The organism is Rhizobium sp. BR 249 (assembly GCF_047445895.1).
Lineage (GTDB): Bacteria > Pseudomonadota > Alphaproteobacteria > Rhizobiales > Rhizobiaceae > Rhizobium.
This window is the reverse complement of record NZ_JARWKX010000011.1, coordinates 1-56146: the sequence shown is the minus strand read 5'-3', so window position 1 is coordinate 56146 and position 56146 is coordinate 1. Positions and strand designations below refer to the sequence as shown.

57 protein-coding genes and 1 pseudogene (1 of these 58 cut by a window edge) are annotated in these 56146 nt (G+C 61.8%); 33 read left to right on the top strand and 25 right to left on the bottom strand.

Annotated elements, in window-relative coordinates; genetic code table 11:
* The 3 genes in view from QD408_RS12525 to QD408_RS12515 are tightly spaced (at most 15 nt apart) and all read left to right on the top strand, a layout consistent with a single transcriptional unit that may run on beyond the window.
* Positions 1–2258 carry the 3' portion of a SpoIIE family protein phosphatase gene (locus tag QD408_RS12525; protein ID WP_414139522.1) on the top strand. Its footprint begins 103 nt before the window's first position, so only the last 2258 of its 2361 coding nucleotides appear in the window; its start codon lies off the left edge, out of view; its stop codon occupies positions 2256–2258.
* 4 nt (positions 2259–2262) lie between these two features.
* Entirely contained in the window at positions 2263–2823 is a 561-nt protein-coding gene (locus QD408_RS12520; RefSeq protein WP_414139521.1) for a slr1658 superfamily regulator, read from the top strand.
* A gap of 15 nt (positions 2824–2838) precedes the next feature.
* The gene (locus QD408_RS12515) at positions 2839–3177 is read left to right on the top strand and encodes a slr1659 superfamily regulator (protein WP_088682583.1); all 339 of its coding nucleotides are present in this window, start codon (positions 2839–2841) and stop codon (positions 3175–3177) included.
* 124 nt (positions 3178–3301) lie between these two features.
* Here the strand turns inward: QD408_RS12515 and QD408_RS12510 are convergent, their stop codons facing one another.
* A complete protein-coding gene (locus QD408_RS12510; RefSeq protein WP_414139520.1) occupies positions 3302–4450 on the bottom strand; it encodes a helix-turn-helix domain-containing protein in 1149 nt (382 codons plus the stop codon).
* Between the two features lie 666 nt (positions 4451–5116).
* On the opposite strand from QD408_RS12510, the gene QD408_RS12505 reads away from it, so the two are divergent.
* Positions 5117–5317: a hypothetical protein gene (locus QD408_RS12505; protein ID WP_088682585.1), complete on the top strand. Its 201-nt coding sequence runs from the start codon at positions 5117–5119 to the stop codon at positions 5315–5317.
* Positions 5318–5677: 360 nt separating this feature from the next.
* On the opposite strand, the gene QD408_RS12500 is transcribed toward QD408_RS12505, so the two are convergent.
* Complete coding sequence (locus QD408_RS12500) at positions 5678–6649, bottom strand: quinone oxidoreductase family protein (RefSeq protein WP_414139519.1); 972 nt, start codon at positions 6647–6649, stop codon at positions 5678–5680.
* A 70-nt stretch (positions 6650–6719) separates the two neighbouring features.
* Between QD408_RS12500 and QD408_RS12495 the strand changes: the two genes are divergently transcribed.
* Both QD408_RS12495 and QD408_RS12490 read left to right on the top strand, forming a co-directional pair.
* On the top strand, positions 6720–7586 hold the full coding sequence (locus QD408_RS12495; protein ID WP_414139518.1) for a LysR family transcriptional regulator: 867 nt from the start codon (positions 6720–6722) through the stop codon (positions 7584–7586).
* Positions 7587–7920: 334 nt separating this feature from the next.
* Positions 7921–8250, top strand: a complete 330-nt coding sequence (locus QD408_RS12490) for a hypothetical protein (protein ID WP_414139517.1) — start codon at positions 7921–7923, stop codon at positions 8248–8250.
* Positions 8251–8274: 24 nt separating this feature from the next.
* Here the strand turns inward: QD408_RS12490 and QD408_RS12485 are convergent, their stop codons facing one another.
* Complete coding sequence (locus QD408_RS12485; protein WP_414139516.1) at positions 8275–9189, bottom strand: proline iminopeptidase-family hydrolase; 915 nt, start codon at positions 9187–9189, stop codon at positions 8275–8277.
* Between the two features lie 50 nt (positions 9190–9239).
* Entirely contained in the window at positions 9240–10034 is a 795-nt protein-coding gene (locus QD408_RS12480) for a helix-turn-helix transcriptional regulator (protein WP_414139515.1), read from the bottom strand.
* Positions 10035–10161: 127 nt separating this feature from the next.
* Between QD408_RS12480 and QD408_RS12475 the strand changes: the two genes are divergently transcribed.
* Genes QD408_RS12475 through QD408_RS12455 form a run of 5 tightly spaced genes read left to right on the top strand, consistent with a single transcriptional unit; the run spans position 10162 to position 16121 of the window.
* Positions 10162–11052, top strand: coding sequence for a proline iminopeptidase-family hydrolase (locus QD408_RS12475; RefSeq protein WP_088682590.1), 891 nt, complete (start codon positions 10162–10164; stop codon positions 11050–11052).
* 51 nt (positions 11053–11103) lie between these two features.
* A complete protein-coding gene (locus tag QD408_RS12470) occupies positions 11104–12042 on the top strand; it encodes an ABC transporter permease (RefSeq protein WP_088682723.1) in 939 nt (312 codons plus the stop codon).
* A complete protein-coding gene (locus QD408_RS12465; protein ID WP_088682591.1) occupies positions 12039–12890 on the top strand; it encodes an ABC transporter permease in 852 nt (283 codons plus the stop codon). The genes QD408_RS12470 and QD408_RS12465 overlap by 4 nt, the downstream gene beginning before the upstream one ends.
* Positions 12887–14587 carry a dipeptide ABC transporter ATP-binding protein gene (locus tag QD408_RS12460; RefSeq protein ID WP_414139514.1) on the top strand — a complete coding sequence of 567 codons (1701 nt, stop codon included), beginning with the start codon at positions 12887–12889 and terminating at the stop codon, positions 14585–14587. Before QD408_RS12465 ends, QD408_RS12460 begins: the two co-directional genes overlap by 4 nt.
* A 19-nt stretch (positions 14588–14606) precedes the next feature.
* The gene (locus QD408_RS12455) at positions 14607–16121 is read left to right on the top strand and encodes an ABC transporter substrate-binding protein (RefSeq protein WP_414139513.1); all 1515 of its coding nucleotides are present in this window, start codon (positions 14607–14609) and stop codon (positions 16119–16121) included.
* A gap of 105 nt (positions 16122–16226) precedes the next feature.
* Here QD408_RS12455 and yghU read toward each other — a convergent pair whose 3' ends face one another.
* The 8 genes from yghU to QD408_RS12415 all read right to left on the bottom strand — a co-directional run bounded on the left by yghU (position 16227) and on the right by QD408_RS12415 (position 23643).
* Positions 16227–17078 (bottom strand): glutathione-dependent disulfide-bond oxidoreductase, encoded by an 852-nt coding sequence (gene yghU / locus QD408_RS12450; RefSeq protein WP_414139512.1) that lies wholly within the window; start codon positions 17076–17078, stop codon positions 16227–16229.
* Positions 17079–17233: 155 nt separating this feature from the next.
* Complete coding sequence (locus tag QD408_RS12445; RefSeq protein WP_414139511.1) at positions 17234–18313, bottom strand: ABC transporter ATP-binding protein; 1080 nt, start codon at positions 18311–18313, stop codon at positions 17234–17236.
* Positions 18314–18337: 24 nt separating this feature from the next.
* Positions 18338–18718 carry a cupin domain-containing protein gene (locus QD408_RS12440; protein WP_088682596.1) on the bottom strand — a complete coding sequence of 127 codons (381 nt, stop codon included), beginning with the start codon at positions 18716–18718 and terminating at the stop codon, positions 18338–18340.
* A 14-nt stretch (positions 18719–18732) separates the two neighbouring features.
* Positions 18733–19824 (bottom strand): Gfo/Idh/MocA family protein, encoded by a 1092-nt coding sequence (locus QD408_RS12435; protein ID WP_088682597.1) that lies wholly within the window; start codon positions 19822–19824, stop codon positions 18733–18735.
* 2 nt (positions 19825–19826) lie between these two features.
* On the bottom strand, positions 19827–20654 hold the full coding sequence (locus QD408_RS12430) for a carbohydrate ABC transporter permease (RefSeq protein ID WP_088682598.1): 828 nt from the start codon (positions 20652–20654) through the stop codon (positions 19827–19829).
* Entirely contained in the window at positions 20651–21613 is a 963-nt protein-coding gene (locus tag QD408_RS12425; protein WP_245313565.1) for a carbohydrate ABC transporter permease, read from the bottom strand. Before QD408_RS12425 ends, QD408_RS12430 begins: the two co-directional genes overlap by 4 nt.
* 32 nt (positions 21614–21645) lie before the next feature.
* Positions 21646–22899 (bottom strand): extracellular solute-binding protein, encoded by a 1254-nt coding sequence (locus QD408_RS12420; protein ID WP_414139510.1) that lies wholly within the window; start codon positions 22897–22899, stop codon positions 21646–21648.
* A 78-nt stretch (positions 22900–22977) separates the two neighbouring features.
* Positions 22978–23643, bottom strand: coding sequence for a GntR family transcriptional regulator (locus QD408_RS12415; RefSeq protein ID WP_088682601.1), 666 nt, complete (start codon positions 23641–23643; stop codon positions 22978–22980).
* Positions 23644–23774: 131 nt separating this feature from the next.
* Here QD408_RS12415 and QD408_RS12410 point away from each other — a divergent pair, with 131 nt between their 5' ends.
* Positions 23775–24971 carry a Tm-1-like ATP-binding domain-containing protein gene (locus tag QD408_RS12410; protein ID WP_414139509.1) on the top strand — a complete coding sequence of 399 codons (1197 nt, stop codon included), beginning with the start codon at positions 23775–23777 and terminating at the stop codon, positions 24969–24971.
* Positions 24964–25806, top strand: a complete 843-nt coding sequence (locus QD408_RS12405; protein ID WP_414139508.1) for a phosphoenolpyruvate hydrolase family protein — start codon at positions 24964–24966, stop codon at positions 25804–25806. Before QD408_RS12410 ends, QD408_RS12405 begins: the two co-directional genes overlap by 8 nt.
* Before the next feature lie 74 nt (positions 25807–25880).
* On the opposite strand, the gene QD408_RS12400 is transcribed toward QD408_RS12405, so the two are convergent.
* A complete protein-coding gene (locus tag QD408_RS12400) occupies positions 25881–26732 on the bottom strand; it encodes a DUF1932 domain-containing protein (RefSeq protein WP_414139507.1) in 852 nt (283 codons plus the stop codon).
* 224 nt (positions 26733–26956) lie between these two features.
* Between QD408_RS12400 and QD408_RS12395 the strand changes: the two genes are divergently transcribed.
* The 9 genes from QD408_RS12395 to QD408_RS12355 all read left to right on the top strand — a co-directional run bounded on the left by QD408_RS12395 (position 26957) and on the right by QD408_RS12355 (position 33527).
* Positions 26957–27403, top strand: coding sequence for a universal stress protein (locus QD408_RS12395; protein ID WP_414139506.1), 447 nt, complete (start codon positions 26957–26959; stop codon positions 27401–27403).
* Between the two features lie 89 nt (positions 27404–27492).
* Positions 27493–28407 carry a DnaJ C-terminal domain-containing protein gene (locus QD408_RS12390; protein ID WP_088682606.1) on the top strand — a complete coding sequence of 305 codons (915 nt, stop codon included), beginning with the start codon at positions 27493–27495 and terminating at the stop codon, positions 28405–28407.
* 2 nt (positions 28408–28409) lie between these two features.
* A complete protein-coding gene (locus tag QD408_RS12385; RefSeq protein WP_088682607.1) occupies positions 28410–28733 on the top strand; it encodes a chaperone modulator CbpM in 324 nt (107 codons plus the stop codon).
* A 150-nt stretch (positions 28734–28883) separates the two neighbouring features.
* A complete protein-coding gene (napE, locus tag QD408_RS12380; RefSeq protein ID WP_088682608.1) occupies positions 28884–29078 on the top strand; it encodes a periplasmic nitrate reductase, NapE protein in 195 nt (64 codons plus the stop codon).
* Between the two features lie 3 nt (positions 29079–29081).
* Entirely contained in the window at positions 29082–29585 is a 504-nt protein-coding gene (napF, locus tag QD408_RS12375) for a ferredoxin-type protein NapF (RefSeq protein WP_414139505.1), read from the top strand.
* Positions 29578–29862, top strand: a complete 285-nt coding sequence (locus tag QD408_RS12370) for a chaperone NapD (protein ID WP_088682610.1) — start codon at positions 29578–29580, stop codon at positions 29860–29862. The genes napF and QD408_RS12370 overlap by 8 nt, the downstream gene beginning before the upstream one ends.
* Positions 29837–32341 (top strand): periplasmic nitrate reductase subunit alpha, encoded by a 2505-nt coding sequence (gene napA / locus QD408_RS12365; protein WP_414139504.1) that lies wholly within the window; start codon positions 29837–29839, stop codon positions 32339–32341. Before QD408_RS12370 ends, napA begins: the two co-directional genes overlap by 26 nt.
* The gene (locus QD408_RS12360) at positions 32311–32811 is read left to right on the top strand and encodes a nitrate reductase cytochrome c-type subunit (RefSeq protein WP_088682612.1); all 501 of its coding nucleotides are present in this window, start codon (positions 32311–32313) and stop codon (positions 32809–32811) included. Before napA ends, QD408_RS12360 begins: the two co-directional genes overlap by 31 nt.
* Positions 32812–32816: 5 nt before the next feature.
* Positions 32817–33527 (top strand): NapC/NirT family cytochrome c, encoded by a 711-nt coding sequence (locus tag QD408_RS12355; protein ID WP_414139503.1) that lies wholly within the window; start codon positions 32817–32819, stop codon positions 33525–33527.
* Between the two features lie 18 nt (positions 33528–33545).
* On the opposite strand, the gene QD408_RS12350 is transcribed toward QD408_RS12355, so the two are convergent.
* The 3 genes and pseudogenes from QD408_RS12350 to QD408_RS12340 all read right to left on the bottom strand — a co-directional run.
* Complete coding sequence (locus QD408_RS12350) at positions 33546–34475, bottom strand: phosphatidate cytidylyltransferase (protein ID WP_414139502.1); 930 nt, start codon at positions 34473–34475, stop codon at positions 33546–33548.
* On the bottom strand, positions 34472–35092 hold the full coding sequence (locus tag QD408_RS12345) for a lysophospholipid acyltransferase family protein (RefSeq protein ID WP_414139501.1): 621 nt from the start codon (positions 35090–35092) through the stop codon (positions 34472–34474). Before QD408_RS12345 ends, QD408_RS12350 begins: the two co-directional genes overlap by 4 nt.
* Before the next feature lie 35 nt (positions 35093–35127).
* Positions 35128–35226: pseudogene (locus QD408_RS12340) on the bottom strand (CDP-alcohol phosphatidyltransferase family protein); the annotation flags it as partial.
* 237 nt (positions 35227–35463) lie between these two features.
* Here QD408_RS12340 and QD408_RS12335 point away from each other — a divergent pair.
* From QD408_RS12335 to QD408_RS12310, 6 genes are read left to right on the top strand one after another with little or no spacing between them, the layout of a single operon-like run.
* The gene (locus QD408_RS12335) at positions 35464–36450 is read left to right on the top strand and encodes a BMP family protein (RefSeq protein WP_088682615.1); all 987 of its coding nucleotides are present in this window, start codon (positions 35464–35466) and stop codon (positions 36448–36450) included.
* A gap of 8 nt (positions 36451–36458) precedes the next feature.
* Positions 36459–37871: an amidase gene (locus tag QD408_RS12330; protein ID WP_414139500.1), complete on the top strand. Its 1413-nt coding sequence runs from the start codon at positions 36459–36461 to the stop codon at positions 37869–37871.
* Positions 37868–39400 carry an ABC transporter ATP-binding protein gene (locus QD408_RS12325; protein ID WP_414139578.1) on the top strand — a complete coding sequence of 511 codons (1533 nt, stop codon included), beginning with the start codon at positions 37868–37870 and terminating at the stop codon, positions 39398–39400. Before QD408_RS12330 ends, QD408_RS12325 begins: the two co-directional genes overlap by 4 nt.
* Positions 39390–40439 (top strand): ABC transporter permease, encoded by a 1050-nt coding sequence (locus QD408_RS12320; protein ID WP_414139499.1) that lies wholly within the window; start codon positions 39390–39392, stop codon positions 40437–40439. Before QD408_RS12325 ends, QD408_RS12320 begins: the two co-directional genes overlap by 11 nt.
* Positions 40436–41380, top strand: a complete 945-nt coding sequence (locus tag QD408_RS12315; protein WP_414139498.1) for an ABC transporter permease — start codon at positions 40436–40438, stop codon at positions 41378–41380. Before QD408_RS12320 ends, QD408_RS12315 begins: the two co-directional genes overlap by 4 nt.
* Positions 41381–41406: 26 nt before the next feature.
* Positions 41407–42696, top strand: coding sequence for an amidohydrolase family protein (locus tag QD408_RS12310; protein WP_414139497.1), 1290 nt, complete (start codon positions 41407–41409; stop codon positions 42694–42696).
* Here the strand turns inward: QD408_RS12310 and QD408_RS12305 are convergent.
* A complete protein-coding gene (locus tag QD408_RS12305) occupies positions 42690–43481 on the bottom strand; it encodes a class I SAM-dependent methyltransferase (protein ID WP_414139577.1) in 792 nt (263 codons plus the stop codon). The two genes, QD408_RS12310 and QD408_RS12305, sit on opposite strands and share 7 nt — an antisense overlap.
* A gap of 147 nt (positions 43482–43628) precedes the next feature.
* On the opposite strand from QD408_RS12305, the gene QD408_RS12300 reads away from it, so the two are divergent.
* Positions 43629–44495: an alpha/beta fold hydrolase gene (locus tag QD408_RS12300; RefSeq protein ID WP_414139496.1), complete on the top strand. Its 867-nt coding sequence runs from the start codon at positions 43629–43631 to the stop codon at positions 44493–44495.
* A gap of 72 nt (positions 44496–44567) precedes the next feature.
* Here QD408_RS12300 and msrA read toward each other — a convergent pair whose 3' ends face one another.
* The 8 genes from msrA to QD408_RS12260 form a co-directional block, all read right to left on the bottom strand.
* A complete protein-coding gene (gene msrA, locus QD408_RS12295) occupies positions 44568–45077 on the bottom strand; it encodes a peptide-methionine (S)-S-oxide reductase MsrA (RefSeq protein ID WP_414139495.1) in 510 nt (169 codons plus the stop codon).
* A 78-nt stretch (positions 45078–45155) separates the two neighbouring features.
* Positions 45156–45989 (bottom strand): inositol monophosphatase family protein, encoded by an 834-nt coding sequence (locus QD408_RS12290; RefSeq protein ID WP_414139494.1) that lies wholly within the window; start codon positions 45987–45989, stop codon positions 45156–45158.
* A 109-nt stretch (positions 45990–46098) separates the two neighbouring features.
* A complete protein-coding gene (locus QD408_RS12285) occupies positions 46099–47169 on the bottom strand; it encodes an ABC transporter ATP-binding protein (RefSeq protein ID WP_414139493.1) in 1071 nt (356 codons plus the stop codon).
* Positions 47166–47993 (bottom strand): carbohydrate ABC transporter permease, encoded by an 828-nt coding sequence (locus QD408_RS12280; RefSeq protein ID WP_088682624.1) that lies wholly within the window; start codon positions 47991–47993, stop codon positions 47166–47168. Before QD408_RS12280 ends, QD408_RS12285 begins: the two co-directional genes overlap by 4 nt.
* Positions 47990–48892, bottom strand: coding sequence for a carbohydrate ABC transporter permease (locus tag QD408_RS12275; RefSeq protein ID WP_064696656.1), 903 nt, complete (start codon positions 48890–48892; stop codon positions 47990–47992). The genes QD408_RS12280 and QD408_RS12275 overlap by 4 nt, the downstream gene beginning before the upstream one ends.
* Before the next feature lie 328 nt (positions 48893–49220).
* Entirely contained in the window at positions 49221–50453 is a 1233-nt protein-coding gene (locus tag QD408_RS12270; RefSeq protein ID WP_414139492.1) for an ABC transporter substrate-binding protein, read from the bottom strand.
* A gap of 61 nt (positions 50454–50514) precedes the next feature.
* Entirely contained in the window at positions 50515–51417 is a 903-nt protein-coding gene (locus tag QD408_RS12265; protein ID WP_414139491.1) for a sugar phosphate isomerase/epimerase family protein, read from the bottom strand.
* 11 nt (positions 51418–51428) lie between these two features.
* The gene (locus QD408_RS12260) at positions 51429–52463 is read right to left on the bottom strand and encodes a Gfo/Idh/MocA family protein (protein WP_414139490.1); all 1035 of its coding nucleotides are present in this window, start codon (positions 52461–52463) and stop codon (positions 51429–51431) included.
* A 136-nt stretch (positions 52464–52599) separates the two neighbouring features.
* Between QD408_RS12260 and QD408_RS12255 the strand changes: the two genes are divergently transcribed.
* From QD408_RS12255 to QD408_RS12240, 4 genes are all read left to right on the top strand, one after another.
* Positions 52600–53643, top strand: a complete 1044-nt coding sequence (locus QD408_RS12255) for a substrate-binding domain-containing protein (RefSeq protein ID WP_414139489.1) — start codon at positions 52600–52602, stop codon at positions 53641–53643.
* Positions 53644–53705: 62 nt separating this feature from the next.
* Positions 53706–53957 (top strand): type II toxin-antitoxin system Phd/YefM family antitoxin, encoded by a 252-nt coding sequence (locus QD408_RS12250; protein ID WP_414139488.1) that lies wholly within the window; start codon positions 53706–53708, stop codon positions 53955–53957.
* A complete protein-coding gene (locus QD408_RS12245) occupies positions 53957–54379 on the top strand; it encodes a type II toxin-antitoxin system VapC family toxin (protein WP_414139487.1) in 423 nt (140 codons plus the stop codon). The genes QD408_RS12250 and QD408_RS12245 overlap by 1 nt, the downstream gene beginning before the upstream one ends.
* A 201-nt stretch (positions 54380–54580) precedes the next feature.
* Positions 54581–55798, top strand: a complete 1218-nt coding sequence (locus QD408_RS12240) for an SfnB family sulfur acquisition oxidoreductase (RefSeq protein WP_414139486.1) — start codon at positions 54581–54583, stop codon at positions 55796–55798.
* Positions 55799–56146: the final 348 nt, after the last annotated feature.

Below are 56146 nucleotides of genomic sequence, written 5' to 3'. Positions count from 1 at the left end.
CGGGAGGCCTGGCGCTTTGGAACGTGCAAAGGCTCTCTCGTGATGCCACGGCCGAAGTCGGCCAGGGCCTGGAGGAGGCCAATCAAGGTTATATCCGCTCCTACGCTGATATAACCGCGGAACATGTGAACCTGCTCCTGAGCCAGGTCCATTCGGATGTCAGCACATTGGCCGGGGTTCTTCAGGAACAGATCGATCGACCAGCTCGAGAAACCCAGATCGGCCAGGCCATGGCTCTTGGTTCTCCGGGAACCGCGGAGGTCGTCTACGATGCGAAAGGAGGATGGGCTCAGAACCTGCCCGGCTCGCCATCCGTCGTCAGCGTCTGGGGTTATCTGCTGGGATCTGACCACCTCCCCGTCCCGGAGGTCCAGAGGGACATCGAAAACAGTGCGGTCCTCGACCTGGTGGCGCCAAGCCTGCTGTCGGACGGCCTTTCCAAGCTTCAGATGTATTATATCGGCCCGAGAGAACGTCCAATCTTCAGGACAGCGCCCTACACCGACCAGGCCCAGACCTTCGACAAGCTCTATCCGGGCCATAACAGCGCGGAGTTCTGGACCTTTTTCTTTCCCGGGCTTTACGAGTCGTGGGAGGAGTGGGGCAGAGACAGGGGAAAACGGCTGGTCAGCAGCGAGATTACCCAGACGGCACCCTACACGGATGCAATCACCGGCAAGCTCATCGTCAGCTTCTTTCAGCCGCTCTGGTCTCCTGACCGAAGGAAAGTCGCCGGCGCTGCCGGAACGGATATCACGCTCGACCAGCTGGCCGGGATCGTCGAGAACGTCAAGGTTGCCGACAACGGCTTCGGATTCCTGGCCATGTCGGATGGCAACGTGGTTGCCATCAATCCGACCGGCGAGAAAATCATCGGATTGCGGTCATCGAATAATCAGGGCGGTGAAGGTGTCACCGGCCTGAACCGTTCACTGAAAGGGAGTACGCAGCCTGAAGTAGCGCAACTGCCCCTGGGCGAGGATGGGCTGCTACGACATATTCTCCTTGATGAAAATGGCGAAAAGGTTCCCTACCTCGTCGTCTTGAAACAGTTGCAGCCGACGAACCTTTGGATTTCCGGCCCTGTGAGGCGTGAAGCCATGCTGCTCGGCATCGTCGTGCCGGAGCGGGAGATCTACGCCTCGCTGTTTGCCGCCCAAGCCGGAATTTCACAGGCGGCAAACCGGATTCTGATCTACCAGATTCTGGCGCTTCTGGTGTCGCTGTGCTTTGTCATCACGGCCATTTTTGCCATATCGAAGCGCATCACACGAGGCATCAGCTCACTCGCCGAAGCCGCCAAACGCATCCAGGCGAAGGATTATTCCGTTCGGGTGGACATACCGACCCGTGATGAGGTTGGAGAAGCCGGGATGGCCTTCAACGGCATGGCTGAGCAGATCAGTTTTCATACGGAGAATCTCGAGCAGCTCGTCGACGACAGAACGAAGGAGATCGAAGAAGCGAACCAGCAGATCTCCACCTTGAATAGACAATTGCGCAGTGAAAACCTGCGCCTCGGTGCGGAGCTTGCGGTGGCGCGCCGCATCCAGATGATGGTTCTGCCCAAGACCGGCGAATTGGAAGAAATTCCGGAACTGGAAATCGCAGCTTACATGCGGCCGGCCGACGAGGTGGGGGGCGATTACTATGATGTCTTGAGGGACGGAAAGCGGCTGAAAATCGGCATCGGCGATGTCACGGGACACGGCCTGGAAAGCGGCGTGTTGATGCTGATGGTCCAGTCGATTGCGCGGGCATTGCAGGAGGCTGGCGACATGGAGCCCTCGCAGTTTCTGAACAGGGTGAACCGAGCCATTTATAAAAATCTCGTCAGGACCAGCACCAACAAGCACCTTTCCCTCGCCTTCCTGGATTATGACGGAAGACGCCTGACGCTGTCGGGCCAGCACGAGGAACTGATCGTCGTTCGCAAGCCCGGAAAGGTGGAGCGGATCGACACGCTCGATCTAGGCCTGCCGATTGGATTGGAACCGGATATTTCGTCGTTCGTGGCGACACGCGAGGTATCCTTTGACCGCGATGATATCATCATTCTGCACACGGACGGCGTGACCGAGGCCGAGGATCATAACGGCGAACTCTTTGGCATCGAGCGGCTTTGCGAAAGCGCGGGCCGGCGATACGGCCTGAGCGCCGAGGACGTCAAGGTCGGAATCATCGAGGATTTGATGGCTCATATCGGCACGCAGAAGATCCACGATGACATCACGCTCGTGGTTATGAAACACAGGTGAATGGATGACGATCCTATATGGACTGGAAGACCTGGCGATCGGAACGGGCGAAAATGTCACGAGGCTGCGTCTTTTCGAGGGGCCTCTCGATCTCGGCTGGAAACATTGCGCGATCACCTCGGATTTCGTCGCCGAGTTCGTCGCCTTGCGCTACCGCACATCCCGCAACCTTTATAGGGAAGTCCGGCATAATGTCGGCTACCTCACGAACGAGCTTGTCGAGAATGCGGTAAAATTCCGCGCGGCCGGCGAAATCGTCGTGGAGGCTTCAGTCGAGAAGAATGTCTTTCGCGCAAAGGTCTCCAATCTCGTCGATGAGGAAGCCTCCCAGAAATTCCAGCATTTGCTTTCGCAAATCACCATAAGCGATCCGGGTGAGCTCCTCATCGAGCGGATAGAGGCGAATGCAAGAGAAGTGGATCCGACCAGCTCAGGTCTCGGACTTCTGACCCTTATGAGCGACTACGGCGTCCACTTTGCATGGGTTTTTGGAGCCGGGAAGCCAGACGGCCGAGTTCCGCTCGAAACCTATGCGTCCATCACAGTTCCAGATGCCTCGAATTGACGAGAGAGGGTGGATATGGAAATCAGGCAAGAAGAATATCACGTCTGGTCGGAAGGTACGGAAATTTACTTCGACGGCACTATGCGCCTGCCCAATACGGAGGCCTATGCGCCTATCTTTTCCCTTGTCATGAGTATTCTGGAAGCGTCACCTGATCGCGTCACCGTCGACCTCACCGGCCTGCAATTTCTCAATTCTTCCGGAATCAACCTGCTCGCGAAGTTCACGATTGAGGTTCGCAACAGGCCGAATGTTCAATTCACGGTACGCGGAAGCTCGGAGTATCCGTGGCAGTCGAAATCCCTTCCGAATTTGAAGAAACTATATCCGGGCGTGGATCTCCGACTTAGCTGAGCAGCGGCCTCGGCCATGACACTAAAGCGCGTCGCGATCTTTCAGATTCGCTCTTCGCGCTTTAGGTCTTTGTTTTACGCATGTCGTTAACGCAAAACCGCCGCACACTTTTGCGCGACATGCTCTAATGTGCCGGCACCAGCCAATCTCCGATCGTTGTCCCTTGACTGCGCGCGGGAAGCGTGGCCGGGACAACCGGGCGCTCGGTTGCCACGGTTTTTCTTATGTCACGTGGGCTGAGCCCGAATTCGTGGCTGAACGCGCGCGTAAAATTGGCAGCGGCGTTGAAACCGGCCGCCTCCGCAATCTCGGAGATTTGCCTGTTGTCGGCCGGGTTGCTGAGATCCGCATATGCCTGCAGCAATCGGCGTTTGCGAATGTAATTGAAGACGCCCCCGCTCGCTTCGAACAATTGGTAGAGCCGCGTACGCGAGATGCCCAACGCACGGCACATGACGTCGGGCGTCAAATCGTCTGAATGGAGGTTGAGGTGAACGTAGCGGTGTGCCCGCTCCATCATTCCCATGCCTGCCTGGATCTGGCTCGTATCCGGCCTTGTGGACGAGGCGGCGCATGCGACGACCATATCGGAGATCGTTTGTACGAGGCGCGGCACCTCCCCCGCGGTCACATTGCTCAGGTTCGCTTCCAGGCCGGTAAGATAGCTCATGAGCAGTTCGGCCAGACTGCCGGAAAGAACCGTGTTGTTGGCGCCCTGGAGAAGGCTCGCATTCGCAGCTAACAATTCATAGGGCAAGAAAACCAGCACGGCGGCTGAATCGATCATTCGCCCGCGATGGGGATAACCGAGAGACCTGAAAAATACCGCACCGGGACCGGCTTCCGTGACCTGGCGATTAACCTCGGTCCAGCCCCGGCCGCTGCGAAGCAGGCCGACGTTCCAGTGGTCGATAGGGCTCGATCGCAGCATGGTTTGATCGCGAATGAAACTATATGCCTGCGCGCGCTGCTGGATGATGAGTACGTCGCCAAGGCGCCAGCCGATCTGTTCGGCAAGAAAGCCGTCGTCCGGGGACTTCCCGTCCGGCAGATGCACATCGACGAGCGGCGCCATATGCGCGCGCCAGGCCTGAAATTGCTCTTTCAGCGGCAGATCCTGCGTCGAGAAACGCAAGGGCGCCAGCGCAGGCGGAACATCCGAGCGATGTTCCTTCTGTGTGGCAGGTTCGCGTGGCCAGCGCCGCCGCTCCTTGTGGGCCGGCCATTCCTGTCCCGCGGGGAGGTCATCTCCAGATTCGGACTCCGTATCCATCCAATCCCTCCAGCGCATGAGCCGATCCGGGCTGTTGAAATTGAGAGTAAACCGCACGTTCTCGCGGCCGAAACCTCCGCACAGCCACCTGAAAAGTAAGCGGTTGAAACGCTACGTGCATAAATTATTTATCATATTCTTTTCCGAGCAGAAATGTACGGAGCGATAATTTTCAGGATGCGGGGATAACGACAAATGCAGCCTAAACCTGTATCTAAATAAGCAATGGTTGGCTCCGAACCAGTTCGGAACTTCCAAAATATTCACGTCCCGGCGCCATGTAGTTGCATAGCGCTCTCAAACGTGAAGCGACTTTTCTTCAAAAGAAAACCTGAAAATACGGGAGGATAGTCGTGACTGTCTGGGCGTTATTCCTGCGCTCTCTAGACAAGATTCGGTCTGCGGTGGAAATTTTCGCCATATGATCCTCGTTCACCGAGAAAAAATCTTGTCTCCAGTGATGCAGGTTTCCTCGGATCGCATTTATGCAAGACGCTCCGACGTCGGACATGGACAAGTGACGTCGGAGCAAGGGTTGCGGGCAGTCGAGGCGCCATCTGTGTCGATGCGTAACGAGCCCGAGGCTTGCACGCAACCCTTACTCATTCCACGCTACGGCGAATTTCATACGAACCTGCCCTTTCATGCGGCAGAACGGAGGCTGAGATGACCACCATAGACCATGAGAAACAGATAGAATTGAGCCCGATTTCGAACTGCAGAAGCGAGGTCGAAATCGCGATGGTGGAAATGCTCGTGAATTTGCAGAAACGCGGGTGGCAGGCAGCGGAACTGGCGCTGGCGCTCGCAGATGCCTCCGAAGAACTTGTCATGCTGATGGCGAACAAAATGCCTCGGTCGCATTGATGAGCCGATCGCATGCCAATCGCGTCTGCGTTTGCGGTGCTATTCGCTGCAAGTACCGCTCGCTGGAGTATTCAAGATCCGTTCCTAAATTCTAGAGCACTTCCAGGCAAAGCGCGAAGCGCTTTTGCCGGGAATTGCGTAAAAACAAAAACTTAGAACGGTTACGCGCTTCCGTGAAAAGCTGACCCGCTCTAAGGAGACCACGGACTGCCATCCAGAGTCCAGCCGGCGATACTCTCGCTCTCATGCTCGGACGATGAAACGATCTATGATCGCATTGAATGCAATCGGGCGCCGGCCCCTTACTCCGGCTTCGAGAACCGCCATCAGCCTCACGACAGTCGATCTTGCCTTGCCTAACTATGGTATCAGCAGAATGCTGCCGGCTGACCGCCCGGTTTCCATTTCCTCATGCGCATTCGCGACGTCCGCCAGCCTGTATTCGCCGCCGATCTCAGATACTATGCCCGTTTCCATGGCGCGGATTGCCGCATGTGCGGCCTCGCGATAGCGCCCGATATCGGCGCACCAGGCCATGATGCTCGGATGGGAGAGCGACTTGCCTGGTCGGAGTTCCTCGACCGGGACAGGCGGAATCGGCCCAGCGGCCTGGCCGATGGTGACTGCTTTCCCGAAAGGTCGGACCGAACGGATGCTTTTGATCAGCATCTCGCCGCCAATTCCGTCATAGGCGACATCGACGCCGATCCCGCTTGTAAATTGCTTCACGTGCCCTTCGATATCGGCCTCTCGTCCGACAATCAGATGATCTGCTCCATAGGATTTGGCGAGAGCCGCCTTCTGCGGCGTGCTGACCGTGCCGATGACGGTGGCGTTGAGCGACTTTGCCCAGCGAACGAGAATACTCCCAAGCCCGCCTGCCGCCGCGTGGATCAGCACGATGCTTCCGTCGCCGACGTCGTGGATTTTCTTCAGCAGCAGATAGGCGGTCATGCCCTTGAGCAACGAACTCGCGGCGGGCTTCGCAGAAACGGTTTCGGGCAGCCTCACTACCCTTTCCGCTGCGATGTTCCTGGTCGAGCAATAGGCGCCAACCGGCGGTCCCGCATAGGCTACCCGGTCGCCCGGTTTGAAGTCGGTGACGTCAGGCCCCGTGGCTTCCACCACGCCCGCGGCCTCGGCGCCGATCACGGCAGGATAGGATGGCAGCGGATAGATGCCCTTGCGGTGATAGACATCGAGGAAGTTCGTTCCGATGGCGTGATGACGGATTTTGATCTCGCCCGTGCCCGGCGGATCCTGATATTGATCCTCTATCCGGAACTGAGCGACGTCGCCGGGTGCATTCAGAAATACGATTTGGTCGGTCATCCTCGATCTCCTTTTTTCACACCCAGATTATTCCCTGGGCAGATGTGTGAAAATTCCCTATTGTCGCGCAATGAGTGGGAAGAAATTCACAAAGATTGATTGGGATGACCTGCGCCATTTTCTCGCGCTCGCGCAGTCGGGAACGTTGCTCGGTGCCGCCAAACAGATTGGTGTCGAGCACGCCACAATAAGACGGCGTGTGGCGTCCCTCGAAGCTTCGCTGGGGTGCAAGCTCGTCGATCGCCGCGGGCGGCGTGTCATTCTCACGGACGACGGGGAACGGGTTGCCAAACACGCGGCTGTTGTCGGCCTGCAGACTGCCGCAATCGAGCAGCTTGGCCGAAGCAGCTCGACGGAAGTCAGTGGCCATGTGCGGATCAGCGCGCCACCCGCACTTTCGAGCGTACTCCTGGCGAAACCTGTGGTTTCGATCAGGCAAGCCCATCCGGCCCTGCAGATCACGCTTGTCGGAGAAAAGCGGCTTGCCTCGCTCAATCGGCGCGAGGCTGATATTGCGGTGCGGCTTTCGCGACCGGAGCAAGGCGATTATTCCATCACCAAGCTCGGAGAGATCTCCTTCCACTTCTATGCATCAAAGATCTACCTCGATACCGTTCAGCCGTCCGAATGGACGTTCATCGGCTACGACGAGAGCATGAACGCTTCGCCGCAGCAATTGCGCCTCATCGAGCGGGCCGGCGGTCGGCCGATTGCAGTGCGATCATCCATTCTGGAATTCCAGGCCGCCGCCGCGAAGCTTGGCGGCGGTGTCGTCATGCTGCCCGATTTCGCCGTGGCAGAAACCGATGGTCTCTTGCGGATCGACGACGAAGATCCGCTGAGAAGAGAGGTTTGGTTGGTCGTCCATGCCGAGATCAAGGACGTGCCGTCCGTTCGTGCCGTCATGACGGCACTGAAGGCCGCGTTTGAGGGGTAATTCTGCAGGCCGATGCATCGCTTGCGCTCGCATGACTGTATTGCAGCCAGAGCGGTGGAACAGCCTGGCGGTACGAGTTTTGCTCGGAAATTTTCGAGAAGTTGAAGCTCGGTGAAGTGTGAGAGCCGGTATTTTCGTACCGCTCGCTAGCGACTTGCGCCGAAGGTTCTGTCCTGCATGCCCCCGAAATCATCGCGAAGTTTCAAGAATTCGAACAAGCTCATATGGCCGTTGTGCATCGAGACCGGAGCACGGTTCCGCACTTCGTTGCGGCGATCAAACGGAACCAACGGCAAAGACGTTAGTTCTTCCTAAATATCTAGGGAGCAAGCAAATGAAGAACCTCTTGAAAGCAGTTCTGGTGTCGGCGGTTCTCGGCTGCATCGCAGTCCCGTTTCCGGCATATGCTCAGGTGGAGTTGCGAATAGGCCCTGGCGGCGTCGATGTGCGGGAGCGCGATTATTACCGAGATCCATACTTCGACCGTCGGCACCGCCGTGGATGTGACGTTCGGGATGCGTTGGACAGCGCCCGCGATGCAGGTCTTCGCAGGCCTCAGATCGTGCGGGAAACCCGTCGGACCATAACGGTTCAGGGCTTCACGCGAAGCGGAAGGCCGGACCGTATCATATTCGCCAATATCCGCGGCTGCCCCGAAGTCTGATCGATACGGAGCCGGTAAGAACGTTCAATCGTGCCGCGACAGGAAGCCGGAGACGGTTGCCAGGCAGAGCTGCTTTTCCTCCACATGCGGCATGTGGCTGGACTTTTCGAAGAGCACCCACTCGCAGCCGGGAACGCGTTCGAGATAGGGCCTCACCACGAGAGGCGTCGCTTCGTCGTATTTCCCTGAAATCAGCAGCGTCGGCGCTTCGATGCGGTCGAGCCTGTCTTCGATCGTCCAATCCTTCATCGTCCCGATGACGTGGAATTCGGTCGGGCCGTTCATGTTGCGGTAGACGGTGTTGTCCTCGTCCATGATCCCAAAGGTGCGCGCCACCTCGGGCGGCCACGGCACCACGCGGCAGACATGGCGGTCATAGAAGACGCGCGAGGCGGCGATATAGTCCGGATCGGTGAGGCTTCCCGCCTGTTCGTGCTTCAGCAGTGTGTCCTGCACCTCTTTCGGCAGTTCCCGCCGCAGCCGATTGGCTTCCGCAACCCAGGTGTGCATGTTGGCCGGCGAGTTGGCGATGACGAGGGCCTTCAGGCCCTGTGGCCGGCGCACCGCATGTTCGGCGCCGAGCATGCCTCCCCAGGACTGGCCGAGGAAGGCATAACGGTTCTGAATGCCGAGATGGACAAGCAGCGCATCCAGCTCTTCGAGAAAGAGGCCGACAGTCCAGAAATCCGGCCCTTTTTCAGGAAGGCGGGTGGAATTGCCGTTGCCGAGCTGGTCGTAGTGGATGACGGGACGGCCGTCGAGCGCGGCGATGTCCTTGAAGGAATCGACATAGTCATGCGTGCAGCCCGGCCCGCCATGGGCGACGACGAGAGGCAGCTTGCCGCTTTCCAGCGAACCGGTGACGCGATACCAGGTGCGATAGTCGCGAAAGGGCAAATAGTCTTCACGCGTCGCGATTTCCGCCACCGGCATCTCCATTTCTTGACTAGGTGGAAACCATAACGCGGCGGCAGCGGCGAAGGCAGCTATCACAAGTTATAGGTTGGCAATGATCGGCCACGCTCTTCGAGCAGGCGGTAGTGGGCCGCGCGCACCACGGCCTGCGTGCGGTTGCGGGCGCCGAGTTTCTTGGCGGCGGCATTGAGGTGCATGACAACGGTCGGCACGGAGCGGCTGATGATGCGCGAGATTTCCTTGGCGGAATAGCCTTCCGCCGAATGGCGCAGGCATTCTCGTTCCCGCTCGGTCAGGCGGATCGTGCCGACGCTGCGTGCCTTCGTGTCGAAGAGCGAATAGGCCGTTTCGTGGAAGACGTGGGCGAGCAGGTTGAAGTCGGCGATGGCGCGCAGCGCATGCCGTTCGAAATCGCGGTCCCCGCTGAAGCGGATACCGGTGACCGTCGCATAGTCGCCGCCCGGCATATGGACCGGCACGGTGACTCCGGTCGACATGTCGCGTTCGCGGAGATAGCGCGTCACCGGCGCGGTGTCGTCGTTCATGAAGCGGTTGATCAGCGTGTCGGCATCCGTGTCGTAGTTCCAGAAGAACGGCGCGCTGCTGCGCAGCGCCACCTGCTGGACCGGGTCGATGCGGAAATAGCCGCGATCGAACCAGTAGTCGTGCATGTCGTCGGCGATGTTCCGGAGTTTCAGCAGCGACGGGATCATGATCGCGCCGTCGAGGTCGTAGGGCACCGGCGTATAATCATAGATCAGGGCTTCGAAGCCCAGCTGCTTCATCGCCTCGAAGGCCTGGTCGATGCAGCCGTCCAGCGTTTCATGCGCCGTAAACTGCCGTCTGATCGTTCCGATGTCGTCAAGCATGGGCGTTCCCCGGTTCGGCATGCGCCCTACCCTATCACTTCTTATAGCTGGCACGGCACGCGATTTACGGTAAAAAATTAACCACGCCCAAATATTGAGCAAGGGATATTTTCTGCTGGAGCAATCAATGTGGCGTGAAATACAGCCGGACGCGCGATTTGAGATCGATGTCGATGGCTATCGCGTGGTTGCCTATAGCTTCGGGGCCGGCGACGAGACGGTTTTCTGCCTGAACGGCGGTCCCGGCCTGCCTTGCGATTACCTGCGCGAAGCCCACTCCTGCCTGATCGACAAGGGCTACCGCGTCGTCGCCTTCGACCAGCTCGGCACCGGCGCCTCCGACCGGCCGGACGACCTCTCGCTCTGGACGATCGGCCGGTATGTCGAGGAGACCGAGACGGTGCGCAAGACGCTGGGGCTCGGAAAGGTCCACATGCTCGGCCATTCCTGGGGCGGGTGGCTGGCGATCGAATATGCGCTGACCTATCCCGAAAATCTCAAGACGCTGATCCTGGAAGATACCGTCGCCGACATGCCGCATCTGATCTCGGAACTGGAGCGGCTGCGGGCAGCGCTCGGTCCGGAAACGGTGTCGATGATGCAGAAGCACGAGGCGCAGGGCACCTACGATCATCCGGAATATCTCGCCGCCGTCACCATCCTCAACTATCGCCATGTCTGCCGCTTGCCCGAATGGCCGGCGCCGGTGCGCCGTTCGCTCGACGACTGGAACATGGCGCCTTACGCGACGATGCAGGGCCCCAATGAGTTTCTCTATATCGGCAACCTCAAGGATTGGAACCGCATCCCCGATCTGCCGCGGCTGACGCTGCCCGTGCTGATCACCACGGGAGAGCATGACGAGCTGACGCCGGCCTGCGCGCTGAGGATGAAGCTCGCGCTGCCGAATGCCGAGCTCAAGGTATTTGCCAATGCCAGCCACATGCCCTTCTATGAGAACCCGCAGGATTATTATCCGGCGCTTCTCGATTTCCTCGCCCGGCAGAAGGCAGCCTGATGCAAGTGAAAGCGGCTCAAACCGGACGAAGACAGAGGGGCGGCCGCCGTCATGCATCGCTATAAATTCGTTCTGACGCGACCGCTGCAGTTCCTGCCCGTCATCTTCGGCATCAGCGTCATCACCTTCATTCTCGTTCGGCTGATCCCCGGCGATCCCGCGCGCAACATCCTCGGCACGCGCGCAACCCCGGCTGCCCTTGCTAGCATCCGCGCCCAATACGGCCTCGATCAGCCGATGTGGCTGCAATATGTCTATTTCCTCAAGAACCTCGCCAATGGCGAGATGGGCAAATCGATCCTCTACAAGATCGACGTGCTGAAGCTGATCGCGACCCGCATCGAGCCGACGCTCGCGCTCGTCGCCGCGAGCGTCATCCTGTCGGTCCTGATCGCGGTGCCGATGGCGGCGATCGCCGCGCGCAATGCGGGCCGCGCGCCGGACCATGCGGTGCGTATCGTCTCGACCTTCGGCATCGGCTTTCCGCCCTTCTGGCTGGGGCTGATGCTGATCATCCTCTTCAGCGTCGAACTCGGCCTGCTGCCGGTTTCCGGCTATGGCGCGACACTCGGCGAAAAGCTTGCGCATCTCGTGCTGCCGAGCCTGACGGTGGCGCTCTCGCTCTCGACCGTGCTGACGCGCAGCCTGCGGGCGGCAATGATCGAAGCGCTGAAATCGGACGTCGCGACGGCGGCGCGCGCCCGCGGCATGCCCGAGGGCATCGTCTTCTGGCGGCATGTGCTGCCGAATTCGCTGGTGCCGACGATCAACCTGCTTGCCGTCAACATCGGCTGGCTGATCGGCGGCACTGTCGTGGTCGAGAGCGTCTTTGCGCTGCCCGGCATGGGCCAGCTGCTGGTCAGAGCCATATTCTCGCGCGATTACATGGTGGTGCAGGGCGTCGCCATGGTCTTTGCCTGCGCCACCGTGCTCATCAATTTCATCGCCGATATCGTCACCGTCGCCGTCGATCCGAGGGTGAAGCTATGAGCATCGAGGCGGCCGCACCCGCATCCCCTGGCCGGCGCCGCCTCTTTGGCCGGCGGCCGATGCTTGCCGTCGGCGCCGGCGTGCTGCTGTTCTTCATCCTGCTGGCGCTTGGCGCGCCTCTTGTCGCGCCTTACGATCCGATCATGCAGAACGCCGAGGTGCGCCTGCAGGCGCCTTCACTGCTTCACCCCTTCGGCACCGACAATTTCGGCCGTGACATCCTTTCCCGTGTCATCTGGGGTGCGCGCATCGATCTGCAGATGGCGCTGATCGGCGTCGTCTTCCCCTTCCTGATCGGCACGACGGTCGGCACGGTCGCCGGCTTTTTCGGCGGGATCGTCGACGCGCTGTTCATGCGCCTCGTGGATATCATTCTCGCCTTCCCCTTCCTCGTGCTGATGCTGTCGATCATCGCGATCCTCGGCCCGGGTCTCGGCAGTTTCTATATCGCCATGGCGCTGGTCGGCTGGGTTTCTTACGCGCGGCTGATCCGGGCGCAGATGCTGGTGCTGAAGGGCAGCGACTATGCCGTTGCCGCCGTCAGCCTCGGCTTCAGCCGCAGGCGCATCATGTTCCGGCACCTGCTGCCGAACGCGATTGCCGGCTCGATCGTCTTTTCCATGTCCGATGCGACGCTGGTCCTGCTCAGCGGTGCGGCCGTCAGCTATCTCGGTCTCGGCGTCCAGCCGCCGATCGCCGAATGGGGCGTCATGGTCGCGGAAGGACAGAGCTTCATCACCACGGCCTGGTGGATCACCCTGTTTCCCGGCCTATCCATCGTCTGCCTCGCCTTCGGCTTCAGCATGCTGGGCGATGCGCTCGGCGAACTGCTGGGAGTGCATGAATGAGCGGCCCTGTGCTCTCCGTCCGCGATCTCACAGTCAGGGCGCATCTCGAATCCGGCCCGCGCACGCTGCTCGACGCGGTCTCGCTCGACCTCGGCCGCGGCGAAATTCTCGGCCTCGTCGGCGAGAGCGGCTCGGGCAAGAGCCTGTTCTGCCGCTCGCTGGTGCGCCTGCTGCCCTCCTCGCTGCTGAAGATCGAGGGCGGCTCCGTGCTGCTGGAAGGGCGCGACCTGACGCGGATCGACGATCGCGAGATGCTGCAGGTGCGCGGCGGCGAGATCGGCATGATCTTCCAGAACCCGACGAGCCATCTCGATCCGGTGATGCGGATCGGCGACCAGATCGCCGAAGGCATCCGCTACCACCAGGGCCTGGGTGCCCGCGAAGCCCGCGCCGCGGCAGTGGAGATTCTGACGCAGGTCGGCTTTCCCGACCCCGGCCGCCAGTATGACAGCTATCCGCATGAATTTTCCGGCGGCATGCGCCAGCGGGCGATGATCGGTGTCGCTCTGTCCTGCAACCCGAAGATCCTGATCGCCGACGAGCCGACGACGGCGCTCGACGTCACCATCCAGGCGCAGATCCTGCGCCTGCTGATCGACATTCGTGACCGGCGCGGTCTGTCGATCATTCTCATCACCCACGATCTCGGCATCGTCGCCCAGACCTGTGACCGCATCGCCGTCATGCGCGGCGGCAAGCTCGTCGAAGAGGGGCCGAAACGGACGATCCTTGCACGGCCGCAGCATCCCTACACGATCAACCTGATCGACAGCCACCCGTCGATATCAGGCGAGACGTCAGCGCCGTCGCGCGAGGTCGCCGAGGCAAGCGCGCCGGCCGGGCCTTTGCTCGAGATCGACGATCTGCACGTGCGCTTCAGGGGCGGCGGCAGCCTGTTCAAAGGCAGTGCCAAGACGATCAGCGCCGTTGCAGGCGTCAGCCTGAAGATCATGCCGGGCGAGACGGTCGGCATCGTCGGCGAATCCGGCAGCGGCAAGAGTACGCTTGCGCGCGCCGTGCTCGGGCTGACGCCGCTGTCTGCCGGCCACGTCACTTTCGACGGCATCGATCTCGCGCAGCAGAGGAACGCCGGCCTCGCGAAGCTCAGGCGCGAAACGGCGATGGTGTTCCAGGATCCGTACAATGCGCTGAACCCGCGGCTGACGATCGGACAGATGCTCGCGGAGGTATTGAAGGTTCAGGGCAAGGTCGCCGCCGCCGATATTCCGGCACGCATCGGCGAACTGCTCGATCTCGTCGGCCTCGAGCGCGAATTCGCCGAGCGCAAGCCGCGCAGCATGAGCGGCGGCCAGTGTCAGCGCGCCGGCATCGCCCGCGCGCTCGCCGTGGAGCCGAAGCTGATCATCGCGGATGAATGCGTGGCCGCCCTCGACGTCACCATCCAGGCGCAGATCATCGAGCTTTTCCGCCAGCTCACCGCGAAGATGAACCTCACGCTGATCTTCATCGCCCATGATCTGGCGATCGTGCGCAATCTCTGCGAACGCGTGGTCGTGATGTATCGCGGCGAGATCGTCGAGGAGGGCCGCTGCGACGAAGTCTTCACGCGGCCGAAGCATGCCTATACCGCGGCGCTGATCGCCGCCATTCCCGACATCGATCCCGACAAGCCGCTGCTGCAAGGCATCGGCGGCGGGGACGAGCCGCAATCCATATCCATCAAACGCATGCCATAACAAAGAAGGGAACGAACTGATGACAAACAGGTGGAAATCAATCGGGCTCGCCGCCATGCTCGCTGGCCTGACGCTGAGTGCAAGCTATGCCGAGGCCGCTGGTGTGCTCACCATCGGCCGCCGTGAGGATTCGACGACGTTCGATCCGATCAAGACCGCGCAGAACATCGACAACTGGGTGTTCTCCAACGTCTACGACGTGCTGATTCGTGTCGACAAGACAGGCACGAAGCTGGAGCCGGGCCTTGCCGAAAGCTGGACCGCCTCGGATGACGGGCTGACCTATACCTTGAAGATCCGCGACACGAAGTTCTCCGACGGTTCGCCGCTGACGGCGGAAGACGCGGCCTACAGCCTGCTGCGCATCCGCGACGATCCTGCCTCGCTCTGGAGCGATTCCTACAAGGTGATCGACACGGCGGTCGCGACCGACGCGCACACGCTGACGATCAAGCTCAAGAACCCGTCCGCGCCGTTCCTCTCGACGCTTGCGCTGCCCAATGCCTCGGTCATTTCCAAGAAGGGCATGGAATCGCTGGGGCCTGATGCCTATGCCGAGAAGCCGATCGCATCCGGCGCCTTCGTGATCGACGAATGGCGGCGCGGCGACCGCGTCATCCTCAAGAAGAATCCGAATTTCTGGGAGGCCGAGCGCGTCAAGCTCGACGGCGTCGAGTGGATCTCGGTGCCCGACGACAACACCCGCATGCTGAACGTCCAGGCCGGCGAACTGGATGCGGCGATTTTCGTTCCCTTCTCCCGCGTCGAGGAACTGAAGAAGGATCCGAACCTCCATGTCGACATCGATGCCTCGACCCGCGAGGATCATCTGCTGATCAATCATGCGCATGGCGCGCTCGGCAAGAAGGAAGTCCGCCAGGCGCTGGATCTTGCGATCGACAAGAAGGCGATCGTCGATACGATCACCTTCGGCCAGGGCACGGTCGCCAATTCCTACATTCCGAAGGGCGCGCTCTATTATTACGCCGACAATCTGCAGCGACCCTATGATCCGGCAAAGGCCAAGGAGATGCTGGCGGCTGCCGGGGCCTCCGACCTGACGCTGAATTACCTGGTCCGCGCCGGCGACGAAGTCGACGAGCAGACGGCCGTATTGGTCCAGCAGCAGCTGCAAAAGGCCGGCATCACCGCCAATCTGCAGAAGGTCGATCCCAGCCAGCAATGGGACATGCTGGTTGCCGGCGACTATGACGTCTCGGTCAACTACTGGACCAACGACATTCTCGACCCGGACCAGAAGACCACCTTCGTCCTCGGCCACGATTCCAACAATAACTACCTGACCAATTACAAGAACGAGGCGGTGAAGGAACTGGTCGCCAAGGCGCGTCTCGAACTCGACCCGAAAAAGCGCGAAGCGATGTATGTCGATCTGCAGAAGATGGCCAAGGACGACGTCAACTGGGTCGACCTCTATTACAGCCCCTATATCAACGTCTCGCGCAAGAATATCGAGAACTTCTACCAGAACCCCCTCGGCCGCTTCTTCCTGGAAGACACGGTCAAGAACTGAGTTCGGGCAGCCTGTAAACGCTCCGCCGCCACAAAGGCGGCGGAGCCTCATTTCTTTCTGCAAAAGGCTGATGCGGCTTGCTTACTCGGCGGCGGCCAGCTTGTCCTATGTTTTCGTGTCGAAGTCGCTGGCGTCGTGGCGCTCGTGCAACTGGCTCGACGGCTCGCCGGAGAGGCGGTTGACCATGCGCCCGCGCTGCACGGCCGGCCTGTTGTGGATGGCGTCGGCCCAGCGCAGCACGTTCTTATAGTCCTCGACCTGCAGGAACTCGGCCGCCCCGTAGGTCCAGCCCTTCACCAGGCCGCCATACCAGGGCCAGACGGCGATGTCGGCAATCGTATACTGGCTGCCTGCCAGATACTCGCTTTCGGCAAGGCGACGATCGAGCACGTCGAGCTGACGCTTCACCTCCATGGCGAAGCGGTCGATCGCATATTCGATCTTGGTTGGCGCGTAAGCATAGAAATGGCCGAAGCCGCCGCCGAGATAGGGTGCGCTTCCCATCTGCCAGAACAGCCATGACAGGCATTCGGCGCGCGCGGCCGGCTCGGTCGGCAGGAAGGCGCCGAACTTTTCGGCGAGATAGGTCAGGATTGCGCCGGATTCGAAGACGCGGATCGGCTTCGAACCGCTGCGGTCCATCAGTGCCGGGATTTTCGAGTTGGGATTGACGGCGACGAAGCCGCTGCCGAACTGGTCGCCATCGCCGATCCTGATCAGCCAGGCATCATATTCCGCGCCGCTATGACCGAGCGCCAGCAGCTCCTCGAGCATGATCGTGACCTTTTGGCCGTTCGGCGTGCCGAGCGAATAGAGCTGCAGCGGATGGCGGCCGATCGGAAGCTCCTTGTCATGGGTCGGCCCTGCGATCGGGCGGTTGATGCTGGCGAATTGGCCGCCGTTCGCCTTGTTCCAGGTCCAGACCTTCGGGGGTGTATAGTCGGGAGAACCGCTCATCTTTCAAAACTCCTGGGATTGGTCAGACAGAGCGCGGCGCCGTTGGGAGCGCCGCATTTTTCCTGACATAGCAGAGGCGGGGAGGTTTTGTCACAGGTTTGGAGCGGCCTCACGCAATCGTCAGAGCCTTGGCAAACTTGAGGAAAACGGCTGCTTCAGGCGTCCGCTTCGGGAAGACGCCTGCCTGTCGCGGCCGAAAACAGATGTTCACCGGCCGCCCGCAAGGTGAAACGGATGGTGTCGCCGGGCCTGACAGCGATGCGCTCGCGAAACAGCATATTGACATTTTCTTCGCCGATCCGGGCGACGACCTGCGTTTCCGCGCCTGTCGGCTCGACGACGACGATAGTCGCCGGCGTTCCCTCGTCGGCGATGACGAACTGCTCCGGCCTGATGCCGTAGATCAGCTCTTCCCCGGGATCGGCGGTGCCGGGACGCAGCGACAGCGGCATGGCGATCCCGCTGTTGGTGCGAAAGATCGAGGGGGCGTCGGCCTGGATGCGGCCCTTGAGCAGGTTCATCGCCGGCATGCCGATGAAGCCGGCGACGAAGGTGGTTGCGGGGCGATCATAGATCTCCAGCGGCGTTCCGATCTGCTCGACGATGCCGTCGCGCATCACGACGATGCGGTCGGCCATGGTCATCGCCTCGGTCTGGTCATGGGTGACGTAGACGGTAGTAATCTTCAGCCGCTGGTGCAGCTCCTTGATCTCGGCGCGCATCGCCACGCGCAGCTTGGCGTCGAGATTGGAAAGCGGCTCGTCGAAGAGGAACACCTTCGGATCGCGCACGATCGCGCGGCCCATGGCGACGCGCTGGCGTTGGCCGCCCGAGAGATGACGCGGATGGCGGTCGAGATAGGGTTCCAGCGCGAGAATCTTGGCGGCGGACTGCACGCGGCGGCCGATCTCCTCCTTGGCCGTGCCGCGCAGCCTCAGGGAAAAGCCCATATTCTCGGCCACCGTCAGATGCGGATAGAGCGCATAGCTCTGGAACACCATGGCGATGTCCCGCTCCTTCGACGGCAAGTCGTTGACCATGCGGCCGCCGATCGAAAGCCGGCCGTCCGAGATCGTCTCCAGGCCGGCGATCATGCGCAGCAATGTGGACTTGCCGCAGCCGGACGGCCCGACCAGCACGATGAATTCGCCATCCTCGATGTCGACGTCGACGCCGTGGATGACAGGCAGGGTGCCGTAGGATTTGCGGATGTTGTGAAGCGCGATCGATGCCATGATGTCTTCCCTTTCAGACGGCGTTCAGGCCGCGCCCTCGCCTTCATGATTGACCGCCGTCCGGGTGCCGGAGGAGAACATGATCAGGGCGAAGAGCGGTTCGTTGCCGAGCGCGCGCGCCCAGTGGCGGATATTGCGGGGGATGCGGATGGCGTCGCCAGGTTCGAGCCGATAAAGGGCGTCACCGAGCTTGTGTTCGCAACTGCCGGAAACGACGTAGAGGATCTCTTCGCAGTCGGGATGCGAGTGCAGCTGGTTGCGCTCGCCGGGATTGATGCGGCAGGTGCCGAAGGTCATCTCGGCGCCGGGCGTGCCGTCGCCGGTGATCTTCCAGTTGAGTTCGCCCCAGCTGGTCGGCATGAATTCGCCGCCGGCTTTCCTGAAAATGATGTCGGTCTCGCTCAAGACTGTGCCTCCGGTCAGAGATTGGTGGTGACGCCGGCATCCGTGCGTCTGTAGAATTCGAAGAGTTTCATGATCTCTCGGGCGATTTCGAGCGTGCCCCTCGTGATCGGCGTGCCCGCAAGGATCGCATCCGTCAGATGCAGGATCTCGGGCACATAGCCGAGATAGAAGAGGTTGTTGTTGTAGAGCTGGCCTAGCGAATGCTCCGGCTCATAGAGCAGCGCGGCATTCTCGTCCGGCTGGATGAAGCTTGCGGCGCGGCCATAGGACGGCAGGTCCGCCTTGCGGAAATAGGTCAGACGGCTGCCGTTTTCGACGATGGCGTTGGCGCCCTCGCCGATGATCTCGACCCGCTCGAAGATGCTGCCGCCCGATTGGCCAGCGGCAAGATGCAGCGTGCCGATCGCGCCGGAGCGGAAGCGCAGGCTGGTGACGCTTGCGCCGGTCAGCGCTTCCCACTCGTAGCCTGCGCGCTCGATCTCGCCGCCGAGAAAATTCAGGATCGCTCCTGGATGGTAAATATGATCGAGGAAGCTCTGCATCTTGACGAGGTCGGCGCGGTCTTCCGGGCTCGGCAGGCTCTGGGGATAGCGGACATTGATCGAGGTCAGCCTGCCGAAGCCGGGCGAGCCGATCAGGTCCTTGAGTTTCTCGATCGTCGGAAAGAAAGTCTTCTTGAGGCCGGTCATCACCATGCGGCCGGCCGCCGCACTTGCCGCCTGCAGCCTTTCGATATCGCCGATGCTTGCCGCTGTCGGCTTTTCCATCCAGACGTGGGCGCCTGCTGCCAGCGCGTCGAGGGCCAGATCGGTCGCCTGCACCCGGCCGTCGGGATGATAGGCGGTGACGAGAAAGACCAGTTCCGGCTTTTCCCGCTCCAGCATCTCGCGATGATCGGTATAGGCTTTGCCGGCGCCGAAGAGTTTTGCGAATTTCTCGGCGCGGCCGAGATCGAGATCGCAGATGCCGGCAAGTTCCACCGGCGCATAACGCAGCGCCGGATAGACATTGCGGTAGGCATGGCCGCCGGCGCCGATGAAGCAGGCCTTGATACGGTGATCGAATTCGAAATTGTAGCGGATTTCCCGCTGGACGTGGTGCGACATGGTCAGCCCTTGATTGCTCCCTGCGTCAGCCCCTCGGTGAAACGGCGCTGCATCAGGATGTAGAGAAGAATGATCGGCAGGAACGAAATGACGGTGCCTGAGAAGACCAGGCGGTAATCGGAAGCATAGGTGCTGGCGAAACGAACCAACCCGAGCGGCAGCGTCTGTACCTCGGGGCTGATCAGCACGATCAGCGGCAGGAAGAAATCGTTCCAGGTGGAGAGCGCGCTGATGATGACGAGTGCCTGCACGGCGGGGGTCGAGATCGGCAGAAAGACCTTGGTGAGGATCTGGAAATGCGAAGCGCCGTCGATCTTGGCGGCCTCGATCAGATCGTCGGGCACGCCGATGAAGAAGCTGCGCATCAGGAAGATGCCGAAGGGAATGCCGTTGCTGACCTGCACCAGCACGATACCGGCAAGCGTGTTGACGAGATTCAGCCCGAAGAGCACCTGGTAGAGCGGGATGACGATCGCCTGGACCGGCACGGTCAGCCCGAGGATGAAGGCGTAGAACAACCATTCCCGGCCGGGAAAACGGATCTTGGCAAGCGCATAGCCGGCCGGCGCGCAGGTGATGAGCGACAGGGCGACGACGCCCGCGAGGTTGATGAGGCTGTTGCCGACGAGATCGCCGAAGCCGCCGATCTGCCAGGCGTCGAGATAATTCCGCCACATCAGGTCGGCGGGCCAGGTGAAGGGATCGGCCTGGCCGATCTCGGCCTCGGTCTTGAAGCTCGAAATCAAGAGCCAGACGAAGGGGGCGAGGATCAGGATCAAGACCGGGGTCAGCGCCAGCGCCACCGGCCATTCGCGATTGCGCACACTCATTGGGACAGCCTCGCGCGCCAGCGGTTGAAGACGATGGTGATGGCGATCGCGAGCAGGCTGAGCAGGATGCAGAGCACCGCAGCAAGCCCATGATCCTGGGACTGGAAGGCAAGCCGGTAGATATAGGTCGTGATCAGCTCGCTCTGATAGAACGGCCCGCCATTGGTCATGACGAAGACCGTGGCGAAGCCCTTCAGGCCGTTGATCATCGCCAGCGAGACGACGAAGGTCGTCACCTCGCGGAGCCCCGGCAGCGTGACATAGATCAGCTTCTGGAAGGCGTTGGCGCCGTCCACTTCGGCAGCATCGTAAAGCGAGTGATCGATATTCTGCAGGCCGGCGATGAAGAGCAGCATGTAAAGGCCGAAACCCTGCCACGAGCTTGCGACATTGACGGAGAACAGCACCAGCGCAGGATCGGAAAGCCAGCCTTGCGTGAAGGCGCCGAGCCCGATCTGCGTCAGGGCCGTGTTCAGCAGGCCGAAAAACGGATCGTAGATATTGGCCCAGATGACGCCGACCACGGCGAGCGAGACCAGATGCGGCAGGAAGAAAGCGGTGCGGAAGAAGACTTGCGTCACTCTCAGCCTGCTGACGGCAAGCGCCAGCAGAAGGCCGAGCCCGCCCGCCATCACCACATGATAGGCCAGCCAGAGGAAGGTATGGACGAGGCTCTTCCAGACGATCGGGTCCTGGGCCGCCTTGGCGTAATTATCGACGCCGACGAAGCTTGCTGATGTGTTGAAGCCGGCCGAGCTGTTGAAGCTCAGCCAGAAGGTGGCGGCGATCGGCAACAGCGTGAAGACCGCATAAAGTGTCAGCGCCGGCGCCATCAGCCAGAATGCGGTGCGGGCATCGCCATCGGCTGAGATCGACCCGGCCGTTCGTGGTCTCGACATACGGGCGGGGTTGCCGCCCGTATGTCCCGCCACGGCAGGGGCAGTGCTGAGAGGAGCCATGACCTTGCTTCCGGGCGTTTCTGGAATGACCACTATTTCGCCTCTGCCATCTTCGCCTGGATCTGCTTCATGCCGTCCTCGCCGCCGATCTGGCCGGAGATGAGGCCCTGGATGACCTGGAAGTAGGTGTCGAGCACGGGGCCTGGCAGATAGACGCTCGGATTGTAACCGACGCCGCCGGCCGCGGCCGCGAAGATGTCCTTCAGCACGGGTGTCGGCGGTTCGACACCGGGGATTTCACGCGGGTAGATCATCGTGCTTGCCGGATCCTGCGCGCGTTTTTTCATCACCGCATCCGACAGCATGAAGTCGATCCACTTCATCGCAAGCTCCGGCTGCTTTGAGTTGACCGGCACGAGCCAGCTCCAGCCGACGCCGCCGGTCGGGATTGCGGCACCATTGATGTCGGACGGCATGGGCGCATAACCGGCGTTGGCGAGATCGTAGCCGGCCTTGCGGGCATTGGCGGTGAACCAGGGACCGGCGACGAACATGGCCGCACGCTTGTTGAACCAGAGGCGCGAGGCGCCGTCGAGATCGAGGCCCGCCATTTCCTTCTTGATATAGCCCGCTTCGACCAGCTTCTGCAGCCGGATGGCGCCGGCGGCGACCGATGGATCGTCGACAGCGATCTCGCGACGCAGCGCCTTGCCGATCACTTCCTTGCCGCTTGCCGATTGCAGCAGGTTGCCGAAGAGATGGCCGGCGCTGCCCGGTGTGCGCGGACCGATGGCAATCGGCTGCAGGCCGGTCTCCTCGATCGCCTTCATCAGCGTTTCGAACTCGGCCCAGGTTGCCGGGATCTTCCAGCCCGCCTGCGCGAAAATGTCCTTGTGATACCAGATGCCGAGCGCATCAAGGCCATCCGGAACCTCATAGATTTCGCCGCCGAACTGGCCCTTCAGCTCGGTGTAGAGCCAGGGATAGATCTCATCCTTCCAGCCGCGCTTTTCATATTGCTCGGTGAGCGGCATGACCTGCTTGGCGTTCTTGACGACGCTGATGCGGCCGATGCCGGAGTTGGTGAGGATCACGTCAGGCCCGGCATCCGACTGGATAGCCGCCTGCACCGCGCCGTTGCTGATCGTGCCGGTCGGCGGCATGAATTCGACCGTTACACCGGGATTGGCCTTCTCGAAATCGGCCTTGATGCCGTTCCAGAGCTGCGCGACCAGCGGTTCGGTGATCTGCTCCGGACCCCACATTTTCAGGGTCTCGGCATGCGCCAGCGAACTTGCGGCGATCATCGCCGCCAGTGCCGTGCTGCGGGCAAGAAATTTCAGCATTGTTCCCTCCTCCGGGCCGCTCCTCGGCCACGTTCTTCGCTCGTTGAAAGGAGACCTCCCTCTCCTTCATTCACCCGGCTAAAGCGCCGGATTTTCCTTCTGGAAGCGCGCCATGACGGCCTGCTGGACGTCGCTGATATGCGCGTGCATCAGCGCCTTGGCGCGGGCAATGTCGCGCGACCGGAAAGCCTGCAGGATCTGATCGCGCTCCTCGGCTGCCCTTTCGGCGAGATCGCGGCTCTCATTGGCGATCGAGCGGCAGATCTGGATCTGCAGCGCGAGCCGCGCCAGCGTTTCGACCAGCGGCGCGCTTCCCGAAAGCTCGGCGATGGTCTCGTGGAATTCCTTGTCGCGGATGCCGTAAGTCGCCATGTCGCCGCGGCGCAGTGCCGCCACCGCCTCGTCCAGGATGCGCTCGAAGTTCGCGATATGCCGGTCGCTCATCTCGGGAACGGCGAGCTCGACGGCGAAACATTCGAGCGTCTTGCGCAGATTATAGAGGTCGTCGATCTCCTTCGGCGTGAAGCTGCGCACGAAGAAGCCGCGATAAGGCTTGATCTCGATCAGCCCTTCCTTGGCAAGCGTGCCGATCGCCTCGCGAAACGGCGTGCGACTGACCTGCAGGCGCTCCGTCAATTCCTTTTCATCGATCGAGACGCCGCTCGGCAGTTCGCCGGAGACGATCAGGCGAACGATTTCCTCGTAGATCCGCTCGCGAAGGGTGAGGTGGCGCGGTGCGTTCATGGTCTCCATTTCCGTCTGGCGTTCGTGATTTAAGTATGCAATATGCGAAAGAATATACAATATGGAAAATACAAAAACAGGAACTTTATCGAAAATAAGCGGAAAACGGCTCAAAAAGAGGAGGAAAACCAATGGGAAAGGTCTATATCGTCGGCACGTGCGACACCAAGGGAGCAGAACTGAGCTACGCCAGGGAGGTGGTTCTTGCGGCTGGAGCCGATGCCTTACTGGTTGATGTCGGTACGCTCGGGGACGGCGCCGGCGCCGATATCCGTGCCCGCGACGTCGCCGAATTTCATCCTGGGGGTGCCGCGGCCGTGCTCGGGCAGACCGATCGCGGAACGGCGGTCTCTGCCATGGCCAAGGCGCTGACGGCGTTCCTGAAATCGCGTGACGATATCGGTGCCGTGCTCGGCCTCGGCGGAACCGGCAACACCGCGCTGGTGACGGAGGCGATGCGGGCGCTCCCCGTCGGCCTGCCGAAACTGATGGTCTCGACGGTCGCTTCAGGCAATGTGGCGCCCTATGTCGGACCGAACGACCTCACCATGATGTATTCGGTCGTCGACGTCGCCGGCCTGAACGCGATCTCGCGCAAGGTGATCGGCAATGCCGCCAATGCGGCGGCCGGCATGGCCCGTAACCCCATTCCCGCCTCGATGGACGACCGGCCGGGCATCGGCATGACCATGTTCGGCGTCACCACCTCCTGCGTCACCCAGGTTCGCGAGATGCTCGGCGAGACGCATGAAATCTACGTCTTTCATGCCACCGGCGTCGGCGGTCAGTCGATGGAGAAGCTTGCCGATTCCGGCCTGCTGCAGGGGGTGATCGACGTGACGACCACGGAGGTTCCAGATCTCCTTGTCGGCGGTGTCTTTCCGGCGACCGAGGATCGCTTCGGCGCCATCATCCGCACCGGCCTGCCCTATGTCGGCTCGGTCGGCGCCGTCGACATGGTGAATTTCGGAGCGCGGGAAACGGTGCCGGCAGCCTTCCGCGACCGCAAGCTCCACGTCCACAATGCGCAGGTGACACTGATGCGCACCACGCCGGAGGAAAACGGCCGGATCGGCGCGTTCATCGTCGAACGGCTCAACCGGATGCAGGGGCCGGTCCGTTTCCTGCTGCCGCTTCAGGGCGTTTCGGCAATCGACGCCGCCGGCCAGCCGTTCCACGATCCCGAAGCCGACGCGGCGCTGTTTTCCGCCATCCGCGCCGGTTGGCGCGATGCGCCGAACAGGCGCCTCATCGAGATCGATGCCCATATCAACAGCCCGGAATTTGCCGCCGCGCTCGTCGCGAGCTTCCACGAGATCCATGCCTGAGGAGAGAGTTTTGACCCGTATCGACAGAAACGACATATTGAAGAAGCTTCGCCGCAAGATCGCCGAGGGCCGGCCGATCATCGGCGGCGGTGCCGGCACCGGCCTTTCCGCCAAGAGCGAGGAAGCCGGCGGCATCGACCTGATCGTGATCTATAATTCCGGCCGTTACCGCATGGCCGGGCGCGGCTCGCTGGCCGGCCTGCTCGCCTATGGCAATGCCAACGAGATCGTCAAGGAGATGGGCCGCGAGGTGCTGCCGGTCGTACGCCACACGCCGGTGCTCGCCGGCGTCAACGGCACCGATCCCTTCATGCTGCCCGATCACTTCCTCGACGAATTGAAGTCCATGGGCTTTGCCGGCATCCAGAACTTTCCCACCGTCGGGCTGATCGACGGCACCTTCCGCGCCAATCTCGAAGAGACCGGCATGGGCTTCGATCTGGAAATCGACATCATCGCCCGGGCCCACGCCAAGGACATGCTGACGACACCCTATGTCTTCAGCAGCGACGACGCGATTGCCATGACCAAGGCCGGTGCCGATATCGTCGTCTGCCATCTCGGCCTGACCACCGGGGGCGCGATCGGCGCCGAAACGGCGCTGACGCTCGACGGATGCGTGGAGAAGATCAATGCATGGTCGGATGCCGCAAGATCGGTGCGCGACGATGTCATCGTGCTCTGCCATGGCGGCCCGATCGCCATGCCGGCTGATGCGGCCTATGTGCTCGCCCGCTGCAAGGGCTGCAACGGCTTTTACGGCGCAAGCTCGATGGAGCGCTTGCCGACCGAGGTCGCGATCAGGGCGCAGGTCGAGGATTTCGCGAAGATATAGGCGTCGGTTGGACCGGCCGCACGTCAGCCGCCGGCGCCTCCATTGCGGGGCGCCGGTGGCGAAAAGCGTTGGGGTCAAGCGCCGGTTTCGCGAGGCGCGAGGATGTCGTCCAATTGCCTGACGAGTGCGTGGCTGCCCTCCACGTCCTCTGCCAGCTTGGAGAAAACACCCGCCATGCCGCGGAAGATGGTTGCCGCCGGATCGTCCTCTCCGAGGAAATCGGCGATCTCCTGCATTTCGGCGATCCAGCGATAGGCTTTCGGATACATGTCGGGAATGGATTTCGACAGTTTCCGCTCGAAATCCGGAAGGCTGTCGGTCAATTCGGCTTTCAGGCTTTCGGCAGCTCCCGAGCGCGAGGCCGCAAGCAGCATGGCGGCGCCGAGGCCGGTAAATCCCTTGTTGATGCCGGCATAACACATTTTCAGCGCGGAGGCGGCGCCGAGCGGCCCGTCGAGCCTGCGGACCGTGAGGCCGCAATCAACAAGCAGCCTGCTTCGCCCTGCGGTATCGCCGCTGATATAGATGGTCGGGCCGGGCCTGCCTGGTACCGGCGGGCCGCCGATGATGGCGCCGTCCAGCACGTCTACGCCGCAGCCTTCGAACCGTGCCGCGAGCGCCTGCATCGTCTTCGGTGAGATTGCGTTGAGATCGATGAAAGGCGGCGGCGACCGCACCCTCGATGATATCTCCGCGACGAGTCCGGCGACGCTGATGGCTTCCGCCGGCGGCACGATCGACAGGATCAGCTCGGCCTTCGCCAGGTCCTCGCTGCCGACCGGCGCCATGCCGGCGGCGGCAGCCCTCGCTATCGTTTGCTCGCTCCGGCCTTCGAGATAGGTCAGCACCGTCGCGCCATGGTCGACCAGCCGTTTGGCGACGGCACTGCCCATGGCGCCCGCCCCGATAATCGCAAAATTCGGCATGTGAGCCTCGATCCGTGATGGCATTCGAACGAGAACTATTGCCGGTGGCCACGCCGTCAACTGCGACGATTCAGCCTGAGGTTCCGGCCTCGAAGGAATGTGCCGGCTTCCCACGGACTGCCGTTGCGATGTGGTAAAGGTTTCTGCTTGATATTGATCAAGGCAGGCATGGCCGGCACCGGTATGATCGGCGCGCTTGTTCCTATTCGAAGGTATTGATTGCAATGTATCGAACGATCATCTGCGCCATCGGTATGGGCTCTCGCGAAACGGCGACCCGCCTTCTGCGCCGGGCTGCGGCGCTGGTGGACGAAGGCGGCAGCATCGTCGTCATGCATGTCATCGAGAATATCCCGCGCCACCATCTGGCTGACATCCCCGAGGAATTCGAGACGACAGCGATTATCGAGGCCGAGAGGAAGCTTGTCGCGCTCTGCAAGGAGCTCGCAGTTCCAGCGACGGTCGAGGTTCGCATCGGCGTTGCCGCCTCCCTGCTGGTGTCAGCCGCCAGGGAAAGGTCGGCTGACCTCATCCTGCTTTCATCCCATGTGACCGATATTACCGACTACGTCTTCTCGTCGATCGTCGACAAGGTGGTGCGTCACGCCGGATGTTCGGTTCTCATCGACCGGCGTCCCGGTCAGGCACAGGAAGATGCAGCGCTGTTCTAACCTTTCGCGCTCCCCTCCCCGGCTGCGGCCTGACAACCTATATCACCAGTGAATCAACGGCAGAATTGGCTGCCCGACCGGAGATTTGCATGAGCCAGGATCCCTATGAGCTTCTGGGCGTGAAACGGGATGCGTCGCAAAAGGATATTCAAAGCGCGTTCCGCAAGCTTGCCAAGAAACTTCACCCCGACCTGAACCCCGGCGACAAACGCGCCGAGGAGCGGTTCAAGGAAATTTCGACCGCTTACGAGATCTTGAGCGACGAAGAGAAACGCGGGCGTTTCGACCGCGGCGAAATCGATATGACGGGCGCCGAGCGGGCGCAGCGCAGTTATTATCGTGACTATGCTTCGGCGGGCGGTCCCGATAATCCGTATAACAAGAGCGCGGGCTTTGCCGATTTCGGCGATGCCGACGATATCTTCGCGAGCTTCTTTTCGCGCCGCACCGGCGGCGGCCGGGCGCGCAGCCAAGGCCAGGACCGGCGTTTCTCCATGGAGGTCGACTTTCTCGAGGCCGTCAACGGCACCGGAACCGAGGTCAAGTTTCCCAATGGTCCCGCGCTCGAGGTTAAGATCCCGCCAGGAACCCGCGACGGCCAGACCTTGCGGCTGCGCGGCAAGGGCGAGCCGGGCATCGGCGGCGGGCCGGCGGGCGATGCGCTCATTGAAATCCATGTGCGCCCGCACCGCTTCTTCACGCGTGACGGCGACGACATCCGCCTGGAACTGCCGATTTCCCTCAACGAGGCGGTGCTCGGCGGCAAGGTGCGCGCACCCACACCGTCAGGACCCGTCAGCCTGACGCTGCCGCCTCATTCCAACACCGGGAAGGTTCTGCGTCTCAAGGGCAAGGGCATCGCAAAACGCGGCGGCGGACACGGCGACATCTACGTCTCCTTGAAGATCGTGCTGCCTGATAGCCCTGACGAAAGGCTGGCGTCCCTGGTGAAGGAATGGGCGGCGGCACATCCATACGATCCGAGGAAGAACATGGAGGCCTGATCATGAATGATCAAGAGTTCCGTCTCTACTTGAAAATCGATGTGGTCCAGCTCGATTTCTGGATCGAACAGGGGTGGTTGATCCCGGAGACGTCAAGGGGACAAAGGCAGTTTCGCGACGCCGACGTCGCCCGCGCCCGGCTCATCCTCGATCTCATGGGCAATATGGGCGTCAACGAAGCCGGCGTCGATATCGTCATGGATCTGGTGGACCAGCTTCATGGCGTCAGGGGAACCATGGGTAAGCTGCTGACGGCGATCGGCAGGCAGGAACGGGACGTTCAGCAGCGATTGTTCGAGACTCTCAAGGACGTCGACCGGGTTTAGACGGTCGTTTCCGTGGCTCGGTCTCGTCGCCCCTTCTACGGCGATACGCGGCTCGTGCCTCTTTCGATGAGAGCGGTTGCAGTCGGGAAGAGCATAAGCCACCTAGGCTTGTTTAAGCAAGCATGTTATCGTCTGCGCTGGGGGTCTGTCATGTCTGAATTGCTTCAAAAAGCATCGGGGCAGAGCAATCCGCGCGCGAAGCGCCGGACGGAAGTGTTGGCTTTTCTTGTCCTCGCATTCGGAATATGGCCTCTGGTCGCCGTGGGTGTCGTCGGCGGATATGGCTTCCTCGTCTGGATGTTTCAGATCGTGTTCGGCCCTCCGGGGCCGCCGGCAGGGCATTGAGTCATGTCCCATGCGCCGATGTCGCGACGTCAATTCCTTTCAGGCCGGCCGGCAACGGCCGATGGCAGGATTTGCCCGCCGGGAACGTCGATGGAAGCCCTTGCCGCGGCATGCACCGGATGCGGACGATGCGAGGAGCGATGTCCCACCAAGATAATCCGTCTCGTGGACGGACTGCCGTCGCTCGACTTCATGCGAGGCGAATGCACGTTCTGCGGTGAATGCGCGGCATCGTGCCCGCAGCCGGTCTTCATCGCGGAACGGATCGATCGTTTTGCCCATGTTGCCGCAATTGGCGATACCTGCCTGGCGAAGCGCGGCATCACCTGCCAGTCGTGTGGAGAAGTTTGCCCTCAGCAGGCGATCCGTTTCCGGCCCCGCATCGGCGGCCCATTTCTTCCGGAGCTTCGCACGGAGATTTGCAACGGATGCGGGGGATGCATCGCCAGCTGTCCGGTCAACGCCATCACGTTGCAGCCTTACGGGATGGAGGCGGCCGATGCCTGAGCAGGCTCTGCGCTATCACATATCGAGCGCCGTAGTCGCGACCATGCCCGCCCGCACCGGGGCTGTGCTTACGGCGCTTGCCGAAATGCGGAATGTCGAAGTCCACGGTCATGCCAACGGCAAGATCGTCATCGTCATCGAGGGAACGAGCACGGGCGTGCTCGGCGATCGTCTGTCGCAAATCTCGCTCCTGGATGGGGTGATTGCGGCAAACATGGTGTTCGAGCATGTCGAGGAGGAGATGCAAGGCCATGACGGGAGAATTGAACAGGCGTGACCTTCTGAAGGCCCAGGCCGCCGCCATCGCCGCGACCGCCGCGGGAATAGCGATGCCGGCCGCCGCTCAGCCGGTGCCCGGCGGCGTCGGTGCATTGGAGATCAAATGGTCCAAGGCCCCGTGCCGCTTCTGCGGCACCGGTTGCGGCGTCATGGTGGGCGTCAAGCAAGGCCAGGTCGTTGCAACGCATGGAGACATGCAGGCGGAGGTCAACCGCGGCCTGAACTGCATCAAAGGCTATTTCCTCTCCAAGATCATGTATGGCGAGGACAGGCTTCAGACCCCCCTGCTGCGCAAGCGCGACGGCCGCTACGCCAAGGACGGCGAGTTCGAACCGGTGAGCTGGGACGAGGCCTTCGACGTAATGGCCGAGCAATGCAAGAAAGTGCTCAAGGACAAGGGGCCGACGGCTGTCGGCATGTTCGGCTCGGGCCAGTGGACGATCTTCGAAGGATATGCCGCCGCAAAGCTGATGCGGGCCGGCTTTCGTTCCAACAACCTCGATCCCAACGCCAGGCACTGCATGGCGTCTGCCGCCTACGGGTTCATGCGCACCTTCGGCATGGACGAGCCGATGGGCTGCTACGACGACTTCGAGAACGCGGACGCCTTCGTGCTCTGGGGCTCTAATATGGCGGAGATGCATCCGATCCTCTGGACGCGCGTCGCCGACCGCCGGCTCGGGCAGCCGCATGTGCGCGTCGCGGTTCTTTCGACCTTTACGCACAGGAGCATGGATCTTGCCGATATTCCCATCGTCTTCAAGCCGGGAACCGATCTGGCGATCCTGAACTTCATCGCCAATCACATCATTCAGACTGGGCGTGTGAACGAGGCCTTCGTCCGCGATCACACGAAATTCGCACGGGGCGTCACCGATATCGGCTACGGCCTGCGCCCGGACAATCCGGTTGAAGTCGCCGCGGCCAACGCCACGGACCCCGGCAAGACCGAGCCGATGGATTTCGACGCCTTCAAGGAGTTCGTCAGCGAATACACGCTGAGGAAGACGTCCGAACTCACCGGGGTCGATCCGGAATTCCTGGAGCAGCTGGCCGAACTCTATGCCGATCCCGGCCGCAAGGTGATGTCGCTTTGGACGATGGGCTTCAACCAGCATGTGCGCGGCGTCTGGGCGAACCAGATGGTCTACAATCTGCATCTGCTGACGGGCAAGATCTCCGAGCCGGGCAACAGCCCGTTCTCGCTGACCGGCCAGCCGTCAGCCTGCGGGACGGCCCGTGAAGTAGGAACCTTCGCCCATCGTCTTCCTGCCGACATGACGGTGACGAATCCCGAGCACCGCAAGCATGCCGAAGAAATCTGGCGTGTCCCGCAGGGGATCATTCCGGAGAAGCCTGGCTATCACGCCGTCCAGCAGGACCGCATGCTGAAGGACGGCAAGCTGAATTTCTACTGGGTGCAGGTCAACAATAACGTCCAGGCCGGACCGAACACCAGCAACGAGACCTGGCAGGGTTATCGCAACCCCGAGAATTTCGTCGTGGTTTCGGATGCCTATCCGACCATAACGGCGATGAGCGCCGACCTGATCCTTCCCGCGGCGATGTGGGTCGAGAAGGAAGGCGCCTATGGAAACGCCGAACGGCGCACCCATGTCTGGCATCAGCTCGTCCAGGCCAAGGGGGAAGCGCGATCAGACCTCTGGCAGATCGTCGAATTCTCCAAGCGGTTTACCACCGATGAGGTCTGGTCGACGGACATCCTCGATGCCAATCCGGAGTATAAGGGAAAAACGCTCTTCGACGTGCTGTTCCGCAATGGCGAGGTGGATAAATTTCCGCTCAGTGAGATCAGTGCCGAATACGACAATGCCGAGGCCAAGGCATTCGGATTCTATATCCAGAAGGGCCTGTTCGAGGAGTACGCCTCCTTCGGGCGCGGCCACGGACACGACCTCGCGCCCTATGATACTTATCATGAAGTACGCGGGCTCCGCTGGCCGGTGGTCAACGGCCAGGAGACGCGCTGGCGATACCGGGAAGGCTATGACCCCTATGTGAAACCCGGCGAGGGCGTGAAATTTTATGGCCAGAAGGACGGCAGAGCCGTCATCCTGGCCGTGCCTTACGAGCCGCCGGCCGAATCTCCCGACGATGAATTCGACTTCTGGCTGGTTACGGGCCGTGTGCTCGAACACTGGCATTCGGGATCGATGACGATGCGGGTTCCGGAGCTTTACCGGGCGTTTCCCGGCGCGCGATGTTTCATGAATGCCGAGGATGCCCGCAAGCGCGGCATCAACCAGGGAGCGGAGGTGCGGATTGTTTCCCGCCGCGGCGAGATCCGCTCGCGCATCGATATCAGGGGCCGGAATCGAATGCCGTCAGGCGTGATCTTCGTCCCCTGGTTCGACGCCAGCCAGTTGATCAACAAGGTCACGCTCGACGCCACCGATCCCATCTCCAAGCAGACGGATTTCAAAAAATGCGCGGTCAAGATTCTTCCCGCCGTTTAAGGCGACCGGAATGGCAGGCAATCGCAGCCGGCATCGTCGTTTTCCTGGCGACGGCCGCCTTCGGCCAGGTGGTGCAGCAAACCGTCCCCCAGCTGGAAGGCCCGACGCCTTCGATGGAAACAGGGGATGCCAGGCCGCTGCCGAAGTGGATCGTCGACGACAAGCGCAGGATGCGCGCCTATCCGGACCAGCCGCCGATCATTCCGCATTCGATCGAAGGTTACGAACTGTCGGTCAATGCCAACCGCTGCCTCTCCTGCCACAAGCGCGAATTCACGCAGGATAGCGGCGCGCCGATGATCAGCGTCACCCACTATATGACGCGCGACGGCCAGATGCTCGCCGACGTCTCCCCTCGCCGCTACTTCTGTACGGCGTGCCATGTGCCGCAGGCGGACACCCCGCCGCTCGTCCCCAATGCGTTCAAGGATATGAGCGAGCTCGGTTTCAAACCGGCCGGGAGCGAGTGACCGTCATGATCGCATTTATCAGGAAAGCGGTTCTATGGGCGTGGTCGATCCTGACGACGCCGGCGGCGACGATCGGGCTCGGTGTCCTGACGCTCGGCGGCTTCGTCGGTGGCGTCCTCTTTTGGGGGGCGTTCAATACCGCGCTCGAACTGACCAATACCGAAAAATTCTGCACCTCCTGTCATGAAATGCACGACAACGTCTATCAGGAGCTTTCGCGCACCATCCATTTCTCCAACCGATCGGGCGTGCGGGCGACTTGTCCGGACTGCCACGTGCCGCATCAGTGGACCGACAAGATCGCCCGCAAGATGCAGGCTTCCAAGGAGGTCTGGGGCAAGATATTCGGCACGATCAACACTCGCCCGAAGTTTCTGGAAAAGCGGCTGGAGCTTGCCCAGCATGAATGGGCGCGTATGAAGGCCAATGACAGCCTGGAATGCCGCAACTGCCATTCGTCGGTGGCCATGGATCTGCAGAAGCAGACGCAACGCGCCGCCGAGATCCATACCCGATATCTGCTTTCCGGCCAGGCGACCTGCATCGACTGTCACAAGGGTATCGCCCACGAACTGCCGAACATGGAAGGCATCGATCCCGGCTGGAAAATGCCGAAGGAGCTCGAAGGCAGGAAGATTGTGAATGCGACGCCTATCGACGACCTTCAGGAGGCCATGGCGAAGGCCCATGCCTCGTCCATGGAGGCTGCGAGATAGTCTTTCGCGGATGAAACCTCAGACGGTGTACCAGTAGCGGACGATGTGGAAGAACAGCGGCGCGGCGAAGGTGATGGAATCCAGGCGGTCGAGCACGCCGCCGTGACCCTCGATGACATAGCCCCAGTCCTTGGCGTTGAGATCGCGCTTGATGGCCGAGAGCACGAAGCCGCCGAAGAAGCCCGCGACGACGATGACCGTGCTGACGGCCGCCGCCTGCAGAGGCGAGAACGGCGTGAGGCGATAGAGCAGCGTTCCCACCAGGATGGCCGAGGCGCCGCCGCCGATCAGGCCTTCGAGCGTCTTCGACGGGCTGATGTTCGGTGAGAAGCGATGCTTTCCGAGAAGCTTGCCCCAGACATATTGGAAGACGTCGCTGAGCTGCACCACGATGACGAGATAGACGAGAAGAAGGGCCGACGGCGTGCCGGTCTGCAGCATGAGCAGCGCGGGAGCATGGCTGATCGAATAGACCGTCAGCATCAATCCCCATTGCACCCGGGCGGTGCGCGCCAGGAATTCGTTGACGTCGCCCGTCAGGGTCGCCACCGCCGGCAGGATCAGGAAGGCATAGACCGGGATGAATATCGCGAAGAGGCCATACCACAGTGTCCCGAGCAGCACATACTGCACCGGCAGGACGACGAAGAAGGATAGGAACAGCGCCAGATGGTCGCCGCGACGCGATGGCGTCAGCGTCCAGAATTCGCGAAGCGCCATGAAGGACAGGAATGCGAACAGGACGACCACCGCGGTATCGCCGAGCAGGATCGCGCCGCCGAATATCGCGACCATGATCCACCAGGAGCGGATACGGGCATTGAGATTGTGGACGGTGGCGACGGAGCCGGGCTCGCTCGCGCGCCGTTGAAGGATGAAGCCGATGGCCGAGGCGACGGCCAGCAGGCCGAGAATCGCGGCAAGCACGACGGAAAAATGGCTGGTCATGCGATGTGCTTTCCGTCTGCTAGCTCGATGATCGCGGCACGGGCGCGGGCCAGGAACGCGTCCTTTCCTTCGCCCGGTTCGACGCGCAGCGGCTTGCCGAAGCGCGCCGTGCAGGTGATCGGCACGATGAGCCAGCTTCCCTTCGGCAGGATACGCTGAAGATTGTCGAGATGGATCGGCACGAGATCGACATCGGGGAAACGGCAGGCGAGGCGATAGATGCCGCTGCGGAAAGGGGCGATCTCATCGTTGGCGCTTCTCGTGCCTTCCGGGAAGATCAGGACCGAGCGCCCCTCTTCGAGCAGGCGCTCGACCGGCTCCAGCGGGTTGCTTTCGGGCAGAGGCTTGCGGTCTATCAGGACGGCGCGCAGGCCTTTCTCGGCGATGAAACGGCGCAAGGCGCTTGTTCCCCAATAATCGCGCGCCGCGACCGGGTGAGTCAGTCGCCGGATCGGCCACGGCAGGGCGGCCATGACGGCGACGGTATCGACATGGCTGTTGTGATTGGCGAAATAGATGCGGCGGCGAGGGTCGGGCGCACAGCCCCGCCACTCGCTTCGGGCGCCGACCATGATCCGGACGAACAGCACGAGAAGGCGACGGATGAGCGCGGTCATAATCTCTCCAGGGAACGGCTGAGGCTCATCCTGCGCGTGATACCGGTGCGCGCCAGCCAAGCACTGAGCCCGATCGCCCAGGACGACGACCGGCTCGCGATCGGCCGCCGCGAGGCGTCTTCTTCTTCACCCATTTCAATTTCCCCAACCCGATGGTTCTATGCATATCCTGCCGGAGTCGCCGCGCCAAGCCCTGTAGATCCGGCCCGAGAAGCACGGCGACGCCGGGTGTGCAGGCCTGCCATATCTCATGCTTTCAGCCATGTCGTGGCGGTCGATCAGCCTGATTTTTAAGCCTGTTCGCTGCTTGACACTTTTTTGGGCGCTACTATGATTTTTGAACCAGATGGTAAAAATAAGGGGAGCAATCAATGACCAAAGACATCCTGATTTCACGCCGGGCAGTCATCGCATCGGGCATTGCGCTTGGCGTCAGCGGCTTCGCCCCGCTCGCAAGGGCCGCTGCCCCGTTGAAAGTCGCCGGTATTCATGCCTCGCCGGTTGAAAATGCCTGGAATTCCTGTCTCCACAAGGCCCTTCAGGACGCGGCCAAGGACGGCGTCATCGAATATGTCTTCTCCGAAGGCGTCTCCGGCACCGATTATCCCCGTGCCATGCGCGAATATGCCGAACAGGGCAACAAGCTGATCATCGGCGAGGCCTATGCCGTGGAGAAGGAGGCCCGGCAGGTCGCGGCCGACTATCCCGATACGGCTTTCGTCCTGGGTTCGAGCGGCGAGCAGGCGGGCGACAATTTCGGTGTCTTCGGCACCTGGAACTATGACGGCGCCTATCTGGCCGGCATGCTGGCGGGCAAGATGACCAAGTCGAATGTCGTCGGTTCGGTCGGCGCCATTCCGATCCCCGAGGTCAACATGCTGATCAACGCCTTCGCCGCGGGGGTCAAGGCGGTCAACCCGGATGCAAAACACCTCGTCTCGTTCATCGGCACCTTCTTCGATCCGCCGAAGGCCCGCGAAGCCGGTCTTGCCCAGATCGACGCCGGCGCCGACATCCTGTTCGGCGAGCGTATCGGCACGGCCGACGCCGCCAAGGAGCGCGGCATCAAGTCGATCGGCTCGCTGATCGATTACACGCCGCGTTATCCGGATACGGTGTTCGCCAACGCCATGTGGTACTTCCGCCCGATCCTGAATGCCGCGATCGCCGATGTCGCCGCCGGAAAACCGGTCGGACGGAATTACACGTCCTACGGCCTGATGAAGGAAGGCGGCAGCGACATCGTCTTCGTCAAGGGTGTCGCGCCCGCCGAGGCGGAAGCGGCGATGGAGGCCAAGCGTGCGGAGATCAAAGCCGGCACGTTCGAAGTTCCGAAGATGATGGACGAGCCGAAGTAGTTCGGCTCATGCAGGGCGACGCGACCGAGCTGGCGGCAGCGATCAGGCATGGCAGCCTGAGCGCTGCGGAAGCGATGCAGATCTCTCTTGAGGCAGCCGCGCGGCACGAGCCGCTCGGCGCGATCGCCTATATCGATGCCGCCATGGGTCTCGCCTCGGCGAAGGCTTGCGACGGGGAGCGGCTAAATGCGCCCGATCAATTTGTCGCCCGGGCCTTTGCCGGCGTGCCGGCGCTGGCGAAGGATCTTGGCGGTCCCTTTGCCGGGCTGCCGGTGACGGCGGGTTCCCGCCTCTTCGAAAGAAAGGGCGGCGAAGCCGATTCCGATCTTGCCTCCCGGTTCCGCGACGCCGGCTTCTGCCTGTTCGGCCTGACGACGAGCCCGGAATTCGGTCTTTCGCTTGCCAGCGAACCGGCGATCGGGCCGGTCTGCCGCAATCCGCTCGATCCGGAGAGAACCGCCGGCGGCTCCTCCGGCGGCGCGGCGGCAGCGGTTGCGGCCGGGATCGTCGCGATTGCCCATGCCACCGACGCCGGCGGCTCGATCCGCGTGCCCGCCGCCTGCTGCGGCCTTGTCGGACTGAAGCCGACACGTGGCGCCATGCCAGGCGGACCATCCTTCGGCAACCATCTCGCCGGCATCGCGAGCGAACTGGCGGTCTGCCGCTCGGTGCGGGATACGGCGCTGATTTTCGACCGGCTGAGCGGCAATTCGCGCGGACCTGTTCCGGACCCCTCCCCTGTCGATATCGACAACGGCCGTTTGAGGATCGGCCTGCTGACCGATACCGGGCCGGCTTACCCGACTGAGGGTAGCCGGCTTGCCGCAGTCGAAGACGCGGCGCGCATGCTTGAAAGCGATGGACATATCGTCGTTCCACTGGCCTGGGCCGACTTCGAATGGAGTGTCGCCGCCAGCAGCCGCGCCTTTGCAGACATCGTTTCCGTCAACCTTTCCGCACTCATCGAGGCGGCGGCTCTTGAGGAGAGTCGGGCCGAGCCTCTCACGCAGGCTTTCGCGGCGCGCGGGCGGGCGCTGTCGACGACCATGCTCTGGAACACGTTGAACGATGCCGTCCTGGTGAGCCATCGTCTCTGGGCGCTGTTCGACAGGGTCGATTGCATCCTGATGCCGATGCTTGCTTCCGCGCCGCTTGCGATCGGCTCCTTTCCGTCCGATCATGTCGATACGGATCTGCATCTCGAACGCATGGCGGCATTCGCGCCGCTTGCCTGCCTCGCCAATATTTCGGGTTTTCCTGCTTTGACTCTCCCTTTCGGACAGGATCAACAGGCCATGCCGCTGCCGGTGCAGCTCATGGCGCCGATGAGCCACGAGCCGCGCCTGCTGTCGCTTGCCGCACGCCTGGAGGCCGAGGGGCGATGGCAGCACCGCTTTCCGGTGGTGGGATTGCCGTCATGACCGGGCCTGTTCTGGAAATTATCGGTGTCAGCAAACGCTTCGGCGACAATCTTGCCAATGACGATATTTCCATGACGCTCGCCAGGGGCGAGATCGTGGCCCTGCTCGGCGAGAACGGTGCAGGCAAGACCACGCTGATGAGCATCCTTTTCGGCCACTACATGCCGGATGCCGGCCGAATTCTGATCGAGGGCGTGGAGGCGCCGCAGGGCAAACCGCGGGCGGCGATCCGCGCCGGGGTCGGCATGGTGCACCAGCATTTCTCGCTCGCTCCCAATTTGACCGTTCTCGAAAATGTCATGACCGGCACCGAAAAACTGTGGTCCTGGCGTTCGGCAACGTCAGCGGCGCGTAAGAAGCTCCTGGCCATTTCAGAGCGCTTCGGCCTCACGGTCGATCCCGACGCCCGGCTTGGCGACCTGTCGGTCGGCGAGCAGCAGCGGGTGGAAATCCTCAAGGCGCTCTACAACGACGCCCGCATCCTGATCCTCGACGAGCCGACGGCGGTGCTGACCAATATCGAGGCCGAGCGGCTGTTCACGACACTGAAGGAAATGGCCCGCCAGGGCCTGTCACTGATTTTCATCTCGCACAAGCTCGACGAGGTGATGGCCGCGGCCGACCGCATCGTGGTCCTGCGCGGCGGCAAGATGGTCGCCGAACGCAGGGCATCGGACACCAGCAAGGCGGAACTCGCCGAACTGATGGTCGGGCGCCGCGTGACGCGGCCCGTGCGCGAGCCGTCGGCGCCCGGGGCCATCGCCCTCGAAGCGGACGGCGTGACGGCGCGCACCGGCGGCGTCGACCGGCTGAAATCGATCAGCTTTCGGCTGCACCAGGGCGAGATCCTCGGCATCATCGGCGTTTCAGGCAATGGCCAGGCGGCGTTGGCGCATCTTCTGTCCGGCACGCTGGCGCGCAGTGGCGGCGACCTCAAGCTGTTCGGGGAAGCGGTCGGTCATCTCGGCGTCGCCGATGTCGTCGAAGCCGGCATCGGCCGTATTCCGGAAGATCGCAACCATGAAGGCGTGATCGGAGAAATGGCGATCTGGGAAAACGCCGTCCTGGAGCGTATCGCCTCGCCGGCCTTCTCGCGCCGTGGTTTCGTCGACCGCAAGGCCGGCATGAGCTTCGCCAGGGAGATCATCGACGGGTTCGACGTTCGCGGCGGCGGCCCTGCCATCCGCACCCGGCTGCTTTCCGGCGGCAATATGCAGAAGCTCATTCTTGGCCGCAGCCTCTATCGGCGGCCGCGCATCCTGATTGCCGCGCAGCCCGCTCGCGGCCTCGATGAAGGTGCAGTTGCCGCCGTGCACGCTCGCCTGCTCGAAGCGCGTCGGCAGGGGACCGCCGTGCTGCTGATCTCGGAGGATCTCGACGAGGTGATCGCGCTTGCAGACCGCATACAGGCGATCGTCGGCGGCCGTCTGTCGCCGCCGGTCGAGGCCGATGGCGCCGACGCCCGCAGGCTGGGCCTGATGATGGCCGGCGAATGGCAGGAAACCCCAGAGGCCCACGATGCGATTTGAGCGCCGGGAGCACCGCCCGCTTTCCCTACTGATATTCACGCCCGTCGTCGCGGTCATTGCGGCGCTGGCGTTGGCCGGCATCCTGATCGCGATTGCCGGCGCGCCCGTTCTCGATGCCTATTGGCGCATCCTGACCGGCGCCTTCGGCTCGCGGCTCTCGGCGACCGAAACGCTGACGCGGGCGACGCCGCTGATGCTGACGGGGCTTGCTGCCGCCGTCGCCTTCCGGGCGCGGCTCTGGAATATCGGCGCCGAGGGTCAGTTCTATCTCGGCGCCATCGCCGTTGCGGCGGCAAGCTCGAAACTGCTGGGCAATCTTCCCGCGCCCATCCTCATTCCGCTCCTGCTGCTGATCGGCGCCATTGCCGGCATGGTGCTGATCCTGGTTCCGCTGTGGCTCAGGCTGCGCTTTTCCGTCGACGAGGTCGTCACCAGCCTGCTCCTGAACTTCATCGCCGTGCTTTTCGTGTCAATGCTCATCGATGGCGTTCTCAAAGATCCGCTCGCCTTCGGTTGGCCGCAGTCGCAGTCCGTCAGCGATCACGCCATGCTGCCGAAGCTGATCGCCCGCTCGCGCCTGCATATCGGCTTTGCGATCGCGATCGCTCTTGCCGTCGTCGTCCATTTTGTCCAGTCCCGCACCGTATTCGGCATGCAGTCCCGCGCCGCGGGCCTCAATCCTGCCGGCGCTGTTTTCGCAGGCGTGCCGCTCGGCAGAACGCTGGTGAAGGTCGCCTGCCTCTCGGGTGGGCTTGCGGGGCTCGCAGGCGCGATCGAGGTGATGGGCGTCAAGGGTTACGTGACGACCGATCTGTCGCCCGGTTTCGGCTATGCGGGCATCGTCGTCGCCATGCTCGCCAACCTCAATCCGCTGGGTGTCGTCTTCGCCGCTATTTTCACCGCCACCATGTTCGTGGGCGCGGACGGCATGAGCCGCGGCCTCGGCATCCCGACCTATATCGCCGACGTCACGGTGGCGCTGTCGCTGCTGACGATGCTGATCGCGTTGTTCTTCACTCAGTACAGGATTCGGCGATGATGCAGCTGTTCGATATCATCGCCTCCGCCGGGCTCTGGGCGGCAATCCTGCGGATCGCCACGCCGCTGATTTTCGGCACGCTCGGCGCTCTTCTGTGCGAACGGGCGGGCGTGCTCAATCTCGGCATCGAAGGCATCATGACCTTCGGCGCGATGATCGGCTGGCTATCCGTCTATCACGGCGCCGATCTCTGGACCGGCCTGCTGATTGCCGCGGTGGCCGGCGGCGTCTTCGGCCTGCTGCATGCGGGGCTGACGGTGACGCTCGGCCTCTCGCAGCATGTCGCCGGTCTCGGCGTCACGCTCTTTGCGTCGAGCTTCAGCTATTATGTGTTCCGGCTGATCGTGCCGCTTGCCAATACGCCGCCCACCATCGTGCCGTTCCAGCCGATCGCCATTCCCGGCCTCCCGACGCTGCCTTTCATCGGCCCGGCCTTCTTCACGCAGACCGCGCCGACCTATCTCGCGATCCTGATCGCGCTCTTGATGGCCTATATCATCTTCCGCACACCCGTGGGGCTTGCGATCCGCATGACCGGCGAGAACCCGCATGCGGCGGAAGCCCAGGGCGTCAATCCGATGAAGGTGCGTTACGGCGCGGTCATCGCCGGTAGCGCGCTGATGGGAATGGGCGGCGCCTTCCTGACCTTGTCGGCATTCAACAGCTTCTTCCCGACCATGGTGCAGGGGCGTGGCTGGATCTGCATCGCGCTCGTCGTCTTCGCCTCCTGGCGGCCGGGCCGCGCGCTTTTCGGCGCCCTGCTCTTCGCCTTCTTCGATGCTTTCCAGCTTCGGCTGCAAACCGTGCTGAGCGGGCTTGTGCCCTATCAGCTCTTCCTGATGACGCCCTATATTCTCTCCATTGCCGCGCTTGCCGTCATGGCCCGCCGCGCCCGCGTTCCGCAGGCGCTGATGCAGCCCTACCGCCGCGGCGAGCGCTGAGACCATCCACATCCAACGAGGCTCCGATGTTCGATCTGATCGTCAGAAACGCAAATCTCCCCGATGGCTGCACCGGCATCGATATAGGCATCGAGGGCGATAGGATCATCGCCGTCGAGCCCAATCTCCAGGCGCAGGCGGGCGAAGAAATCGACGCGACCGGCAGACTGGCCAGTCCGCCTTTCGTCGATCCGCATTTCCATATGGACGCCACCCTGTCGCTCGGCCTGCCGCGCATGAACGTCTCCGGCACACTGCTCGAAGGCATCGCGCTCTGGGGGGAGCTGCGCCCCATCGTGACGAAGGAAGAGCTGGTCGACCGTGCGCTGCGCTATTGCGATCTGGCAGTGACGCAAGGCCTGCTCTTCATCCGCAGCCATGTCGATACCAGTGATCCCAGGCTGGTGACGGTCGAAGCGATGATCGAGGTCCGCGAAAAGGTGGCGCCCTATATCGACCTGCAACTGGTCGCCTTCCCCCAGGACGGCTATTATCGCTCGCCGGGCGCGATCGATGCGCTTAACCGGGCGCTCGACATGGGCGTCGATATCGTCGGCGGCATTCCGCACTTCGAACGGACGATGGGCGAAGGGACGGCCTCGGTCGAGGCGCTCTGCCGCATCGCCGCCGATCGCGGCCTGCCGGTCGACATGCATTGCGACGAAACCGACGATCCGCTCTCGCGCCATATCGAGACGCTGGCGGCTGAGACCATCCGCTTCGGCCTGCAGGGACGCGTCGCCGGCTCGCATCTGACCTCGATGCACTCGATGGACAACTACTATGTCTCCAAGCTCATTCCGCTGATGGCGGAGGCCGAGATCAACGTCATCCCCAATCCGCTGATCAACATCATGCTGCAGGGCCGGCACGATACCTATCCGAAACGCCGCGGCATGACCCGCGTGAGGGAATTGATGGATGCCGGGCTGAACGTTTCCTTCGGGCACGATTGCGTCATGGATCCGTGGTATTCGATGGGATCGGGCGACATGCTGGAGGTCGGCCATATGGCGATCCATGTCGCGCAGATGGCCGGCATCGAGGACAAGAAGAAGATCTTCGACGCCCTGACCGTCAATTCGGCGAAGACTATGGGGCTTACAGGCTATGGCCTGGCGAAAGGATGCAACGCCGACCTGGTCATCCTTCAGGCGAGCGATCCGCTGGAAGCGCTGCGGCTGAAGCCGAACCGGCTGGTGGTGATCCGCCGCGGCAAGGTCGTCGCCCGCTCGGCGCCGCGCATCGGCGAGCTTTTCCTGGACGGGCGTCCGGCCCGGATCGACGGCGGCCTGGATTATGCACCTCGCTATTGAGACGCGTCGACGCCTGCGCGGCGAGCAGTGATGATCCAGGCGCTGGAGTCGAACAACACGCCCTCCGGCGTCATATACGTCGCCAGCAAATCGCGCAGACGCTGTAGCGGTTTGCCAGGCGGTTCATCGGTGCGCGCGAGCGCGTCCTTCACAAGATAAAGGCCGGCGAGCGCCTCGGACGCCGCATCGACGTCTGGTCCATAGAAGACCGGCTCTCGCACGTCGGCAAAGTCGATCGACGTAAAACCTGCGGTGCTCAAAAGGTCCTTCGCAGTGGAAGGATCGCCAAGCGAAAACGGATTGGGACCACCTGCCGAAACCGCAGTTCCGGGCGCCAGGGCCTGCCGGATGGCGCCGGACCACTCGTTATGCTCCCGGCTTTGCCATACCATCCACACAAGGCGCGCGCCCGGACGCATCGCCCTGCCGATATTGGCAAAGGCGGCTGCCGGATCGGCAAAAAACATCACGCCGAACCGGCTGATGCAGAGATCGAAACTGGCAGCTGGAAAGGGATTGAATTGCGCGTCTGCCTGCTCGAACACCACGTTTCGCAAACCTTCCGCAGCACTCCGTCGCCTTGCGACTTCGAGCATCTCAGCTGATGTATCCACCCCGACCGCTTCTCCTTGCGTCGCGGCACGGGCGGCCTCGCGCGTCGTCTGTCCCGCGCCGCAGCCGATATCGAGCACTCGGTCATTCGGGCCAACGCCGGCAGCAATTCGGAGATGCCGATTGTGTCTCGCCAATTCCGCGTCGTAAAAGTCGGCACGATCTAACGCCATGACACTCGCTCTGCTTTGTTCGAGGATCAATTCTCAGTCTGATGCGTGGAGGGGTTTCGCATGCCAAATCCCTCAAAACAGATTGCATATTAGGATCAGTTATGCAAGATGAATACTAGTTGCAAACTGCAATCGGAAAGATGAGGCATGGAAATGACCGGGTCAACTCTCGTCGCAGAAAAGATCGTCGCATTCGAATATACGCAACTGCACACCCAGGCCTTCGGCGATCCGGCCCACCCGCCCGTGTTGTTGATCATGGGAGTGATGTCTTCGATGCTGTGGTGGCCGGAAAGGTTCTGTGAGGAACTCGCCGCCCAAGGGCGCTACGTCATCCGCTACGACCAGCGCGACACCGGCCTTTCCACGTGTTACCCGCCGGGCGAGCCGGACTATTCGTTTAGCGATCTGGCCAACGATGCCATCGCCGTTCTCGACGGTTATGGAATTGAAGCCGCGCATCTGGTGGGCATGTCGATGGGCGGTTTCCTAGCGCAAGAGGCCGCATTGCGCCATCCTCGGCGGGTGCGAACACTCACCGCGATCAGTTCGTCGCCGCTTGGAGTCGACGGCCTGCCTTCTTCGACCAAAGCTTACATGGAACATTCCGCCGCTGCCGAAAGTCTCGACTGGTCGGATCTTGAAGCCATTGCCGATTTCCTGCGCCGCGATTCAGCCATGCTGGCCGGCACCAGGCATCCGCACGATGCCGAGGCGGCGGATGCCCTCATCGCACGCGACATGGGCCGGGCCGCGTCCTTTGTCAGTGCGACCAACCATTTCATGCTGTTGAGCGAGGATAGCGCCGCCACGCTGCATGCGTCGCGCATCGACGTGCCGGTTCTCGTAATCCACGGCACATCAGACCCGCTATTCCCGATCGAGCACGGAGAAGCCTTCACCCGTGTCACGCCGACCGCCCAGTTGCACCGGATTGTTGGCGGCGGGCACGAAATTCACGATCGGGACATCGACGAAATGGTGCGTGTCATCGCCGATCGCACGGGGTTCTGACCCGCCTGCTGAGCGGCGTGCGCGCCATGCATGCCGGCATTGTCTCCGGCATGCATGCATGCACGAATTGGGTCAGGCGATCTTCTGGCGGGCCGGCAGTTTCCAGCCGGGCCGGACGAAGTGGCAGGTGTAGCCGTTCGGAATCCGCTCCAGATAATCCTGGTGCTCGGGCTCGGCCTCCCAGAAATCGCTCACGGGCACGACTTCCGTGACGACCTTGCCGGGCCACAGGCCCGATGCATCGACATCGGCGATCGTATCGCGCGCGACACGCTCCTGCTCTGGGCTGGTGTAGAAGATCGCCGAACGATAGCTCGTGCCGACGTCGTTGCCCTGGCGGTTGCGCGTGCTCGGGTCGTGGATCTGGAAGAAGAATTCGAGGACTTCCCGGTAGCTGATCCTTGAGGGATCGAAGATGATCTCGATCGCCTCGGCATGAGTTCCGTGGTTACGGTAGGTGGCGTTCGGCACATCGCCGCCGGTATAGCCGACGCGGGTCGAAATCACGCCATTATATCGGCGGATGAGGTCCTGCATGCCCCAGAAGCAGCCGCCGGCGAGCACTGCACGTTCTTCGGTCATTGGATGTCTCCTTGTTTGCCAGGAGATAGTGTCTCCTGCCGTCGATTTCCATATGGTGGAGCCGGCAACTGCGCCGGCTCACGCGTTGACGAGGAAGCCTTCCTTGAGCCAGGGATGCAGCGCCTTGCTGGCCGCAAGGATATCGCCGCGCCCGTCGACTGCCGCGCCGGAAAAACGGGTGACGATGCCGCCGGCCTCTTCGACCATCAGCGCCGAGGCGCCGAAATCATGGATCGAGAGCCCGTCCTCGAAGAAGCCATCCAGCCGACCGCAGGCGACATAGGCGATCGACAGCGCCGCAGAGCCCAGGCGGCGCACGCCTGCCGTATTGGCCATCAGGCGTTTGATGGCGTCGAAATAGGTTTCTTCCGAAACCGCCTTGACCTGGCCGGGGATCGGCAGCCCGGCGCCGATCAGCACGTTCTCGATGTCGGCGACATCGGCGCAGCGGATGCGCTCGCCATTGAGATAAGCGCCGCCGCCGAGCTCGGCGCTGAAGAGCTCGTCCTGCATGGCGTCATAAACGACGCCGGCCACCAGCCTGCCGCCTTCGGCAATCGAGATCGTCATGCCGAAATGCGGCATGCCCCAGGCGTAATTGGTCGTGCCGTCGATCGGGTCGATGTAGATGATCGGCGTTTCCGGCCCGCCCGTGCGGTTGCCGACGGCTTCCTCGCCCTGGATGGCATAATCCGGAAAGGCCTTCAGCATTTCATCGACGATGATACGTTCGACCGCGACGTCGATCTCGGTCTGGTAGTCGCGCGGCGCCTTGGCGAGCATTTCCCCGGATGTCCGCCGCCGGAGAGAAGCCCGGGCCGTCTCGCCCGCCTTCAACACCGTTTCGGCAAGCACGATGAGGCGGGATGACGCGTTCGGGGAAAGGCGCGCTGATATCGGGGAGGATGTCATGTGGAAAATCCGGATGCTGCAGATATGACGAAGTGAATCGTGCGGAGCCACTCCCTTCGCAGAGACCGGTGATGGTTTTATGAAGCTGCCCGCCCTCGAATGACGGGTGTTATATCAGGCGCTCGGTCGATGCGTCAAAGAGATGGATTTGGGTCGGGTCGACCGAAAGTCCGATCATCTCTCCTGGCCTGACCTTGTCGCGCCGCGTCTCGACGATCGTCAGTTCCGGCTGGGTCGCCGCGACGATGAAGGTCGAGGACCCCGTCGATTCGACGAAGGCAATCGGCACGTCGAAGCTGCCCTGCCCGGGTGCGACCACCTCGATGTGCTCCGGCCGAATGCCGGCGACGAGCTTGCGCCCCGGCTCGACGGCGCGTGCGATCGCAAGCTTCTGCTTCACCGCGCCGAAATCCAATGTCAGGCTCTTTCCGTCTTCCGCAGCGATGGCGGGAATGAAATTCATCGCCGGCGATCCGATGAAGCCGGCGACGAAGCGGTTGGCCGGCCGGTCGTAGAGATCAAGCGGCGCGCCCTGCTGTTCGATGATGCCGTCACGCATGACAACCACATGATCGGCCATTGTCATCGCTTCGACCTGGTCGTGCGTGACGTAGACGAAGGTCGCGTTCAGCCGGTCGTGCAGCGCCCGGATTTCCTTGCGCATGTGGACGCGCAACGCTGCGTCGAGGTTGGACAGAGGCTCGTCGAACAGGAAGGCCTTCGGGTGGCGGATGATGGCGCGGCTCATGGCGACACGCTGGCGCTGGCCGCCGGAAAGCTCGCGGGGATAACGCTTCAGAAGATGCGAAAGACCTGTCGTCGCCGCCACGTCCTCGGCCGCCTTCTTGGCTTCCGCCTTGGCGACGCCGCGGATGCGCAGGCTGTAGGTTAGGTTTTCCTCGACCGTCATATGCGGATAGAGCGCGTAGGACTGGAAGACCATGGCGACGTCGCGCTTGCGCGGCGGCACGCCGTTCATCAGCTCGCCGGCGATCCTGAGGTCGCCGGTCGAGATGCTTTCGAGGCCGGCGAGCGAGCGCAGCAGCGTGGACTTGCCGCAGCCGGACGGGCCGACGAGTGCGACGAAAGTGCCCTTGGCGATCGAAAGGTCGATATTCTTCAGGGCATGAAAGGCGCCGTAATATTTGTTGACGCCGCTGAGTTCGATCTGCGTGGTCATTTCAGGGCTCCAGAGGTGAGGCCGGACACGATGCGGCGCTGCAAGAGAACGAAGATGGCAAGGATCGGCGTCACATACATCGTGGCGTAGGCCATGATGTTGTTCCACTCGTTGGTGTTCGGCCCCATGAAGGAGTTGAGGCCGACGCTTGCCGGCTGAAGCTCGGCCGCCTGGATCATCGACTTCGAATAGACGAATTCGCCGAAGGCCTGCATGAAGATCAGGATGGCGCTGACGAGGATGCCGTTGCGGGCAAGCGGCAGCACGATGTTGAAGAAGGCGCCGACACGTGAATTGCCGTCGACGAGGGCCGCCTCCTCCAGCTCCTGCGGAACGCTCATGAAGGTGGCCCGCACGAGGACGACGAAGAAGGGCATGCTCTTGGCGGCAATCGCGATGATCACGGCGAGGCGCGGATAGGAAAGCAGGCCGATCTGCGAGAAGCCTACGAAGATCGGCGTGATCATCAGCGAGGCCGGCAGAACCTGTAGCATCAGGATCAGGAACAGGCCGATATCCACCCAGACGTTGCGGTATCTCGCGAGCACATAGGCGCAGCCGACGCCGAGCACGGTGATGAGCGCCATGGCGCCGAGCGCAATGAGCAGCGAGTTCCACAGATAGCGGCCCATGTCACGGCTTTCCCAGACATAGGCGTAAGTGCCCCATTGCGGCGCTGAAGGCCAGAAGCTCGGCGGTGTCGCGAACATCTCCGAGCCGCTCTTCAGCGCGGTGATGTACATCCAGTAGAGCGGGAAGAGATAGATCGCTGCCATGACGATCGATATTGCCAGCATCAGGCGGTCGCGGTTCATCGATCTCATCCGCGCACCTCATGGCGTGTGGAGCGGACATAGACGACGGATGCGAACATGACGAAGACGATCATGATGACGGAGATGGTTGCGCCCTTGGCGAAGTCGTATTGGCGGAAGGAAAGATCCCACGCCCAATATTGTGTGACATTAGACGAATTGTTCGGTCCGCCCGAGGTGATCGCGGCGAAGAGATCGAATTGCTGCAGGGTGAAGATCAGGCCGAGCGCGATGATGGCGCCGATCGTCGAGCGCATCATCGGCAGCGTGATCGTCCAAAAGCGCTGCCAGACATTGGCGCCGTCGAGTTCGGCCGCTTCGTAGAGATCGGCGGGGATGCCGGCGAGCCCGACGGAAAGCAGGATCATGTTGAACGAGGTGCCAAGCCAGATGTTGGCGATGATCACGGCATAAAGCGAATAATGCGGGTCGGAGCGCCAGAAGATATTGCCTGAAATGATGCCGCTTTCCCTCAGGATGAAATTCAGCACGCCGAAATCGCCCGAGAGAATCCAGTTCCAGATGGCGCCGACCACGAGGCCCGGCATCACCCAGGAGACGAGAAACAGACCGCGCATCCACGAGGCGCCGGGAAAATTCACCCAGAAGAACAGCGCCAGTCCGAAGCCGATCAGGAACTGGCCGGCGATCGAGCCGGTGACGAAGATAAGGGTGTTGTAGAGGATCGGCAGCGTTTCCGGCTGCGCGAAGAGGTCGGTATAATTCTTGAAGCCGACGAAGGGGCGCGAGAAGGTGCCGAGGCTGAACATGTCGACCTCCTGGAAGCTCATCACGACATTGTAGATGAGCGGCAGTCCCGCCATCAGGAACAGAAAGCCAAGCGGGAAAGCGACCAGCACGATATCGAAGCCGCGGCCGTCCCTGACGCTCGTCAGTATCCTCTTCATGGGTCCTCCGATATCCCGAACGGGGCCGCCTGACGCGTGATGCGGGACGGCCCCTGCCGGGAGGAAATGGTTTGATGGCTGGTGCGCCATCGGTGGGTGAGCCGTTGCCCCCAGCGGGGAGAAGGTGGCCCGCAGGGTCGGATGAGGGGGCGCCGAGTTCAGTGTTTGCTGCTCTTCACTTGCGCTCAGAACGTTCGTCGCTTCGCTCCTCGCCTCCCTCATCTGCCCGTTGGGCATCCGTACCTGGGTCGAGCCGCGTGTCTCGCCCCGTCCTTCGGCCCCCCGCTGGGGAGAAGAGGAGAGCAAGCGGCTCATTCACAGCCAGTAATCAGCCAAGTACAGCCTTGATTTTATCCGCGGCCTGATCAAGCGCGTCCTTCGGGCTCATCTGGCCGGTCAGCGCCGCCTGGATGGCATCCTGGATCGCCTTGGAGATCTTCGGCCATTGCGGATGGGGGCCGCGCGGCTTGGCGTATTTCAGCTGTTCGAGGAAGACCTTGAGGGCGGCATCCTTCAGCGGCTGGCCGCTTTCGGGGATCGAGATGTCGGAACGGGCCGGAAGCTGGCCGAAGTTCTTGAACATCTTGTCGTCCTGCGAGGCGAAATATTCGAGCGCCTTGAAGGCTTCGGCCGGATGTTTGCTGGTGGCGAAGATCGCCCAGTTGAAATCGCCCATGGCCGAGGAGCGCTCAGCCCCTTCCTTGGGAACCGGAAGCAGGGTAACGCCCCAGTCGAATTTCGCTTCCTGCACCATGCGGTCGAGTTCCCACGGGCCGGAGATCGCCATGGCGGCATTGCCGGAGTTGAAGGTGCCGGTCGAATCCCACTGGCCGCGCGTCAGACTATCGGGAGAAGCGAGCTTCTCGTCGATGATCGTCTTCCAGATTTCGAGTGCCTTCACCGAGCCATCGGCATTGATGTGCTCGTAGCTGCCGCCGCCCATCTGGGCCCAGGGAAGGAACTGGAAGGTGCCCTCCTCGTTGGCCTTGGCCGAGAAGGCGAGACCGTAGACGTTCTTGGCAGGGTCGGTCAGCTTGCGCGCATCCTCGACCAGCTCGTCCCAGGTCTGCGGCGGCTTGTTCGGATCGAGACCCTTCGCCTTGAACATGTCCTTATTGTAGTAGAGCGCGATGGTGTTGGTCGCCTTCGGCACGCCGTAATATTTGCCGTCCCACTCGACCGATTTCAGCGGACCGGGGAAATAATTATCCGGCTTGATGACGGTCGACTTGGCGATCATGTCGGTGAGATCGAGGAAGGCGCCGCGCGACGAAAAGAGCGCATGCTCCGGATTGTCGACGGCGATGATGTCGGGCGCCTGGCCGGTGGCATAGGCGCGCATCGCCTCGGTGACGACGTCGTCGAACTGGATCAGCCGGTATTCGATCTTGATGCCGTTGTTCTGGGCATTGAATTCCTTGACGAGGTTCGGCGCCGGCTGGGTGTCCTTGTCGAGCGACCAGAGCGTCAGCGTGACGTCTTCGGCCTTGGCCGAAAGACCGAAGAGCGAGACGCCTGCCAGCGCCAGAGCGCCGAGAATTGCATATTTGCGGATAGCCATGGTTCTCCTCCTTTGTGGTTATCCCCGTTTCCGGCAATCCTCCTTGCCGGAAACGATATCATCAGGCCGGATCGACGACGAATTCGCCGCCCCGGGCATGCTTGAGATGGTTCAGTGCGTAGACCTGACCAGTCATTTCGAGTTCGTCGCGATAGACCGGATCGTGCCAGCCTTCGATGTCGATCGAGCCCGACCAGCCGGCAAGGCGCAGCTCGGAAATGATGTCGGTCCAGTTGCTGTCGCCGAAGCCCGGCGTGCGCATGAAGACGAATTTCTCCTTGCCGAAGATGCCGTGCTCCTTGATGACCTCCCAGCGGATGGTCGCGTCCTTGCCGTGGACGTGGAAGATTTTGTGTGCCCATTTGCGGATCTGCGGCATGGGGTCGATCAGATAGACCATCTGATGGCAGGGTTCCCATTCGAGCCCGATATGGTCATCCGGCGTCTCGTTGAAGATCAGCTCCCAGGCATCGGGATTATGGGCGATGTTCCAGTCGCCGCTCGCCCAGTTGCCATCCATGGCGCAATTCTCGAAGGCGATCTTGATGCCCTTGTCGGCAGCGCGTTTGGCGAGCTCGCTCCAGATCTCTCTGTAGCGCGGCAGGCTGTCGGTCAGCGGCTTGCCGCGGACGCGGCCGGTGAAGCCGGCAACGCAGGTGGCGCCGAAATGATGCGCATTGTCGATGCAATCCTTCCAGCCCTGCAGCGTCTCGAGATCGATTGCGCTCTCTTCGAGCGGGTTGCCGAACATGCCGAGCGTCGAAATGGTGATGTCGCGATCGCCGATCGCATCGAGGCAGCGCTTGCCGAGCTCGGCGAGGTTCTGCCCCTTGGTCGTCTGCCAGAAGAAAGGTTCGAAGCTTTCGAAGCCGAGGTCGGCGATCTGGCCGATGCGGACGGCGGCATCGCCCTTGTTGCCGCTGACCATGGTGCCGATGCGAATGGATTTTGCAGGGTTGCTCACGTCACTTCATCCTATGCTGAAATTTCGATGCGTCGGCCGGTCCTGGCGCTTTCGATCGCGCCGAAGACCATGGCGAGGCTTCTGATATTGTCGGAATTGACGGTCTCGGGCTGCTTGCCGGTGCGGATCGCCGCGATGAAATCGGCGATGACGCTGGCATGGCCGTGGGTTTCCTCGTGATGCTCCGGACCGGGAACGTTTACGGAAGCAAAGCCGCGCAGAAGGCCGGGCTCGTCGCCGGCGACGGCGGCCTTGAAGCTCTCTTCGCCGTCCCAGGTGAGCATTCCCTTCGAGCCGACGAGACGCCACTGGCTTTCCCAGCTGGTGCGCTCGCCTTCGGCGCACCAGGAACCGCGATAGGTGAAGACGATGTCGTCGGAAAATTCGAAGATCGCGTTTGCCGAGGCGCCGTGCCGATACCAGGAACCCTTCGGGTTGCGCTCGACGCAATAGACGGCGAGCGGCTTCCTGTCCGCGACGTAACGGGCGGCATCGAAGGTGTGGATCGCCATATCGAGAAGCAGCACATTGTCCATCTCCTCGCGAAAGCCGCCGAAATGCGGCGCGAGGAAGAAGTCGCAATGAATGGCGGTGAGCTCGCCGATCGCACCGCTGTCGACGAAACGGCGCAGGCGCCTGACGCCCGAAATGAAGCGACGGTTCTGGATGACAGCATGGATGCGGCCGGTCTCTGCGGCGAGATCGATCAGGGCGGCGCCTTCGGCCAGCGAGGCCGCCATCGGCTTTTCGCTGAGCACGTGGCAGCCGGCCTTGAGCGCGGTCGAAACGACATCGTATCGGGCGGACGGAATGACGATGTCGAAGACGAGATCGGCCTTCGTGGCAGCGATGACGTCGGACAGGTCGGAGCCGATGACGGCGCCTTCCAGACCGAACTCGGCGGCGAGCTTTTCCGCCGTTTCCCGGTTCAGGTCGACGAGGCCGACGATGGCGATGGAGTCGGCGAGTTGAGGGTTGGACGCGATGGCGCGCAACCAACCTTTGGACATAGCTCCGCACCCGCACAGAATGGCACTGAATTTCACGATTTCCTCCGAGGGAATGGCGCCAACTCTCCTCGTGACACGCATCCCGTAAACGTTTACGAATGTAGGCGGAAACGTTTTGGGATGTCAATAGAGGCGGAACGCGAAAGTGCCAACCGGAGGAAAATCGCCAGCCATGAAAGGGATTCGCCTGCTTGCCGAACACCTCGATATCTCGATCGGCACGGTCTCCCGTGCGCTGAACGGCAAGCCCGATGTTAACGAGGAAACCCGCCGGCGCGTGCTGGCGGCGGCGGCGGAGCTCGGCTATGTCGCCAATCAATCGGGGCGAAGCCTCCGGCAAGGAGAGACGAAAGTCATCGGGCTGATGATCGAATCCAGCCAGGAAGCGGTCGAAAATGCCGATAACTTCTTCCTCGGCGTCACCAGCGGCCTGCAGCATGTCTTTGCCCGCCACAAGCTCGACCTTCTCATACTTCCCTGCCCGGCCGGCGAAGACCCGTGCGAATATCTGAAGCGCATGGTGGCGCGGCGTGTCGTCGATGCGATGATCATCTCCAATACGCAGCGTATGGATCGGCGCATCGATCTTCTCTCGCGGGCAAAGATCCCCTTCGCCGCCGTCGGCCGCAGCCGTTCGGCCGGCAATTACCCCTGGGTCGATCTCGATTTCGAGGGTGTTGCGGAACGCGCTGTCGAAAGGCTGGTCGCGCGCGGCCATCGCCGGATCGCGATCACTGCGCCTTCGAGCGAAGTCAACCTCGGCTACGTCTTTGTCGAGAGCTATCGCCGCACGCTCGAACGGTACGGTATTCCCTTCGACCCGTCGCTCGTCATCCGTGTCAAGTCGAGCGAACAGGGCGGCTATCAGGCGGCACATGAATTGCTGCAGCTTGAGGATCGGCCGACCGCGGTCATCCTGATCTACGAGCTGATGGCGATCGGCCTTTACCGCCGGCTGATGGAAGCGGGCATCCGGATCGGCCGCGACCTTGCAGTGATCGGCTTCCGCGATGCCCCACGCGCACGCTTCCTGCAGCCCTCGCTCAGTTGCTTCCGCATGTCGCTCTACGATCTCGGTATCGCGCTCGGCCAGACGCTTCTCGCCAACATGCCGGCCTATCGCGCGTTCTATCCGGATGGTGGCCGCAACATCATCTGGCCGCTGGAGCTGGTGCCGGGAGAAAGCGACGCGTTTGAGGTCGGAGCCTCGGCCTGAGCGTATTGTAAAGCCGAAATGATGTAGTATATTTTCTGCTTAATGTAGTATGGAACTTTTCGATGAAAATGTCCTTCATGACCAGTGCCGCCTTCAACCAGAATCCGAGCAAGGCGAAAAAGGAGGCAAGCGAGCGGCCGCTCGTGATCACCGATCACGGTGAGGCAGCCTATGTGCTGGTGAGCTATGCCGAATTCCAGGCGAACTGGAGGGCGTCGAAGACCCTCTTTGCGGCATTACGTGATCCCCAGGCGGATGACCGGGAGTTCGAGCCCGAACCGCTCGGCTTTGGCAACCGGACTGTCGAGTTCTGATGGTTTTCCTGCTTGACACGAATGTCGTCTCCGCCGCGCGCAGGATTGAGCGGCACGCTCAGGAATTCCAGGATTTCATGAAGGCGTTTTCCGTTGCAGAGGCCTATCTCTCGGCGGTCACGATCATGGAAATCCAGTTCGGTATAGCGCGCGAGCGGGCAAGAGACCCGGGTTTCGCTGGGGAGCTCCGCCGCTGGATGGATGAGATCGTGCTGCCGGAATTCCACGGCCGCATCCTGCCTTTCGATATGGCGACGGCAAGCCGGGCCGGCTTGCTGCCGACTGCGGACAAGCGCCCCTCCGCCGATGCGATGATCGCCGCCACGGCACTGGAACACGGGCTGAAACTGGTTACGCGTAATGTCGCCCATTTCATCCCGCTTGGCGTCGAATGCATCGATCCCTGGCGTTTTGCCGGCTAGCAACGTTCACGCCAGCAACTGAGCGCTACCCTAAAGAATGCACGCTGATCTCGTCTGGTGCCTCAGTGCGTTCTCCTAATCGCGCCAGCCGGAGGCCGGTAAGCAAACACTTTTTATTTTCTATCCCATCTATAGAATTTGTACTCTTATCTCGACGTGCGATTTCTTTCACCGATAGCATCCTCAGAATTGGAGGCATCGATGAACAGCGTGTTGAGGCAAACAGACCAGATCCGGCCCGTGGCCGCTCGTATCGACAGCGAGGAGGAGGCGATCGCCACCGCCCGCAGGCTGGCGGCGCAATTTGCCGCGCGCGCCGCCGATCGTGACGCCGATCGGATCCTGCCTTTCGCCGAACTCGACATCCTCGCGCAGTCAGGACTTCTGGCAATCACCGTGCCCTCGCAATATGGCGGGCTCGATGTCTCGAACGCCGTCCTGGCCGAAATCACCGCGATCCTGTCGGAGGCGGACGGCTCGATCGGCCAGATCCCGCAGAACCATTTCTACATTCTCGAAGCCTTGAGAACCGATGGCAGCGAGGAGCAGCAGCGTTATTTCTTCGGCCGCGTTCTGGCCGGCGACCGTTTCGGCAATGCGCTTTCCGAGCGCGGCACCAAGACGGTCGGTCACTACAATACGCGCATCACCCGCGATGGGCCGGGCTACCGGATCAACGGCCGCAAGTTCTATTCCACAGGCGTCCTCTTCGCCGACTGGATCACTGTCTTTGCACTCGATGCGGAGGACCGGCTGACCATGGCTTTCGTGCCGAAGGGCACCGAAGGCGTCGAAATCGTCGACGACTGGGACGGCTTCGGCCAGCGCACCACCGGCAGCGGCACGACGATCCTCGATAACGTCTATGTCAGCGCCGATTCCGTGGTCTTCCATCACAAGGGCTTCGAACGGCCGACGACGATCGGCTCGGTCGGCCAGATCATCCATGCCGGTATCGATCTTGGCATCGCGCGGGCGGCCTTCGCCGAAACGCTTGAGTTCGTCAGGACCAAATCGCGCCCCTGGATGGATAGCGGCCTCGACCGAGCCTCCGACGATCCGCTGACGATTGCCAAGGTCGGCCAGATCGCCATTCGGCTGGAAGCCGCGGCGGCTCTCGTCGAGCGGGCCGGCCACAAGGTCGATGCCGCGCAGGTCGAGACGACGGAGGAAAAGGTGGTCGAAGCGACGCTTGCCGTCGCCGCCGCCAAGGTGCTGACGACAGAGGTGGCGCTGGAGGCGTCCAACACGCTCTTCGAGCTTGCCGGAACCTCGTCCGTGCAGGCCAGCCTCAATCTCGACCGTCATTGGCGCAATGCCCGCACCCATACGCTGCACGATCCCGTGCGTTGGAAATACCACGTTGTCGGCAACTACCATCTGAACGGCGTGACGCCGCCGAAGAACGGCGCACTCTGAAATTTCAGCCTGTTCAAACGGAAACCCCACCGCCGACGGTGGGGCTGCTGACAAACCACTGCAAAGCCCGCGACGTCATCCTCGGCCTTGTGCCGAGGATCTGCTCCGGCCCAATTAAGTGACTGAAACTAACGTTTTCTGCCCGACAATTGCCGTGGTTAGATGCTCGGCACAAGGCCACTGGTGTCCGGTTTAAATTTGGTGGACAAGGCGCACGGTGTTGATTCTACTCGTATTCGGATGTTTGGCGACAATCCCGGACACGAAAGAGGGGCAACACCGTGCGGCACGAGAATAGCGTCTTTCATGATCTGTTGAAGCGAATTCCGTGGGCGGCCTTCGAAAGAC

Coding starts and splice junctions, on each gene's coding strand:
- QD408_RS12520 (WP_414139521.1), top strand. CDS start 2,263: ATGACGATCCTATATGGACTGGAAGACCTGGCGATCGGAACGGGCGAA.
- QD408_RS12515 (WP_088682583.1), top strand. CDS start 2,839: ATGGAAATCAGGCAAGAAGAATATCACGTCTGGTCGGAAGGTACGGAA.
- QD408_RS12510 (WP_414139520.1), bottom strand. CDS start 4,450: ATGGATACGGAGTCCGAATCTGGAGATGACCTCCCCGCGGGACAGGAA.
- QD408_RS12505 (WP_088682585.1), top strand. CDS start 5,117: ATGACCACCATAGACCATGAGAAACAGATAGAATTGAGCCCGATTTCG.
- QD408_RS12500 (WP_414139519.1), bottom strand. CDS start 6,649: ATGACCGACCAAATCGTATTTCTGAATGCACCCGGCGACGTCGCTCAG.
- QD408_RS12495 (WP_414139518.1), top strand. CDS start 6,720: ATGAGTGGGAAGAAATTCACAAAGATTGATTGGGATGACCTGCGCCAT.
- QD408_RS12490 (WP_414139517.1), top strand. CDS start 7,921: ATGAAGAACCTCTTGAAAGCAGTTCTGGTGTCGGCGGTTCTCGGCTGC.
- QD408_RS12485 (WP_414139516.1), bottom strand. CDS start 9,189: ATGGAGATGCCGGTGGCGGAAATCGCGACGCGTGAAGACTATTTGCCC.
- QD408_RS12480 (WP_414139515.1), bottom strand. CDS start 10,034: ATGCTTGACGACATCGGAACGATCAGACGGCAGTTTACGGCGCATGAA.
- QD408_RS12475 (WP_088682590.1), top strand. CDS start 10,162: ATGTGGCGTGAAATACAGCCGGACGCGCGATTTGAGATCGATGTCGAT.
- QD408_RS12470 (WP_088682723.1), top strand. CDS start 11,104: ATGCATCGCTATAAATTCGTTCTGACGCGACCGCTGCAGTTCCTGCCC.
- QD408_RS12465 (WP_088682591.1), top strand. CDS start 12,039: ATGAGCATCGAGGCGGCCGCACCCGCATCCCCTGGCCGGCGCCGCCTC.
- QD408_RS12460 (WP_414139514.1), top strand. CDS start 12,887: ATGAGCGGCCCTGTGCTCTCCGTCCGCGATCTCACAGTCAGGGCGCAT.
- QD408_RS12455 (WP_414139513.1), top strand. CDS start 14,607: ATGACAAACAGGTGGAAATCAATCGGGCTCGCCGCCATGCTCGCTGGC.
- yghU (WP_414139512.1), bottom strand. CDS start 17,078: ATGAGCGGTTCTCCCGACTATACACCCCCGAAGGTCTGGACCTGGAAC.
- QD408_RS12445 (WP_414139511.1), bottom strand. CDS start 18,313: ATGGCATCGATCGCGCTTCACAACATCCGCAAATCCTACGGCACCCTG.
- QD408_RS12435 (WP_088682597.1), bottom strand. CDS start 19,824: ATGTCGCACCACGTCCAGCGGGAAATCCGCTACAATTTCGAATTCGAT.
- QD408_RS12430 (WP_088682598.1), bottom strand. CDS start 20,654: ATGAGTGTGCGCAATCGCGAATGGCCGGTGGCGCTGGCGCTGACCCCG.
- QD408_RS12425 (WP_245313565.1), bottom strand. CDS start 21,613: ATGGCTCCTCTCAGCACTGCCCCTGCCGTGGCGGGACATACGGGCGGC.
- QD408_RS12420 (WP_414139510.1), bottom strand. CDS start 22,899: ATGCTGAAATTTCTTGCCCGCAGCACGGCACTGGCGGCGATGATCGCC.
- QD408_RS12415 (WP_088682601.1), bottom strand. CDS start 23,643: ATGAACGCACCGCGCCACCTCACCCTTCGCGAGCGGATCTACGAGGAA.
- QD408_RS12410 (WP_414139509.1), top strand. CDS start 23,775: ATGGGAAAGGTCTATATCGTCGGCACGTGCGACACCAAGGGAGCAGAA.
- QD408_RS12405 (WP_414139508.1), top strand. CDS start 24,964: ATGCCTGAGGAGAGAGTTTTGACCCGTATCGACAGAAACGACATATTG.
- QD408_RS12400 (WP_414139507.1), bottom strand. CDS start 26,732: ATGCCGAATTTTGCGATTATCGGGGCGGGCGCCATGGGCAGTGCCGTC.
- QD408_RS12395 (WP_414139506.1), top strand. CDS start 26,957: ATGTATCGAACGATCATCTGCGCCATCGGTATGGGCTCTCGCGAAACG.
- QD408_RS12390 (WP_088682606.1), top strand. CDS start 27,493: ATGAGCCAGGATCCCTATGAGCTTCTGGGCGTGAAACGGGATGCGTCG.
- QD408_RS12385 (WP_088682607.1), top strand. CDS start 28,410: ATGAATGATCAAGAGTTCCGTCTCTACTTGAAAATCGATGTGGTCCAG.
- napE (WP_088682608.1), top strand. CDS start 28,884: ATGTCTGAATTGCTTCAAAAAGCATCGGGGCAGAGCAATCCGCGCGCG.
- napF (WP_414139505.1), top strand. CDS start 29,082: ATGTCCCATGCGCCGATGTCGCGACGTCAATTCCTTTCAGGCCGGCCG.
- QD408_RS12370 (WP_088682610.1), top strand. CDS start 29,578: ATGCCTGAGCAGGCTCTGCGCTATCACATATCGAGCGCCGTAGTCGCG.
- napA (WP_414139504.1), top strand. CDS start 29,837: ATGACGGGAGAATTGAACAGGCGTGACCTTCTGAAGGCCCAGGCCGCC.
- QD408_RS12360 (WP_088682612.1), top strand. CDS start 32,311: ATGCGCGGTCAAGATTCTTCCCGCCGTTTAAGGCGACCGGAATGGCAG.
- QD408_RS12355 (WP_414139503.1), top strand. CDS start 32,817: ATGATCGCATTTATCAGGAAAGCGGTTCTATGGGCGTGGTCGATCCTG.
- QD408_RS12350 (WP_414139502.1), bottom strand. CDS start 34,475: ATGACCAGCCATTTTTCCGTCGTGCTTGCCGCGATTCTCGGCCTGCTG.
- QD408_RS12345 (WP_414139501.1), bottom strand. CDS start 35,092: ATGACCGCGCTCATCCGTCGCCTTCTCGTGCTGTTCGTCCGGATCATG.
- QD408_RS12335 (WP_088682615.1), top strand. CDS start 35,464: ATGACCAAAGACATCCTGATTTCACGCCGGGCAGTCATCGCATCGGGC.
- QD408_RS12330 (WP_414139500.1), top strand. CDS start 36,459: ATGCAGGGCGACGCGACCGAGCTGGCGGCAGCGATCAGGCATGGCAGC.
- QD408_RS12325 (WP_414139578.1), top strand. CDS start 37,868: ATGACCGGGCCTGTTCTGGAAATTATCGGTGTCAGCAAACGCTTCGGC.
- QD408_RS12320 (WP_414139499.1), top strand. CDS start 39,390: ATGCGATTTGAGCGCCGGGAGCACCGCCCGCTTTCCCTACTGATATTC.
- QD408_RS12315 (WP_414139498.1), top strand. CDS start 40,436: ATGATGCAGCTGTTCGATATCATCGCCTCCGCCGGGCTCTGGGCGGCA.
- QD408_RS12310 (WP_414139497.1), top strand. CDS start 41,407: ATGTTCGATCTGATCGTCAGAAACGCAAATCTCCCCGATGGCTGCACC.
- QD408_RS12305 (WP_414139577.1), bottom strand. CDS start 43,481: ATGGCGTTAGATCGTGCCGACTTTTACGACGCGGAATTGGCGAGACAC.
- QD408_RS12300 (WP_414139496.1), top strand. CDS start 43,629: ATGGAAATGACCGGGTCAACTCTCGTCGCAGAAAAGATCGTCGCATTC.
- msrA (WP_414139495.1), bottom strand. CDS start 45,077: ATGACCGAAGAACGTGCAGTGCTCGCCGGCGGCTGCTTCTGGGGCATG.
- QD408_RS12290 (WP_414139494.1), bottom strand. CDS start 45,989: ATGACATCCTCCCCGATATCAGCGCGCCTTTCCCCGAACGCGTCATCC.
- QD408_RS12285 (WP_414139493.1), bottom strand. CDS start 47,169: ATGACCACGCAGATCGAACTCAGCGGCGTCAACAAATATTACGGCGCC.
- QD408_RS12280 (WP_088682624.1), bottom strand. CDS start 47,993: ATGAGATCGATGAACCGCGACCGCCTGATGCTGGCAATATCGATCGTC.
- QD408_RS12275 (WP_064696656.1), bottom strand. CDS start 48,892: ATGAAGAGGATACTGACGAGCGTCAGGGACGGCCGCGGCTTCGATATC.
- QD408_RS12270 (WP_414139492.1), bottom strand. CDS start 50,453: ATGGCTATCCGCAAATATGCAATTCTCGGCGCTCTGGCGCTGGCAGGC.
- QD408_RS12255 (WP_414139489.1), top strand. CDS start 52,600: ATGAAAGGGATTCGCCTGCTTGCCGAACACCTCGATATCTCGATCGGC.
- QD408_RS12250 (WP_414139488.1), top strand. CDS start 53,706: ATGAAAATGTCCTTCATGACCAGTGCCGCCTTCAACCAGAATCCGAGC.
- QD408_RS12245 (WP_414139487.1), top strand. CDS start 53,957: ATGGTTTTCCTGCTTGACACGAATGTCGTCTCCGCCGCGCGCAGGATT.
- QD408_RS12240 (WP_414139486.1), top strand. CDS start 54,581: ATGAACAGCGTGTTGAGGCAAACAGACCAGATCCGGCCCGTGGCCGCT.